The organism is Shewanella sp. KT0246 (assembly GCF_019654955.1).
In the GTDB taxonomy this organism is placed as follows: Bacteria; Pseudomonadota; Gammaproteobacteria; order Enterobacterales; family Shewanellaceae; genus Shewanella; species Shewanella goraebulensis.
The window spans coordinates 1-57671 of the sequence record NZ_BPEV01000028.1 but is presented as its reverse complement, the minus strand read 5'-3'; the positions used below and the strand labels follow the sequence as shown (position 1 = coordinate 57671).

The 57671-nt window shown below is 38.7% G+C and carries 48 protein-coding genes and 4 tRNA genes (1 of these 52 running past the window's edge); 37 read left to right on the top strand and 15 right to left on the bottom strand.

Annotated features, from left to right (window positions below; all coding sequences use genetic code 11):
• The 5 genes from glgB to K5Q58_RS14555 form a co-directional block, all read left to right on the top strand.
• Positions 1 to 541 carry the 3' portion of a 1,4-alpha-glucan branching protein GlgB gene (glgB, locus tag K5Q58_RS14575; RefSeq protein ID WP_220754647.1) on the top strand. 1688 nt of this gene lie to the left of the window's left edge, so 541 of the gene's 2229 nt are visible here — the last part of the coding sequence; its start codon lies beyond the left edge, outside the window; it ends in the stop codon at positions 539 to 541.
• 2 nt (positions 542 to 543) lie between these two features.
• The gene (glgX, locus tag K5Q58_RS14570) at positions 544 to 2781 is read left to right on the top strand and encodes a glycogen debranching protein GlgX (RefSeq protein WP_220754646.1); all 2238 of its coding nucleotides are present in this window, start codon (positions 544 to 546) and stop codon (positions 2779 to 2781) included.
• A 127-nt stretch (positions 2782 to 2908) separates the two neighbouring features.
• The gene (locus tag K5Q58_RS14565; protein WP_220754645.1) at positions 2909 to 5479 is read left to right on the top strand and encodes a glycogen/starch/alpha-glucan phosphorylase; all 2571 of its coding nucleotides are present in this window, start codon (positions 2909 to 2911) and stop codon (positions 5477 to 5479) included.
• 46 nt (positions 5480 to 5525) lie between these two features.
• Entirely contained in the window at positions 5526 to 6788 is a 1263-nt protein-coding gene (gene glgC, locus K5Q58_RS14560; RefSeq protein ID WP_220754644.1) for a glucose-1-phosphate adenylyltransferase, read from the top strand.
• A gap of 67 nt (positions 6789 to 6855) precedes the next feature.
• Positions 6856 to 8604, top strand: coding sequence for a glycogen synthase (locus K5Q58_RS14555; RefSeq protein ID WP_259651351.1), 1749 nt, complete (start codon positions 6856 to 6858; stop codon positions 8602 to 8604).
• A gap of 166 nt (positions 8605 to 8770) precedes the next feature.
• Here K5Q58_RS14555 and K5Q58_RS14550 read toward each other — a convergent pair whose 3' ends face one another.
• The gene (locus K5Q58_RS14550) at positions 8771 to 9241 is read right to left on the bottom strand and encodes a Fur family transcriptional regulator (protein ID WP_220754643.1); all 471 of its coding nucleotides are present in this window, start codon (positions 9239 to 9241) and stop codon (positions 8771 to 8773) included.
• A gap of 229 nt (positions 9242 to 9470) precedes the next feature.
• Positions 9471 to 10976 (bottom strand): aminodeoxychorismate synthase component I, encoded by a 1506-nt coding sequence (gene pabB / locus K5Q58_RS14545; RefSeq protein WP_220754642.1) that lies wholly within the window; start codon positions 10974 to 10976, stop codon positions 9471 to 9473.
• Between the two features lie 182 nt (positions 10977 to 11158).
• Here pabB and K5Q58_RS14540 point away from each other — a divergent pair, with 182 nt between their 5' ends.
• The 4 genes from K5Q58_RS14540 (at position 11159) to K5Q58_RS14525 (ending at position 16725) form a co-directional block, all read left to right on the top strand.
• A complete protein-coding gene (locus tag K5Q58_RS14540) occupies positions 11159 to 12697 on the top strand; it encodes a fumarate hydratase (RefSeq protein ID WP_220754641.1) in 1539 nt (512 codons plus the stop codon).
• A gap of 336 nt (positions 12698 to 13033) precedes the next feature.
• The gene (locus K5Q58_RS14535) at positions 13034 to 15094 is read left to right on the top strand and encodes a S9 family peptidase (RefSeq protein ID WP_220754640.1); all 2061 of its coding nucleotides are present in this window, start codon (positions 13034 to 13036) and stop codon (positions 15092 to 15094) included.
• Between the two features lie 644 nt (positions 15095 to 15738).
• Positions 15739 to 16371, top strand: a complete 633-nt coding sequence (locus K5Q58_RS14530) for a YchE family NAAT transporter (RefSeq protein ID WP_220754639.1) — start codon at positions 15739 to 15741, stop codon at positions 16369 to 16371.
• Positions 16372 to 16637: 266 nt separating this feature from the next.
• A tRNA-Ser gene (locus tag K5Q58_RS14525) sits at positions 16638 to 16725 on the top strand.
• A 932-nt stretch (positions 16726 to 17657) separates the two neighbouring features.
• Here K5Q58_RS14525 and K5Q58_RS14520 read toward each other — a convergent pair.
• Positions 17658 to 19760, bottom strand: a complete 2103-nt coding sequence (locus K5Q58_RS14520; RefSeq protein WP_374758511.1) for a S9 family peptidase — start codon at positions 19758 to 19760, stop codon at positions 17658 to 17660.
• 284 nt (positions 19761 to 20044) lie between these two features.
• On the opposite strand from K5Q58_RS14520, the gene K5Q58_RS14515 reads away from it, so the two are divergent.
• The 16 genes from K5Q58_RS14515 (at position 20045) to K5Q58_RS14440 (ending at position 36859) form a co-directional block, all read left to right on the top strand.
• Positions 20045 to 21316 (top strand): amidohydrolase family protein, encoded by a 1272-nt coding sequence (locus K5Q58_RS14515; protein ID WP_259651350.1) that lies wholly within the window; start codon positions 20045 to 20047, stop codon positions 21314 to 21316.
• A gap of 263 nt (positions 21317 to 21579) precedes the next feature.
• Positions 21580 to 21981 carry a GFA family protein gene (locus K5Q58_RS14510; protein WP_220754637.1) on the top strand — a complete coding sequence of 134 codons (402 nt, stop codon included), beginning with the start codon at positions 21580 to 21582 and terminating at the stop codon, positions 21979 to 21981.
• Positions 21982 to 22065: 84 nt separating this feature from the next.
• Positions 22066 to 22761: an aspartate/glutamate racemase family protein gene (locus K5Q58_RS14505; RefSeq protein WP_220754636.1), complete on the top strand. Its 696-nt coding sequence runs from the start codon at positions 22066 to 22068 to the stop codon at positions 22759 to 22761.
• Positions 22762 to 22883: 122 nt separating this feature from the next.
• Positions 22884 to 23405 (top strand): VanZ family protein, encoded by a 522-nt coding sequence (locus tag K5Q58_RS14500; RefSeq protein WP_220754635.1) that lies wholly within the window; start codon positions 22884 to 22886, stop codon positions 23403 to 23405.
• A gap of 451 nt (positions 23406 to 23856) precedes the next feature.
• Complete coding sequence (locus tag K5Q58_RS14495; RefSeq protein WP_220754634.1) at positions 23857 to 24825, top strand: MoxR family ATPase; 969 nt, start codon at positions 23857 to 23859, stop codon at positions 24823 to 24825.
• A 9-nt stretch (positions 24826 to 24834) separates the two neighbouring features.
• Entirely contained in the window at positions 24835 to 25764 is a 930-nt protein-coding gene (locus K5Q58_RS14490) for a DUF58 domain-containing protein (RefSeq protein WP_220754633.1), read from the top strand.
• Complete coding sequence (locus tag K5Q58_RS14485; RefSeq protein ID WP_220754632.1) at positions 25761 to 26267, top strand: DUF4381 domain-containing protein; 507 nt, start codon at positions 25761 to 25763, stop codon at positions 26265 to 26267. Before K5Q58_RS14490 ends, K5Q58_RS14485 begins: the two co-directional genes overlap by 4 nt.
• Positions 26260 to 27264 (top strand): VWA domain-containing protein, encoded by a 1005-nt coding sequence (locus K5Q58_RS14480; RefSeq protein WP_220754631.1) that lies wholly within the window; start codon positions 26260 to 26262, stop codon positions 27262 to 27264. Before K5Q58_RS14485 ends, K5Q58_RS14480 begins: the two co-directional genes overlap by 8 nt.
• On the top strand, positions 27264 to 28232 hold the full coding sequence (locus K5Q58_RS14475) for a VWA domain-containing protein (RefSeq protein ID WP_220754630.1): 969 nt from the start codon (positions 27264 to 27266) through the stop codon (positions 28230 to 28232). Before K5Q58_RS14480 ends, K5Q58_RS14475 begins: the two co-directional genes overlap by 1 nt.
• Complete coding sequence (locus tag K5Q58_RS14470) at positions 28232 to 29023, top strand: hypothetical protein (RefSeq protein WP_220754629.1); 792 nt, start codon at positions 28232 to 28234, stop codon at positions 29021 to 29023. The genes K5Q58_RS14475 and K5Q58_RS14470 overlap by 1 nt, the downstream gene beginning before the upstream one ends.
• 107 nt (positions 29024 to 29130) lie before the next feature.
• Positions 29131 to 30525 carry a hypothetical protein gene (locus K5Q58_RS14465; protein ID WP_220754628.1) on the top strand — a complete coding sequence of 465 codons (1395 nt, stop codon included), beginning with the start codon at positions 29131 to 29133 and terminating at the stop codon, positions 30523 to 30525.
• 294 nt (positions 30526 to 30819) lie between these two features.
• Positions 30820 to 32811, top strand: coding sequence for an alpha-amylase family protein (locus K5Q58_RS14460; protein WP_220754627.1), 1992 nt, complete (start codon positions 30820 to 30822; stop codon positions 32809 to 32811).
• A gap of 808 nt (positions 32812 to 33619) precedes the next feature.
• Positions 33620 to 33784 (top strand): hypothetical protein, encoded by a 165-nt coding sequence (locus K5Q58_RS14455; RefSeq protein ID WP_220754626.1) that lies wholly within the window; start codon positions 33620 to 33622, stop codon positions 33782 to 33784.
• Complete coding sequence (locus tag K5Q58_RS14450) at positions 33775 to 34176, top strand: hypothetical protein (protein WP_220754625.1); 402 nt, start codon at positions 33775 to 33777, stop codon at positions 34174 to 34176. The genes K5Q58_RS14455 and K5Q58_RS14450 overlap by 10 nt, the downstream gene beginning before the upstream one ends.
• A gap of 122 nt (positions 34177 to 34298) precedes the next feature.
• Positions 34299 to 36212: a S9 family peptidase gene (locus K5Q58_RS14445; protein WP_220754624.1), complete on the top strand. Its 1914-nt coding sequence runs from the start codon at positions 34299 to 34301 to the stop codon at positions 36210 to 36212.
• A gap of 230 nt (positions 36213 to 36442) precedes the next feature.
• Positions 36443 to 36859: a GNAT family N-acetyltransferase gene (locus K5Q58_RS14440; protein ID WP_220754623.1), complete on the top strand. Its 417-nt coding sequence runs from the start codon at positions 36443 to 36445 to the stop codon at positions 36857 to 36859.
• 93 nt (positions 36860 to 36952) lie between these two features.
• Here K5Q58_RS14440 and rsgA read toward each other — a convergent pair whose 3' ends face one another.
• Complete coding sequence (gene rsgA, locus K5Q58_RS14435) at positions 36953 to 38041, bottom strand: ribosome small subunit-dependent GTPase A (RefSeq protein ID WP_220754622.1); 1089 nt, start codon at positions 38039 to 38041, stop codon at positions 36953 to 36955.
• Between the two features lie 46 nt (positions 38042 to 38087).
• On the bottom strand, positions 38088 to 38525 hold the full coding sequence (locus K5Q58_RS14430; RefSeq protein WP_220754621.1) for a GNAT family N-acetyltransferase: 438 nt from the start codon (positions 38523 to 38525) through the stop codon (positions 38088 to 38090).
• Between the two features lie 271 nt (positions 38526 to 38796).
• On the opposite strand from K5Q58_RS14430, the gene K5Q58_RS14425 reads away from it, so the two are divergent.
• Complete coding sequence (locus tag K5Q58_RS14425) at positions 38797 to 39990, top strand: sodium:proton antiporter (RefSeq protein WP_220754620.1); 1194 nt, start codon at positions 38797 to 38799, stop codon at positions 39988 to 39990.
• A gap of 127 nt (positions 39991 to 40117) precedes the next feature.
• On the opposite strand, the gene K5Q58_RS14420 is transcribed toward K5Q58_RS14425, so the two are convergent.
• Together K5Q58_RS14420 and K5Q58_RS14415 are read right to left on the bottom strand one after the other, a co-directional pair.
• Entirely contained in the window at positions 40118 to 41473 is a 1356-nt protein-coding gene (locus tag K5Q58_RS14420) for a sodium-dependent transporter (protein WP_220754619.1), read from the bottom strand.
• Positions 41474 to 41725: 252 nt separating this feature from the next.
• A complete protein-coding gene (locus K5Q58_RS14415) occupies positions 41726 to 42199 on the bottom strand; it encodes an Lrp/AsnC family transcriptional regulator (protein WP_220754618.1) in 474 nt (157 codons plus the stop codon).
• Between the two features lie 282 nt (positions 42200 to 42481).
• On the opposite strand from K5Q58_RS14415, the gene K5Q58_RS14410 reads away from it, so the two are divergent.
• From K5Q58_RS14410 to K5Q58_RS14385, 6 genes are all read left to right on the top strand, one after another.
• Positions 42482 to 43861, top strand: coding sequence for a Na+/H+ antiporter NhaC family protein (locus K5Q58_RS14410; RefSeq protein WP_220754617.1), 1380 nt, complete (start codon positions 42482 to 42484; stop codon positions 43859 to 43861).
• Positions 43862 to 43942: 81 nt separating this feature from the next.
• On the top strand, positions 43943 to 44386 hold the full coding sequence (locus tag K5Q58_RS14405) for an NUDIX hydrolase (protein WP_220754616.1): 444 nt from the start codon (positions 43943 to 43945) through the stop codon (positions 44384 to 44386).
• A 151-nt stretch (positions 44387 to 44537) separates the two neighbouring features.
• Positions 44538 to 45119, top strand: coding sequence for an FMN-binding negative transcriptional regulator (locus K5Q58_RS14400; RefSeq protein WP_220754615.1), 582 nt, complete (start codon positions 44538 to 44540; stop codon positions 45117 to 45119).
• Between the two features lie 36 nt (positions 45120 to 45155).
• A complete protein-coding gene (locus K5Q58_RS14395; protein ID WP_259651349.1) occupies positions 45156 to 45635 on the top strand; it encodes a GNAT family N-acetyltransferase in 480 nt (159 codons plus the stop codon).
• Positions 45636 to 45870: 235 nt separating this feature from the next.
• Positions 45871 to 46344, top strand: coding sequence for an SET domain-containing protein-lysine N-methyltransferase (locus tag K5Q58_RS14390; protein ID WP_220754614.1), 474 nt, complete (start codon positions 45871 to 45873; stop codon positions 46342 to 46344).
• A 36-nt stretch (positions 46345 to 46380) separates the two neighbouring features.
• Positions 46381 to 47736 (top strand): hypothetical protein, encoded by a 1356-nt coding sequence (locus K5Q58_RS14385; RefSeq protein WP_220754613.1) that lies wholly within the window; start codon positions 46381 to 46383, stop codon positions 47734 to 47736.
• 62 nt (positions 47737 to 47798) lie between these two features.
• Here K5Q58_RS14385 and rrtA read toward each other — a convergent pair whose 3' ends face one another.
• Both rrtA and queC read right to left on the bottom strand, forming a co-directional pair.
• Positions 47799 to 48434 (bottom strand): rhombosortase, encoded by a 636-nt coding sequence (gene rrtA, locus K5Q58_RS14380; RefSeq protein ID WP_220754612.1) that lies wholly within the window; start codon positions 48432 to 48434, stop codon positions 47799 to 47801.
• Between the two features lie 53 nt (positions 48435 to 48487).
• Positions 48488 to 49192, bottom strand: a complete 705-nt coding sequence (gene queC, locus K5Q58_RS14375; RefSeq protein ID WP_374758509.1) for a 7-cyano-7-deazaguanine synthase QueC — start codon at positions 49190 to 49192, stop codon at positions 48488 to 48490.
• Positions 49193 to 49440: 248 nt separating this feature from the next.
• On the opposite strand from queC, the gene queE reads away from it, so the two are divergent.
• A complete protein-coding gene (queE, locus tag K5Q58_RS14370; protein WP_220754610.1) occupies positions 49441 to 50109 on the top strand; it encodes a 7-carboxy-7-deazaguanine synthase QueE in 669 nt (222 codons plus the stop codon).
• An 85-nt stretch (positions 50110 to 50194) separates the two neighbouring features.
• Here queE and K5Q58_RS14365 read toward each other — a convergent pair whose 3' ends face one another.
• The 4 genes from K5Q58_RS14365 to K5Q58_RS14350 all read right to left on the bottom strand — a co-directional run bounded on the left by K5Q58_RS14365 (position 50195) and on the right by K5Q58_RS14350 (position 51928).
• On the bottom strand, positions 50195 to 51256 hold the full coding sequence (locus tag K5Q58_RS14365; protein WP_308443243.1) for a PLP-dependent cysteine synthase family protein: 1062 nt from the start codon (positions 51254 to 51256) through the stop codon (positions 50195 to 50197).
• 313 nt (positions 51257 to 51569) lie between these two features.
• Positions 51570 to 51654 (bottom strand) — tRNA-Tyr (locus tag K5Q58_RS14360).
• A gap of 74 nt (positions 51655 to 51728) precedes the next feature.
• Positions 51729 to 51813 (bottom strand) — tRNA-Tyr (locus K5Q58_RS14355).
• A gap of 30 nt (positions 51814 to 51843) precedes the next feature.
• A tRNA-Tyr gene (locus K5Q58_RS14350) sits at positions 51844 to 51928 on the bottom strand.
• A 124-nt stretch (positions 51929 to 52052) separates the two neighbouring features.
• Here K5Q58_RS14350 and K5Q58_RS14345 point away from each other — a divergent pair.
• The 3 genes from K5Q58_RS14345 to K5Q58_RS14335 all read left to right on the top strand — a co-directional run bounded on the left by K5Q58_RS14345 (position 52053) and on the right by K5Q58_RS14335 (position 55388).
• A complete protein-coding gene (locus K5Q58_RS14345) occupies positions 52053 to 52556 on the top strand; it encodes a VC2046/SO_2500 family protein (RefSeq protein ID WP_220754609.1) in 504 nt (167 codons plus the stop codon).
• 133 nt (positions 52557 to 52689) lie between these two features.
• Positions 52690 to 52977, top strand: coding sequence for a DUF406 family protein (locus K5Q58_RS14340; RefSeq protein ID WP_220754608.1), 288 nt, complete (start codon positions 52690 to 52692; stop codon positions 52975 to 52977).
• A gap of 233 nt (positions 52978 to 53210) precedes the next feature.
• Complete coding sequence (locus K5Q58_RS14335) at positions 53211 to 55388, top strand: bifunctional diguanylate cyclase/phosphodiesterase (protein WP_220754607.1); 2178 nt, start codon at positions 53211 to 53213, stop codon at positions 55386 to 55388.
• A gap of 20 nt (positions 55389 to 55408) precedes the next feature.
• On the opposite strand, the gene K5Q58_RS14330 is transcribed toward K5Q58_RS14335, so the two are convergent.
• Positions 55409 to 55897, bottom strand: coding sequence for a YchJ family protein (locus K5Q58_RS14330; RefSeq protein WP_220754606.1), 489 nt, complete (start codon positions 55895 to 55897; stop codon positions 55409 to 55411).
• A 35-nt stretch (positions 55898 to 55932) separates the two neighbouring features.
• Positions 55933 to 56556: a nuclear transport factor 2 family protein gene (locus K5Q58_RS14325; RefSeq protein WP_220754605.1), complete on the bottom strand. Its 624-nt coding sequence runs from the start codon at positions 56554 to 56556 to the stop codon at positions 55933 to 55935.
• A gap of 132 nt (positions 56557 to 56688) precedes the next feature.
• Between K5Q58_RS14325 and smrA the strand changes: the two genes are divergently transcribed.
• A complete protein-coding gene (gene smrA / locus K5Q58_RS14320) occupies positions 56689 to 57279 on the top strand; it encodes a DNA endonuclease SmrA (RefSeq protein ID WP_220754604.1) in 591 nt (196 codons plus the stop codon).
• The last annotated feature ends 392 nt before the right edge of the window (positions 57280 to 57671 follow it).

The following is a 57671-nucleotide window of genomic DNA, read 5'->3' as shown; positions in this document are numbered from 1 at the left end:
CTTCGGCTTAATGTGGGGGCAACCGGGTAAGAAACTCATCTTTATGGGGTCAGAGTTTGCACAGCGTGACGAATGGAATCATAACCAAAGTCTTGATTGGCATTTATTACAGTTTGCTCCACACCAAGGGATGCAAAATTGGGTACGAGATTTAAATAACCTTTATCAGCACCATTCTTGTATGTATGAGCTTGACCATCATACATCCGGCTTTCAGTGGCTCGATTGTGATAACAGCCAAGACAGTGTGTTTAGTTTTATTCGTTATGCCAAATCTTCTGATGACCATTTGATTTTTATCATTAATATGACGCCACAAGTGCATCATCATTTTCGAGTCGGTTTACCAAGCGCTAATAAATACGTCGAAGTACTCAATAGTGATATGAATTTTTATGGAGGTAGCGGTGTCGTAAACTGCATTATTGAACAAGAAAACGTGCCATGGCAAGGAATGCAAACTAGCGGGGTAATGACTGTTCCGCCATTAAGTTGCTTGGTATTAGCGGTTAACAACGATATTGAACATGAAGAGGACTGATTATGCCTACTGAGCATGTTCAATCAAATATATTCACTGGCAATGTCAGTTTGTTTGCAGGTAAGCCTTATCCGCTTGGCTCTACAGTTGATGACAACGGGGTTAACTTTGCTTTGTTTTCAGCTAATGCCACCAAAGTTGTGATATGTATTTTCGATAAGTTTGGCTTAAACGAACAACAGATTTGTTTAACGGCAAAAACCAGACAGGTTTGGCATGGTTACCTTGAGGGAATAAGCGCAGGGCAGTTATACGGTTATCGAGTTTATGGTCCCTATGAGCCATTACTTGGTCATCGTTTTAATCACAATAAACTGTTACTTGACCCTTATGCCAAGCAATTACTGGGTGAACTCGAACCTAATGATGCCAATTATGGCTATGAGTTAACCAATACTGGCTCTGACTTGTCCTTTTGTGAAATTGATAACGCTCAGTATATGCCCAAATGTGTGGTCATTGACGATCGCGCTTTAAAACAAAAACCAGTAAAACGCCTCAATATTCCTCTTGAGCAAAGCATCATTTACGAAACCCACGTCAAAGGTTTCAGTGTACTTAATCATGAGGTTGATGATGACGTTAAAGGTACTTTTGCAGGTTTAGCCTCAAAGAGTTCTATCCAGTACTTAAGCCAACTTGGGGTTAACTGTATTGAGTTACTCCCGATTCAAAGCTTTTTTAACGAACCTTTTTTAGTTGAAAAGCAGCTGAGTAATTACTGGGGCTATAACAGTATTGGCTTTTTTGCTCCGAATCCGAGCTATTTGAGTGGTGACACTATCACTGAGTTCAGGGAGATGGTGGACGCATTTCATGACGCCAATATCGAAGTCATTTTGGATGTGGTTTATAACCATACCGCAGAAGGGAATCGTTTAGGGCCCACATTGAGTTTCCGCGGTATCGATAACGCCAGTTATTATCGTTTAGTACCGAATGAACAACGCTTATATATTAACGATACCGGCTGCGGTAATACCTTTAACTCCAATCATCCGCAAGTGCTGCAATTAATTATGGACTCACTTCGATATTGGGTCGAGGTAATGGGAGTGGATGGCTTTAGATTCGACTTAGCCAGTTGTCTTGGCCGTGAAACTTATGGTTTTGATCCCGGCTGCGGGTTCTTTGACGCGCTTTGTCAAGATCCTGTTTTGTGTCAAGTGAAACTGATTGCTGAGCCTTGGGATATTGGCCCCGGTGGATATCAATTGGGTAATTATCCAATTGCATTTAGCGAGTGGAATGACCGTTATCGTGACACTATGCGCCGATTTTGGCGCGGTGATAACGGCATGCTGCCTGAGTTTGCCCGCCGTTTTCATGGTTCAGGTGACTTTTTTGAGCATCATGGTCGTAGCCCATCAGCCAGTATTAACTTTATTACCAGCCATGATGGTTTTACTTTGCATGATGTGGTGAGTTTCGAGCAGCGTCATAACCTAGCGAATGGCGAAGATAACCGAGACGGTCACCATGAAAACCTCAGCTGTAACTATGGTGCTGAAGGGAAAACAGATAATAGAGAAATCCTAAAAGTCCGTTCTCGTCAGCAACGAAATCTATTAACCACCTTAATGTTGTCCCAAGGTGTGCCAATGTTATTAAGCGGCGATGAAATGGGTCACAGTCAGCAAGGTAACAATAATGCTTACTGCCAAGATAACCGTATTTGTTGGATTGATTGGCAAAATATTGATTGGCCGCTGGTGGAATTTACGACAGAGCTCATCAAGTTACGTAAGCGATTTCCTGTCTTGTGTCACAGAGAGTTTATTCACCAGCCTGAAGATCAATATGACAATGGCTTTATCTGGTATAGCCGTCATGGTGAACCAATGGCTAAACGACAGTGGAGTGAATTTGAAGCGCGAACACTTGCAGTAGTACTGACGTGCGAAACTTTACCGCCTTATCAACACCCTCAAGCTTTGTTGCTATTACTCAATGCCGATGAGCAGTCACAGCAATTTGTTCTGCCTGTCATTGATAGATTTAATCAATGGCAGCCACTGATTAACACTCAACAACTTGATAATGCAGATATTGAAAGTTTACTTGCAAAAAGCAAAGTGAAAGTGCTGATTACTGCAATCGATGACAATCCTATTGATGATAAAGCGATTGATGAAACCAATAACCAAAAGACTGAACCCAGTTACGCATGTAGCCAACAGCTGACCCTACTTGGTCGAAGTCTGATGCTATTTCATGCATGCAATAAACCTAATGATTGAGCACTAAAACTAAAAACAACATCAGCTAATGGTTAGTTTGAATATTAGTCAAGAATTTATGTTTTATTCAGGTTTTAAAATGTAATCAAGAAATTGAATTTAATAGGTTTTATGAAGGAGTTTATCGATGCCAGTCACCAAAGGAAAAGCTGCAACCAGTAATGTTACCAATAATAACGCTGTTACAGATAGGGTTGAAAAAGTGAAAAAGTCAGCATCACCAGCCAAGGCTAAATCTGCTGCAAAAGCAAAAACAGCGCTCACCAAGTCGAAAACCAATGATTGCGATCCTTGTGACACTTTAGCAGCAACCTTTGAACGTCAGTTTCACAGCGCATTATGCCGTGATGAACTTGCCGTAAATGACATGTACAGCGCATTAGCGACAACCGTTAAATCTCAATTATTGCCACAATGGCGTGATACACGAGTTAAAGATAATCAATATCAGCAAAAGCAGGTGGCGTATCTTTCGTTAGAGTTTTTAATGGGGCGAACTCTTGGTAACGCATTACTGAGTTTAGACTTAACCGAAGAAACTCGTCATGCGTTAACGGATTATTCTGCTCAATTAGAAACACTGCAAGAAGCAGAGTTAGATGCGGGTTTAGGCAATGGTGGTTTAGGACGTTTAGCTGCGTGTTTCTTAGACAGTTGCGCAAGCCTTGATTTATCAGTTGTGGGTTACGGTATTCGTTATGAATACGGCATGTTTAAGCAAAAACTGGTTGATGGTTATCAAGTAGAGCAACCCGATCGCTGGTTGCGAGAAGGTAATCCGTGGGAAGTGCGCATGGCAAACCATGCCATCACAGTGCCATTTTTCGGTCACACAGAATCCTATGTCGACCCACAAGGCCATCGTCATTATGTGTGGACAGATACCCAAGATGTAAAAGCTGTGCCTCATGATATGCCAGTACCAGGTTTTAGAAATGGTCGTATTAATACTCTACGTTTATGGAAAGCAGAAGCCACTGATGATTTTGATTTAGCAGAGTTTAATGACGGCGATTACACCGAAGCGGTAGCACGTAAAAATCTAGCTGAACAAATTACCATGGTGCTGTATCCCAATGATGCCAGTGAAAACGGTAAGGAGTTACGATTAAGACAACAGTACTTCTTATCATCTGCCAGTCTACAAGATATTTTACAGCGCTATGTTGGTGTTCATGGCTTGGATTTCAGCTGTTTTAGTGAGCTTAACGTCATGCAATTAAACGATACCCATCCTAGTATCGCCGTACCTGAAATGATGCGCTTATTAATGGATAGTTATGGTTTAGGTTGGGATGAAGCATGGGACATTACTTCAAAAAGCGTAGCCTACACCAACCATACTTTATTGCCTGAAGCATTAGAGCGCTGGCCTGTGCGAATGCTAAGAAATATGTTGCCGCGTATTTTAGAAATCATTTACGAAATTAATGCCCGATATTTAGAAGATGTTGCTCATCATTGGCCGGGTGATAACGACAAATTAGCAGGTATGTCGATTATTGAAGAAGGCCCAGAGCCACATATTCGTATGGCATATTTGGCCATCGTCGCCAGCTTTTCGGTTAATGGAGTCGCAGGTCTGCACACCGAACTATTGAAAAAAGGTTTGTTTAAAGACTTTTACCAACTGTGGCCGCAAAAGTTTAATAACAAAACCAATGGTGTGACCCCAAGACGCTGGCTGGCTCATTGTAACCCGCGTTTAGCAAAGCTATTAAACAGACGTTTAGGTGATAAATGGGTGACTGATTTAACTCAGTTAACCGCACTTAATGCCTTTACCGACGACAAAGCGTTTATGAAGCAATGGCAGCAAGTTAAATACGACAACAAAGTTGATTTAGCCAAACTGGTATTAGAAGAGTGCGACGTGGCGTTCGATCCAGACATGATGTTCGATGTGCAAGTTAAACGGATACATGAATATAAACGTCAGTTACTGAATATTATGCACGTGATACACCTGTATCAACGCATTGTCGCAGGTGACACCGTAGGATTGCATCCACGTTGTGTGCTTATTGGTGGTAAAGCAGCGCCTGGTTATGCGATGGCAAAGCAAATTATTAAATTAGCTAACAATGTCGCTCACATGGTCAATTCAGATCCTGTCGTCACGCCATACCTTCGATTTGCCTTCTTACCCAATTACAACGTCAGTGCGATGGAAAAAATTTGTCCGGGTACTGATTTGTCTGAACAAATTTCAACAGCAGGCAAAGAAGCATCAGGCACTGGCAACATGAAATTCATGATGAACGGCGCAATGACTATCGGCACACTCGATGGCGCTAATATCGAAATGCTAGAAGAGGTGGGAGAAGAAAACTTCTTTTTGTTCGGCATGAATGCTGAACAAGTGAGCCAACTAAAAACCAACTACAACCCTCAACAATTTATTCAACAGTCGACCGCACTTAATCAAGTTTTATTAATGCTTAAGAGTGGTCATTTCAACCTAGTGGAACCGGGTATTTTCGACAGCATTATTCATGCTATTGAAGATCCTTTTGATCAATGGATGATCGCCGCAGATTTTGAAGCTTATAAAGTTGCCCAAGACAAGGTGTCACAAGCCTATGCAGACAAGCAACATTGGACGCGAATGAGTATTCGAAATACTGCAGCAAGCGGACGTTTTTCAAGTGACAACACTATTAGTGCATACCGTGACGAAATTTGGTTAACCAAATAGTTATCGATTGCTATAACTAAAGTCGTAAAGTTAGGAGTTAATATCTATGTCGAATGTTCGTTATATAAGTAATCTTACCCGTGATACATATGCGCTTATTTTAGCTGGTGGACGAGGCTCTCGATTGCATGAGCTAACCGATTGGCGCGCAAAACCTGCGCTGTACTTCGGAGGTAAATTCCGCATTATCGATTTTCCGTTATCGAACTGCATTAACTCAGGCATTCGCCGAGTGGGTGTTGTTACCCAATATAAATCGCACTCATTAATTCGCCATGTCAGTCGTGGTTGGGGACACTTTAAAAAGGAGCTTGGTGAGTCGGTTGAAATATTACCAGCCTCGCAGCAAACATCGGGTAATTGGTACGAAGGCACTGCCGATGCGGTATTCCAAAATATTGATATTATTCGTCATGAAATCCCCAAATACGTGATGATTCTTTCTGGTGATCACGTATATCGTATGGACTACGCAGGCTTATTAGCAGCGCATGCGGAATCTGGCGCTGACATGACAGTATGTTGTTTAGAAACCCCAATACCTGAAGCTGCTGGGGCGTTTGGTGTGATGGAAGTTGATGAAGACAAACGAGTGATCGGTTTTGAAGAAAAACCTGAACTGCCTAAATCTATTCCAGGTAACGAAGAGTATTGCTTAGCGTCAATGGGCAATTATGTATTTAACACTAAGTTTTTGTTTGAGCAATTACGTAAAGACGCAGATAACGCAAACTCTGACAGAGACTTTGGCAAAGATATTATTCCATCGATAATAGAACATGCCAACGTGTTCGCTTTCCCATTTACCAGTGCCGTACCTGACGAGCCTGCTTATTGGCGTGACGTGGGCACCTTGGACTCGTTTTTTCAGGCCAATATGGAGCTGTTATCGCCAACACCAGCTTTAAATCTTTATGACGCTAAGTGGCCGATTTGGACTTATCAAGAACAATTACCTCCAGCTAAATTTGTATTCGATGATGACGACCGTCGCGGCATGGCAGTGGACTCAATAGTGTCTGGTGGCTGTATTATCTCAGGGGCTAAAGTAAAACGTAGTGTGCTGTTTGATGAAGTACGGGTGTGCTCATACTCATTTGTAAAAGACTCAGTATTATTGCCTGATGTTGTGGTGCTGAAGAATTGCAAAATTCAAAATGCGATTATCGATCGTGGCTGTGTTATTCCTGAAGGAATGGAAATTGGATACAGCCGAGAGCAGGATTTAGCCCGTGGATTTAGAGTGTCAGAGAAAGGCATCACATTAGTGACCCGTAAAATGCTTGGTTTACCTGTGGGCTACGAGTAGGACTTAATAAACTAGCGGCTATTAAGCTAAATAGCCGCTTTTTATTTTTGAAATCTCTTTAGGCGTAATGAGTTCTAGAATTAATATTGAAAAGGTAACAACTAACGTGAAAAAAGTGTTGATGATTGCAGCTGAAAATGACGCCATAAAAGGGGCTAAAGTAGGTGGAATGGCGGATGTTATTCGTGACTTGCCGCCCGCACTCGCCAAAGTTGATGTTTATGTAGATGTCGCAATGCCTAATTATGGTTTTATTGCTAAAGACAATAATGCAGACTTCATTGCCAAAGTCGTAGTAAAGTTTGGCGCAAACCTCGAAACAATCGATGTCTATAAAATACCTGCGCCATATTTAACTGCTAGTGACTCGCAAGCTAAAAACTCGCAAGCTCAAAATGGCCAGTTAACCAGTTCTGTGTATCTATTTGACCATCACTTTTTCAACAGTCCAGACAATCAAGTGTATACCGAAGGCTGTGCCGATCGTCCTTTCGCTGAAGATGCCACCAAGTTTGCTTTATTTAACTTAGCGGTCGCACAGGCGTATGTTGATGGCGTGATAAAACCTGTTGATACTTTACATATGCATGATTGGCATGCTGGTATGTTAGTTATGCTGCGCGCTTTTGCACCTGAATATGCAGCGCTTAAAGGTATTCCTTGTGTGTTTTCAATTCATAATTTGGCACTGCAGGGCATTCGGCCAATTCGGGATGATGTATCGTCATTCACTGCATGGTTTCCTGAACTCTCAAGATTGTTAACCCAAGAGCAAAAAGCGCAAATATGCGATCCTCGCTATCCACATTGTATAAATCCTATGAAAATGGGTATTGAACTCAGCGATAAAGTTCACTTAGTTTCGCCGACTTATGCCAATGAAGTATTAATGCCATCCGATCATCAAAACGGATTTTTTGGCGGCGAGGGATTAGAAGGTTCACTTCAAGATAAACATCATCGTGGTGATATCGTCGGTATTCTTAACGGCTGTGTGTATGACGAATCAAATAGTAAGTCGAATACTAAAGTTGAGCGGATAAAAGCAATAAAACCTGTAACGACCAAAGATATTAGCCAAGTATTTGAAGGTGCCCAGCAAGCAGTAATTAAGTGGCTAGGTAAATCTGAATGGATAAAAAGTGTCGATCAAATTGCCTTAAGCCGTCTACAAATATTAACGACAAAGCAGTCAAAACCTAGCACAGAGTGCGATTTTTTAATGACGTCAGTAGGGCGCTTAACTGATCAAAAAGTCTTGTTACTGCGTCAACCTCATGCTAATTCTGGTTCAAGTTCTAGCGCTAATTCTAGTTCTACCTTGCAGGCTTTGTTAGATAATTTAAAGCAACTTAAACCCAAAGCCGTGTTTATTCTTTTGGGTAGCGGCGATAAACAAATTGCAGCTGAGTTTCAAAAAGTGGGAGCCAATAACGACAACTTTGTTTTTCTTAATGGCTACGATGACGCTTTATCGAGCACTCTTTATCAATTTGGCGAGTTATTCATGATGCCAAGTAGTTTTGAGCCTTGCGGCATTAGTCAGTTACTAGCCATGAAACACGGTCAGGTATGTATTGCTCATGGTGTAGGTGGACTTAGAGATACCATCGCAGATAAGCAAAATGGTTGGTTGTTTGAAGGCAACAATTTACAACACCAATCAGAGCAACTTTTGTTAGTGATGAAAAATGCTTTATCGCTACACAATGACAAAGCCGCTGAATATTTATCGATGAGGCAGTCAGCAAGTGAGGTAAGATTTACTTGGCATCATGCTGCGAAACAATATCTGTCAAAGTTATATGGCGAATAGGTTAAATAATTCATTATATCAACAATTTAGATATAGGTAGTGAGAAAATGAAAGCTCAATTGTTGTAAATAAGCGAGCTTTCAAGTGTGAGTAGTGATATAGATTGGGGTTTGCACTGATTTGAGGAAAGCTTAATATTCCATCAGAATGTTGTTATAGCTGATAGCTAATCTTTAGTTGTTTTGGCACAGTCTTTACACAAGCATTGTAATTCAATTTGCGAATTAATCAGTTGAAAATCAGCTTGTTCAATACTGTTTTTCAGCGCTTCTATCACACTTTTTTGAATCCCTTTTTCTGCCACTTTACCGCAACTATTACAAATTAAAAATTGTGGTATTTCGTGCTTGTGATCGCAAGTGATGTGAGAGCAGGCGAGGTATTTATTTTCAGAAGACAGTTTATGCACTAACGACAACTCGATAAGGACATCTAGCATACGATAAACAGACATGGGTGCTAGTGTTTCTTGATAAGTTTCACGGTATTTATCAACAATATCATAAGCAGATAAAGGAACTGTTGAGTCTAAAAGTACAGCAAAAACGTTTTGCCTTTTAGCAGTAAACTTAACGCCATTGGCTTGGCATATTTGCTCTGCTTTAGAAAAGATCGCGACTTTGTTGCTGTTAGACATATTTACTCAATAGAAAACAATAAGACCGTTATTATTTCTGCTCAAGGTGGAATTGTAAATATTAAAATGCCAAAAGTGCGTTATGAGGATAGCTGCTCAAATTATCTATTGATGAATCAGAATTGGAAATTAAGTAGACTTTCCTTACTTGGCATAGCAACTAAAACAAGTTTTATTGGATGTAACTGGAATAGCTTATAAGTACAAAAGTGAGCCATTCACCAAATATTTAGCAATTAACTTGCTCAAGCACTGGTAATATTTTACTGACTTTATCAAACGTCTCTTGATATTCTGCCTCAACATTTGAGTCAGCAACGATACCACCGCCAGCCCAGCAATACAGAGTATTATTCTGAGTCACCAAAGTGCGAATTGTAATACTGGTGTCCATATGTCCATCTTGGCTGATGTAACCAATACTGCCGCAATAAATGCTTCGTCTTGAAGGTTCTAACTCTTCTATGATTTCCATGGCGCGGATTTTGGGGGCTCCTGTAATAGAGCCGCCAGGAAACGCCGCTTTTAATAAGTCGATGGCGTCATATTGCTCAGCCATTATAGCTTCAACAGTACTCACTAGGTGATGCACTGCTGGAAAACTTTCAATATCGAAAAGTTTAGGTACGTTAACAGAACCTGCAGTGGCAACTTTACTAATGTCATTTCGTAGCAGATCTACAATCATCACATTTTCAGCTAAGTCTTTTTCAGAGGTTCTTAAACGCTGTGCATTAAGCTTATCTTGCTCTGGTGACTTATCACGGGGCAGAGTCCCTTTAATAGGTTTAGTTGATATTTGATTGCCATTAAGCTGAATAAATCGCTCTGGTGATATTGATAAAATGCAATGATTTTCTAAACGAATAAATGCAGAAAAGGGTGCTTTATTGGCATCAGAAAGAGCGCAGTAAGCCTGCCATTCACAGCCTTGATAATCAGCATCAAACCTTTGGGTTAAATTTATTTGATAGCAATCGCCTTGCTGAAGGTATTGTTGCACTTTTTCAAATCTAGCGCTGTATTGCTCTTTAGACGTTTGATTTCGCCATGGCGAGGTTAATTTGAAATTAGACTTTTGTGAGTGTTTATTATCTTGGTATTGTTTGTTTTGATTTAATGAATCAATTTTATTCAACTTAAATGATTGGCTAGATTTTGACTTAATGACACCATTTTTAGCCAGTAGATTAGCCACATCGACCAGCTCAGTATCAAGCGCGGTTTGACCTAAATAATGTACTGCGAACCAGCTCTGTTTTGTATGATTAAAAATTAAGGCAAAATCGTAAAAGCCTACATTCACATCCGCAAGTTGAATATCTTTCATTGCTTGCTGAGGTAGATTTTCAATTACTCTACCTAAATCATAATTAAAGCTACCGATTAACCCGCCACTAAAAGGTAACTCACTTGAGTGCTTTACGGGATACAAATGCGACTGAAGCTTTTGTAGTAGCTTAAAGACAGATGAACAACCATCGGGTACAAAATTATGGCTATTGTTGTCTGCATTATCACCATGAAAAGTGTAAGCGCGGTTGTTACTGTCGCTGACAACCGTTGCGATAGGATTGAATACAATAATGTCGACATTGGCATCTTGATGTTCGCTATTAGTTGAATCTAGTAGCATTGCCCAAGGTTGCTGACTAAAGGCACTAAAAACGCTATGAGTATCAACATCCCAGTCGAGTGAAGTAACAGCAAGAGATTGATGACCCAAGTTACGCATTTTATAGCCTATTTAAAAAGTGATGTAGCCCAAAAAGGTTGGAAAGAGTATCATATTGTCCCTGAAAGGATTAATAGCTAATTGAATGCTTTTTAAAGTTTAGCGTTATTTATAAACGATTAGACTGCATTCATATAAAAATAAAACAAGTTATGCCGCAATGGCTGCTGGAGCGCCCCTATATGTCTACAAATTCTTCTGCGAATGTCGTGATGAAACAAGCTGATTTTATCGAAAGTATTGCTGACTCTTTGCAGTATATCTCTTATTACCACCCGAAAGATTTCGTCGATGCGATGGCTAAAGCCTACGATCGCGAAGAAAGTGCAGCTGCAAAAGATGCAATTGCACAAATTTTGATTAATTCACGTATGTCGGCTGAAGGTAAACGTCCTTTATGTCAGGACACTGGGATTGTGACCACTTTCGTTAAAATTGGTATGGCAGTTCAGTGGGATAAAACTGACATGACAGTTCAGGAAATGGTTGATGAAGGTGTTCGTCAAGCGTATACCAATCCTGATAATCCATTACGTGCGTCAATTGTGGCCGATCCTGCTGGTACTCGTAAAAATACTCGTGATAACACGCCATCAGTAGTCCATATCGATATGGTGCCAGGTAACCATATTGAAGTGATGATCGCAGCTAAAGGCGGTGGATCAGAGAACAAATCTAAAATGGTCATGTTAAATCCGTCTGATGATATCGCAGCGTGGGTAGAGAAAACCTTACCAACAATGGGTGCTGGCTGGTGTCCTCCAGGCATGCTAGGCATAGGTATTGGTGGCACGGCTGAAAAAGCGGCAGTATTGGCAAAAGAGTCATTAATGGACCCTGTTGATATCCATGAATTAATGGAACGGGGCGCAGAAACCACTGAAGAAAAATTACGTTTAGATATTTTCGAGCGTGCCAATAATACCGGTATTGGCGCACAAGGTCTTGGTGGTTTAACCACTGTACTTGATATTAAAGTAAAATCAGTTCCGACTCATGCTGCATCTAAACCTGTGGTGATGATCCCGAACTGCGCAGCAACTCGTCACGTTCATTTTCACTTAGATGGCACCGGTCCTGCTGATTTATCTCCTCCATCATTGTCTGATTGGCCTGAAATTACTCGTGAAGCAGGTGAGAATACTCATCGTGTTGATCTTGATAATGTTACACAAGCTGAAATCGAAACATGGAAAAGCGGCGATACCTTATTACTTAACGGTAAAATGCTAACAGGCCGCGATGCAGCCCATAAGCGCATTCAAACCTTAATTGAATCGGGAGAAGGCTTGCCCGAAGGCGTCGACTTTACTGGTAAGTTTATTTACTACGTTGGCCCAGTTGATCCTGTTGGCAACGAAGTTGTTGGCCCTGCAGGCCCAACAACTGCCACTCGTATGGACAAATTTACTGATTTAATGCTCGAAAAAACGGGCTTAATGGGCATGATTGGTAAATCAGAGCGCGGCCCTCAAACGGTTGAGTCAATTAAGAAACACAAAGCGGTTTATCTAATGGCAGTAGGCGGCGCAGCTTATTTAGTCTCTAAAGCGATTAAAAAGTCACGCGTTGTGGCATTTGAAGATTTAGGTATGGAAGCGATTTACGAGTTTGATGTGAAAGATATGCCAGTAACAGTAGCAGTTGATACCCAAGGTGTTAATGCCCACGAAACAGGCCCAGCAATTTGGAAAGTCAATATTGCTAACGCTAAGGGATAAGCTTAAACATTAGCAATCGTTTGTTATTAAGGCTTCATTATCTAAGGGCTTAATTTAACTATTGCGATAGAGGTTTAATCGCTTTCAAAATGGGCAAAATGACGAAAAAATAACGCTCAGAAATAGAATGGTTCATTTTTTTGAACTGCTCTATTGCCTGAGCGTTTTTGTTTGGGTAATGTGCTTATCAGTATTTTTTAAACAGTGTCATTTCAGTTGAATAACTGATATCTAACAGCATCGCACCAAAGTGTGATGAGGTTTGAAGAATAGGGTAGATTTTAAAAGTAGCGTGATTGCTATTAACAACAAAAAATAACAAGAGAACTTCATCCCATGAAAAAATCATCGCTATTACTTGCACTTGGTGCAGCAGGACTTGCACTGTCAGTTCAAGCAGCCGATCCAACTAAAACCCCTTTTAATGTTCAGCAATTGGTTAACTTAAATAAGTTACATTCAGCTGCAGTCTCTAATGATGGCAAGCAATTAGTTTATGCCGTTAAAAATATTGATGCAGATGGCGAGAGTAGCTCAAATTTATACTTGCTGGACTTAAGCAATAAAAATGCAAAGCCAGTTCAAATTACCTCGCACAAAGGCACAGAACACGACGTTAATTTTAGTGTTGATGACAAATCAATTTACTTCTTAGCGGCACGTAATGGCTCAAGTCAGCTGTATAACTTGTCATTATCAGGTGGTGAAGCGCTGCAAGTAACAGACTTACCATTAGATGTGAATGGCTACAAAATTTCTAATGACGGCAAACAAGTTGTTATGAATATGCGCGTTTTTCCAGACTGTAAAGACTTGGCGTGTACAGTGGATCGCATTGAAGCAGAAGAGAACAAAAAGACCACTGGTCGTGAATACAAACAATTGATGGTTCGCCATTGGGATACATGGGAAGATCATGCTCGTAATCATTTATTTGTTGGTCAGTTAAATGGCAAACAAGTCACCGAAGTTGTTGACGTCACTTTGGGTTTAGATACTGAAACACCGCCAAAGCCGTTTTCTGGCATGGAAGAAGTGACCTTTACTGCTGATGGCAAACATATCGTATACAGCGCAAAAGCGCCAAGTAAAGACCAAGCATGGACGACTAACTACGATTTGTGGAAAGTCCCTGTTACTGGTGGTGATGCTGAAAACTTAACTGAAGAAAATTTAGCTTGGGATGCACAGCCGACATATTCTAAAGATGGGCGTCAATTAGCTTACCTTGCAATGAGTAAGCCTGGTTTTGAAGCTGACCGTTACCGCATAATGTTACGTGATACAGTGACAGGCGCAGAAAAAGAAGTCGCACCACTTTGGGATCGCAGCCCGCACTCACTCACTTTTAGTGATGATGGCCGTACTTTATATGTCACAGCTCAAGATGTTGGCCAAGTGAGCATTTTCGAAGTGAATACTCAATTTGGTGATGTACGTCCTATTTATAATGACGGTAGCAATAGTTTAGTTGCCGTGACTGACTCAAGCATTATCTTCAGTAATAAATCACTTGTTGAACCTGGTGACTTATACAAAATCAGTTTAGAAGGTGAGAACCTGACGCGTTTAACCAACGTCAACAAAGAAAAACTAGCTGAAATTCAATTTGGTGAATTTCAACAGTTTAACTTTAAAGGTTGGAATAATGAGACTGTACATGGTTACTGGATTAAACCTGCTAACTACGAGTCTGGTAAAAAATATCCTGTCGCATATTTAGTTCATGGTGGCCCGCAAGGCTCATTTGGTAACTCATTTAGTGGTCGCTGGAATGCACAACTTTGGGCTGGTGCTGGCTACGGTGTCGTGATGGTGGATTTCCATGGTTCTACTGGCTACGGTCAAGCATTTACAGATTCAATCTCTAAAGATTGGGGTGGCAAACCTTTAGAAGATTTACAAAAAGGCTTAGCAGCCGTTGGTCAGCAACAAAAATGGTTAGATACTGAAAACGCTTGCGCATTAGGTGGCTCATACGGTGGCTACATGATGAACTGGTTCCAAGGTAATTGGAGTGATGGTTTCCAATGTTTAGTTAATCACGCTGGTTTGTTTGATATGCGCTCTATGTATCATGTAACAGAAGAGCTTTGGTTCCCTGAATATGAGTTTGGTGGCACATACACTGAAAACAAAGAGCTGTATGAAAAGTTTAACCCAGTAAATTATGTTGAAAACTGGAAAACGCCAATGTTAGTGATCCACGGTGAAAAAGATTACCGTGTTCCATACGGCCAAGGTTTAGCTGCATTCACATACATGCAACGTAATGGTATCCCATCTGAGCTATTAATGTTCCCAGATGAAAATCACTGGATCCTTAACCAAGATAATCTACAACAATGGTACAAAAACGTACTAGGTTGGATGGATCGTTGGACTGAAAAGAAGTAATAGCTACCGCTGATTAACGTTTAATAAAACAAAAAGAGATGCTTGATAGCATCTCTTTTTTTATGTTCGATTTTAATAATTTTGATATACAAGCTGATATTAGCTTTGTCAGCTAGATGCAATTAGTTATTGCCGTCAGCAAGTTTAAGCTCAGTAGGCGGGCATTTATGGCCGGTTTTTGTTATCCACAGAAAATAAGCTAACCTTCTTCTAGAGCCTGTAATTTTACGTTGGCCGTTTTTAAGGCTAATTCTATTTCGTTTACCCATGGGAAACCTCAATTAACTGTTTTTATTTTGATTAAACAGAATGCAAACAGTAATTTATATTCAGAATGAGACAGCATTATAACAAATGTTGCCACATATGGGCTGAGAAATATTCATTTAAGGTAAATTATGAAATTAACTTTCATTAATTATATTTGAATGTTTTTTTAAGACATTTATTAGCCGATAAAATGTGACGTGAAGCATGCTTTTTCATAAGTAAATCTAACCCGAACAAGCAAAATGAATCAAGGATTAGAAATATTATTAACTGGCTCAAAGTTTTAAAAAATCTCATTTGATAAAAAGCAAAAAATCAGTAAAGTTGCGCGATTATTTTTTGCACCACAAAACATTTAATTTGAGGATTTTCTTGTGGATTTAATGCTTTACGTTAAGTTTTTTCTAAGCTTAGTGGCTATTATCAACCCTGTAGGACTATTGCCTGTATTTGTAAGCTTAACCAGTCACCAAACTGAAGTTGAGCGTAACCATACTGGTAAGGTCGCGAATTTTGCTGTGGTAGTCATTTTAGTGGTGACTATATTTATTGGTCAGCACATTCTCAACATGTTCAGCATTTCATTATCGGCATTTAGAATTGCAGGCGGTAGCTTGATTGCAATTATTGCTATGTCGATGTTGCAAGGTAAATTAAGCCCAGTAAAGCGTAACCAAGAAGAAGATCGTGAAGCATCAGGCATGGAGTCAGTTGCAGTTGTACCACTTGCATTGCCTTTAATGGCAGGCCCCGGTGCGATTAGTTCAGTGATTGTTTATGCTTCAACTCATGATTCAATGATCGATATGATTGGCATGTCAGTTACGGTAATTGTATTTGGATTAATGAGTTGGGGATTATTCAGATTAGCGCCGGTGATTTTTAAAGTACTTGGTACCACAGGTATTAACGTCATTACTCGTTTAATGGGTCTACTGATGCTATCAATTGGTATTGAAGTAATAGCGGCAGGACTAAAAGGCTTGTTTCCAACCTTAATGGCTTAGCTTTTTCAGATTATAAGCCTGAGTTTTTAGCCTTAGGGCAATGACCTAACAGCATTATTTGTACATTATATTAGTAACGACAGGCATTGTTTTTAAAGTTTTGCACAGCAAATGCGCAATAGGACTGGAATAGGGGATTTTCCCTTGACCCCAAATGCGCATTTGCGTAAAGTACCGTCCGTTCACGAACATCTTGATATCAATACTTAATTGAACTCAGTATCGTTAACCGTGTTGCTCTCACGTAAAATGCCAAGCATCAAAATGGTGACGTGTCCGAGTGGCTGAAGGAGCACGCCTGGAAAGTGTGTAAGGGGCAACCCTTCGAGAGTTCGAATCTCTCCGTCACCGCCAAATTCTTAAATTAAGACGTCCTAGGACGTCTTTTTTTATGCCTAAAATTTAATATTACCTCTAGTTTCCTGTTAAGAAGCAATTAAATTTATAGTTCTAGAACTAAGAGTCAGGCTATAGAATCTAGTCAATGCTATTAAGTTTTGACTAAATTAAAGCTAGCAAAGTAATAGTAACGTTACCTTGCTGTAGAACTTGATAGATTGCCGAACTTTAGAAGTAAAAGAGTGTTTAAATTTTTGCACAGTGGCTGTGTAATAAACTGAAACCTGTGTTTTCACTATCCTTAATCAACGCGTCAAAAACTATGTTTGTAATTGACGATGACAGACATATCAAATAATAGGACGAACAGAGAAGAAAGCAGAGAGCAGAGAGCAGAGAAGCTTACAATAATAAAAACATCCCGAGCATTTTTTTGATTTACTATAAGCCAAGCGTTTTGCCATCTAAAAACTGGTGAAACACAGCATATATTTTTACTTTCAAGCTTTCAAAGTCGTCAAATAATTTAACGATATTTTTTTACCACAACTACATTGGCTTTTTTACCGGTTGTACAACCACGACTTTTTTAACGGGAGCATGATTTACGACTTTGTGCGCTGGTGAGGTGCGAACAACCGTAGTACAACCTGTGCTAACAATAATAAGGCTTGTTAACATAAATAAGGGCAAGCTCGTTTTTATCTTTTGGATTGTTTGATGATAAAAGGTTTTATAGTTCAACATTTTCAGCTCCATACAAATTTAAATGTACTGACAACACGGCTTAATGAATTGCAATAACTGCATTTTAGCGGTTTGAATATGAGCAGAACATGAACGGATGCCAAGCGTAGTAAAAAAGGTGGTGGTTTGAGAAAAATGATTGTTAGCTAGCTAATAAAAAGCCAGAGTCGATGCTCTGGCTTTATGTATTTTAAAGTGTGTTAATTATTTGGCTGCTGATATTGATCAAACCACCAAAGTATATGAGCAACTTTCGACATCAAATTACTTGGCCGTTTATAAATACCGTGTGGGGCATCAGGTATTCTCACCATGGCGGTATCAATATTACGTAGTTTTAGCGCTTGGTAAAATTGCTCAGTTTCTGCGATTGGGGTGCGTTGATCCGCTTCGCCGGTAAGTAACATAGTTGGGGTAGTGACATTTCCAACATAGCTAATTGGCGATAGCTTCATGTAGTGTTCAGTATCTTCCCAAGGCATTTTCTCAAACCAGTTTTTAACTACAAACGGGTAGATGTCAGTGGTTAACACGAAGCTAAACCAGTTGATAACAGGCTTTGCCACTACTGCGGCTTTGAACCTGTCAGTGTGACCTACAATCCATGCGGTTAACACGCCGCCACCCGATCCGCCAGTAACGAATAGTGCATCTTCGTTAATGGCATCCTGAGCAATAACGCCATCAACCACAGACATTAAGTCATCATAATCTTGGCTTGGGTAATTATTATGTATGGTTTGAGCAAACTCTTTACCGTAACTGTCGCTGCCACGAGGGTTAGCATAGACCACCACATAGCCACTGGCTGCCATTAGCTGCACTTCTGCTGAAAAGTGAGGTCCATAATTGGTAACAGGGCCACCGTGTATTTCTAAAATCAATGGAAAGGTTTTACCTGCTTTTTTGTCTGCTTCATATCCCGGAGGATAAGCTACCCACGCTTGTATATTACGACCGTCATAGGTTGATTTAACATTGATTTCTTTAATATTTGCCAATGTTTTGTAATCAAGAGCATCACTGTTTAAATCTGTTAACTGTTGAGTATTACCTTTTCGGCTGATAGCTATGTCAGCTGGACGCTGCGGGTTTGAGTATGTAAAAGCAATAGTGCCATTTTCAGCCACATCAAATTCACTACCAGTATAAGGACGACCAAAGGCTAAGCCTCCAAGGTTTTGAGCAACGATTTTACGTTTGCCACTGAGTGGTTGATATGCCACATAGGTTTCACCTTTATCGTGGTAACTCATATAAACCGCTTTACTGTTGTCAGCCCATTGAATGCTGTTAATTGAGCGATCTAAGTCTGTTGTTATCGCACGTTTATTACTGCCATCAATATCCATGACGTATATCATGGTGTTTTCGTAGTTCATATGATGTTGATCGTAACCAAGATACGCGATGTACTTACCATTAGGCGATACATTAGGTGCGTTATCAGGCCCGAGGCGATCGGTTAATTGAGAGACTTTTTGAGATTGAACATCGATGCTGAAGATATTGCTATCTGTCCATTCAAGCTCTTTATCTTCTCGGGTGTTAGTCGAGTAAATCAGTTGTTTGCCGTCTTTTGACCAACTGATATTACTGCGATGGTCAAATTGTCCGTGAGTGATTTGTCTCGCAGCACCACCATCTGCTGACATGATAAAGATATGGCTGTTACCTGGTTTAGTGAAACCAGCCCCGTCAAATCGATAATACATATCATCAATAAAGACGGCTGGTTTTGCCCATTCTGCATTTTGAGGTTTGCCTGGTAGTGACACCACAGATTTAGGTTTACTTGGAACAAACTTGGTAAACGCAATACTTTTGCCATCTGGCGACCAAGTAAGGTTACCTGGTGATTGACTAAAGTGACTCATTTGGCCTACTTCTCCAGATTCTAGCCATTTAATATGAATTTGTGGTGAGCCACTGGCTGTCGATATATAGGCTAATTTGCTGTTATCAGGAGATAAAGTAGGTGAAAAATCCACATGTAAACCGTTGGTCACCGGCGTTAAACGTTTTTTCTTATCGACCTTCCAAATATTACCAAGCTTTTTATCACTTTGAATATCCATGAAATTTCGCACAAAATAAACTTCATCACCATCGTTATTTATTTCAAGGTTAGAGGCATATTCGAGAGTGAAAATATCTTCTAGTTGTAATGAGTTGATGGCGCTAGAGGAGGTTGATGCTTTGCTTGACAATTTAGGAGCCGAGTTGTCGGCTAATGCCATTGTAGAGGTTATGGCTGCTGCCATTGGCGTCAACATTAACACCAGGTAAATGCCTTTGTTCATGAGTATTCCTTGACTATAAAGTAGAACGTTTGCGATTTGTTAAGGCTTGATAACCCTTTATTGTTTAATTGGTGGGTTACTTTTATTTGATTGAATAAATTAACATAACATGAATCAATAATAAATGTATGTGAATCTAGATTTACATTTTTGTCATTTGCGGTATATTAAACTGATAAATACATAACGATAAGAACCAAATTATGACCGTAAACCCTTGTGCAAATCTAACCACTTGTCGATCAAAAAATCCATTCTTTAAACGTACAAACTTGGGCGCAATCATGCTCGCCAGTTTATTGAGTAGTTTGCTGACAAACACTGCAATGGCGGAAACTAAAGTCATCCATGCAGGTGAATTACTGACTATTGCGGGTAAAGCACCGCTCACAAAACAAACTGTAGTCATTAAAGATGGTGAAATTATTGCGGTTAAAAAAGGCTTCGTTGCTGCTAAAAGTATTGCCAAAGATGCCCGATTAATTGATTTGTCGGATAGTTTTGTGATGCCGGGTTTAATGGATATGCATGTACATTTACAAATGGAGTTAGGGCCAGATAACACTAGAGATACGGTAAAATTATCAGATGCAGATGTGGCAATGAAAAGTGTTCACTACGCTAAAATTACACTGATGTCTGGTTTTACAACGGTTCGTGATTTATTGAGCGAGCCAGAGCAAATGTATGCTCTACGTGATGGAGTAGAAAAGGGTTGGATTGAAGGGCCGCGTATTATTGCTGCTGCAGGTATTTCTATAACTGGAGGGCATTTAGATGCAGACGGTATGGCTCCAGATTTACTGGCAATGAAGTCCCCGAAAACGCTTTGTGATGGGCCATACGAATGCCGCAAAATGACAAGACAAGCAATTAAGTATGGCGCTGATGCCATTAAAGTCGCCTCTACTGGCGGAGTATTGTCTGATACTGATACAGGTACAGGACAACAAATGACAGATTTAGAGCTTAAAGAAATTGTCGAAACAGCCCATGGGTTAGGGCGAAAAGTGGCTAGCCATGCCCATGCAACTGCTGGGATCAATGCTGCTCTTCGTGCAGGTGTTGATAGTGTTGAACATGGTAGTTACGCAGATGATGAAACAATAAAACTGTTCAAACAAACAGGCGCATACCTAGTGCCAACATTGTTAGCCGGAGCTACAGTGGTTGATATGGCTGAAACTTCAGACTTTATGTCTAAACCTATTAAAGCCAAGGCCATTCGGGTTGGTGCTGATATGCTTGCTAACTTTGAAAAGTCCTATAAAGCAGGTGTTAAGATCGCTTTTGGTACCGATACTGGTGTGTCTAAACATGGAATAAACGCTCAAGAAGCAGTGTTAATGCATCAAGCGGGCATGAGCAATAGTGATATTTTAAAATCGGCAACAGTTAACGCTGCTGATTTAATTGATATGTCTGATAAGTTAGGCACGATTGAAGTAGGCAAATATGCTGACATTATTGCTACAGATGGTAGCCCACTTACAAATATCGAGGAGCTACTAGATGTCGACTTTGTGATGAAGGGCGGTAAAGTCTATAAGCAGTAGGCTAAAACACAGCACTTAGAATAAAATGTCTAGGTTATTAGCCTGCATAAATAGAGTTTAAAAGGAGCTAAGGCTCCTTTTTTAATGGAGTTAATTTGACAATTTAGCCTAAAAACCATGTTAAGTTATTCTTTGTTTTACTAAATTTTGTTTTATTAAAGCTTTTGCTTTTATCTAAGTTTGAGTATTTATGAGCTACTTGTAGACTAAATTTCAACCTAGCTTTTCAAGAGACTTTTCAGATGGCTTATCAAGGATGTGAAATGATTATATTAACGGAAGTCGATGGGGTCGAAATACTTACAAAACATCAAGCCAGTTGTCACTGCGGTGCAGTACAAATGGAGTTGTCATTACCTAATGGTTTAGTCGATGTTCGGCGCTGTGATTGCAGTATGTGTCGCAGACGAGGAGCCATTGTCGCTTCTATTTGTTTAGATGATATTCGCTTTATTCAGGGACAAGAATCATTAGGCTGCTATCAATTTAACACCATGACCGCTAGTCATTATTTCTGCCGAGACTGTGGCATTTATACTCATCATCAACGTCGCTCAAACCCTAATCAGTTTGGTTTTAATATTGGCTGTTTAGTTGGAATTAATTCATTAAAAATATCAGATGTTACCTTGTATGATGGAGTAAGCCATCCAGCAGATAGATGATTGAACCTCAGGTTGATGTGTATTATTGGGTGCTACAGATAAGATGTTATTTGCCATTTAGACGTAAGGAAATTGGAGGGGGAAATGAAAACAATCGGCATGTTAGGTGGCATGAGTTGGGAATCGACAGCCAGTTATTATAAGGCGCTTAATGAAGGTATTAATCAACAACTTGGTGGGCTGCACTCTGCTAAAATAGTTATGTTTAGTGTTGATTTTGATGAAATAGAGAAGCTACAACATCGAGATGACTGGAAGGGGGCTGCGAATATTCTTGCCGATGCTGCGGTGAATGTTGAAAAAGCAGGAGCAGATTTTTTATTAATCTGCACTAATACTATGCATAACGTCTATGACGATATTGTAGATAAAACCGCTTTACCCATTCTTCATATTGCTGATGCCACAGCTGAACAATTAACAATTGATGGAGTTAAAACCATTGGTCTTTTGGGTACAGGGTTTACCATGCAGCAGGATTTCTATAAGGGGCGTTTACGGGATAAATACAACATAAACGTTATCGTTCCAAGTGCTTCAGAACAGAAAATGGTACATAAGGTTATTTATGATGAACTGTGTAAAGGTAAAATAATAGCTGATTCAAAACTTGCGTACTTGGCGGTTATTGATAAGTTATTCGAACAAGGTGCGGAAGCTATTATTTTAGGCTGTACTGAAATAGCACTACTGATTAATCAATCCGACACCAATATCACCTTATATGACACTACGACTATTCATGCTAAAGCGGCTGTTGAATTAGCACTTAATAACTAACTACATTCAATTATCTGTATTTTTCATTGACTAGATAATTTGTTTTAAATATTTGTTAACTTGCTGGTTTTGTTCAGCCTGTTGTAATCTTTTTAACCAAAGGATTACCAAAAGGCTAGGGAATGAATAAATTCGTCCGCTACATTTCACTTTGTATTGCCGTGAGTTTTTTCTTATTTATTAGTTGGGCGATATATCTTGCTAATATGGGTGGCAACAATGTTTTATTCGATATCGTTAAGATTATTCCTTATGGCGATAAATTCGCTCACTTTCTTTTGTTTGGTTTACTTACCGCCGTTACATTATTTGCGAGTAAATTTAGTTATTTAGACATTGGCTATTACCGTCAACGCTTTTCCGTAAACTCAAGCCTACGCTTTAACTCAAACCCAAACATGGCTAACGATTTAAATAGAAAAGCGAACTGTAAAAGTGAACGTTTTTTGGTCAATAAATCTATTAAGATCCGTGTTTATTATGCGATTTTCGTAGTGAGTAGTGTTGTGTTGTTTGAGGAAATCAGCCAAATATTTATTACGACGCGAACTTTTGATATGACTGACTTAGCCGCTGATGCGCTGGGCATTGCACTTTTCAGTACCATCGCGATAAGAATTAATAAAAAACCTTGCGTCAAATAGCTAAGTTTATCCTTTTTGATAAATGAGATATGAGCTACTCGACCTGAAAGAGGCTTTTCAACGGGTTACATAAATATTGATAAGACAGATGTTTTAAAACTATTGCTGCATTGACAGTACTCGTATAACTATCATACTTTTAATATGAGCAATTGATGAATTTATATGAGTAAGTGATGAATCATAAGTAAATTCAGTAAAATACTGGCTCAAATGGATTCTTCGATAATCTCGAACCATCATAAGGATAATGAATGGGCTTAATGTTATGCATGTCGATTATCAATTTGCCGACACTTAATATGTCGACAACCAATATATCGACAACCTTTGCTTACAGTCTGCTGTTACTGACTCTGCGTGTATATCAAAACACACTACGTAGCCACCTTTCGTTATTACAACTCTTTCTTTTTAATCCCATTATTAGTTCAAGCCAACAGGATAATCTATGAGCGATTGCTTCGATCACATTCAGCAGCTTAAACAAACCATACAATCTTCAGTAATTGGCCAAACTCATGTGGTTGATGCGCTGATATTGTCGTTGTTGACCAGCGGTAATGTATTGCTAGAAGGTTTGCCAGGAACGGCAAAAACACGCTCTATTAAAACACTGGCACAGGCGCTCGAGGTTAGCCTTGGCAGGGTGCAGTTTACCCCAGACTTATTACCATCTGATGTGACAGGCACTGAAATTTATCAAGAGGTGGAGGGCAAACAGACCCTTACTTTTCAGCCTGGTCCAATATTTAATAATTTATTGTTAGCAGATGAAATCAATCGTTCGCCAGCTAAAGTACAAGCTGCATTACTTGAAGCAATGGAAGAAAGGCAAATAACCGTTGCCGGAAAAACCCATAAATTACCAAAGTTATTTATGGTACTTGCTACTCAAAATCCCATTGAGCAAGAAGGCACATACCCTTTACCTGAAGCGCAGATGGACCGCTTTATGATGAAGATATTATTAGATTATCCCGATGCTGAAGCAGAATTTAACATTATTGAATTAGTACGCGCCGAAGAGGTAGTAACTAAGTCTAATTCGCTCACTATCGATCCTAGCCATATATTCACGGCTCGTGAACAAATTCATCAAATTCATATGAGTCAGGCGATTACGACTTATATCGTTGCAATTGTGATGGCTACGCGTAAACCATCGGCATATCCAGACTCACCTTTAGCTCAATGGCTAACCGTTGGTTCAAGCCCTCGGGCAAGCATAGCACTGGATAAATGTTCGCGTGCAGCGGCGTGGTTAGCAGGAAAAACCTTTGTTGATCCAGATGATGTTCGCAGTATTGTTCATAGTGTATTACGTCACCGTTTAGTTTTAAGTTATGACGCTATTGCCGACGGAATAACGCCCGATCAGGTGATTAATGAAATTCTACGTCAAGTCATAGCGGCTTAACTGAGTTTTATGATGAATAAAACTGATAATAATATTTACGTTGATATTGATCAGCTACGAAAGCTGCAGTTTAAGGGCGAGGGTATTAACTTTTCGCCCCGTCAAGCGGTTAATAGCGTATTAAATGGGCGTTATGCCTCTAAGTTACGAGGACGGGGTTTAAACTTTGAAGAACTTCGTCACTACCGTGCAGGTGATGATATACGTTACATGGATTGGAAAGTCACTAAACGCACAGGAAAGCCGCATATAAAGGTTTTTACCGAAGAGCGTGAACGTAATGTATTTCTGATTGTTGATCAGCGCGCATCGATGTTTTTTGGTAGTAAAGGCAAAATGAAATCCGTCATTGGTGCTGAGTTGGCAGCCTTGATTGGTTGGCGAGTTGTTGCTGCAGGCGATAGAATTGGCGCACTAATTTTTAACGATGACAATGAGACTGTGCTGCCAGCTAAACGAGGTCATAAGCACTTAGCACAAATTTTACACTCTGTAGTGAAATTTAATCATCAATTAGGTTTAGGAAATAACAGTCACAATGCTAGCGACAGTATAAATAAAGGTTGGCGAAAAATCGCGCAGGTATGTGGTCACGATTCATTAATCATCTATGTGGGAGACGGTAACGGTTGGAATGAAAAAACCACCCATTTAATGAAAAATATCCGTCGTCATAACGAAGTAATTGCCTGTAATATTATTGATGCGTTAGAACAAAAGTTACCCAGCATGGCGCAAATGGTGGTCAGTGACGGAGAGCTACAAATTCAATTTGATGCTCTGGGTAAAACTCAGCAGCAATACCAGCAGCGTATCGAGTCGCAGCAGACCCTATATGCGAAAACTGCAACAAAGTATCGTGTGCCTTTATTAACCATTAATACTATTAAACCTGTGAATATTCAGCTTCGTAATGCATTTAGACGAGGTGGTGAATGAGTCAGTTCAATGACACTTGGGGCAGTAATATAGTTAAAGAGTTAATTGAAACGACGCCACCAGAAGCTATTAACTGGTGGCCTCAAACCCTGGGCTGGCAAGTCGTTGCTGTTTTTCTATTAATTATTTTTTTACGTAAACTGTATTTAAGGTGGCGTTTATATCAGCATAATGTGTATCGACGTGATGCAATTGCTTGGTTAAATCAATTACCGCCATTTGAGAAATTGTCAACTCAACCTATTTTTCGACAACTGCCTAATCTATTGCGTAAAACTGCACTCGGGGGATACCAGCGCACTGAGATAGCAACCTTGTCAGGTAATTCATGGGCCCAATGGCTCGATGAGCAGTGCACTCAATCTAGCTTTGGTGAAGATGGCGCATTCATACTGCATCGTTTAGCTTATGATTCAGACTGGAACATGACGTCTGATCAGATGGATTCATTGACTCAGAAAGTGCGTTTGTGGATTGAACATCATCGAGGTGTGTATGATTGAGTTTACGTACCCACAGTGCTTTATTTTGTTGTTTGCACCTATAATAATTTATTTGATAGCGCCTACTTACAAAGAAAAGCGCAGTTCTGTTCAAGTGCCTTACTTTGAGCAATTAGTCGATATTACTGGCGAAAAACCTCAATTAGGGGCAGTGGTCTTAACGCGTAAAAACATCCAAAAACTGCTTTTAGTGCTCGCTTGGTTTTGCTTAGTTGTTGCAATGGCCAAACCTGAAATGATCGGCGCAGCCGTTACGCAACAAAAGTCTGCCAGAGACTTAATGATAGCGGTGGATTTATCTGGCTCCATGGATGTTGAAGATTTTTACTTGCCAAATCAAGGCGGAAATCAGACTAATAGTGTTGATAGGCTAACGGCGGTAAAACAAGTCTTGCGTGAATTTGTTAGCCAACGAGAAAATGATCGATTAGGACTCATCCTATTTGGTGATGCGCCTTATTTACAAGCACCGTTTACTAATGATTTGGACACTTGGCTAACCTTACTAAATGACACCCAAGTCGGTATGGCGGGGCAAAGTACTGCTTTTGGAGATGCCATAGGCTTATCAATCAGCGTATTTGGTCATCATGATACCCAAAATCGTGTGTTAATCGTATTAACTGATGGAAACGATACCGCATCTAAAGTTCCACCTGTTGAAGCGGCTAAAGTCGCAGCTGCGTCAGATATCAAAATTTACACGATTGCGATCGGCGACCCAGCCGCTGCTGACGAAGAGAAGGTGGATTTGGCCGTTTTACAAAGTATTGCAGATATAACTGGCGGAAAAAGCTTTCAAGCAATTGATACTAAGGCACTTGAAAATGTTTATACCGAGATTAATCAACTTGAGCCAGAATTATTTGAGTCGCAAACATTCAGGCCAAGAACCAGCATTCACTACATACCTATCGCATTGTTTTTATCTCTTTATTTAATATCATTGCTCATTGTCACATTTCGTTTTCCTAGAAAAATTAAGGAAACGCGATAATGGATGTGTGGATTATTCAGATGCAGCATTTTCATCTACTGAGGCCTTGGTGGTTATTAGTCATTTTCCCTTTGGGATATATTGTTTATCGTTTAAAGCAGCGACAGGATAACTTGGTGGATTGGCGTAAACATATGTCACCAACAATACTGCAGACATTGACAGTAAATGGCGACAAACAAAAATTTATTTCACCGTTAAACCTAACATTAGTATTGGGTATTTTAAGTCTTTTAGTGCTTATAGGACCAACTTGGCAGCAACAACAAAGTCCTTTTACTGAAGATAAATCAGCCTTGATTATTGCCCTTGATTTATCTGAAACCATGGAACAGACGGATGTACTTCCTACTCGACTAACTCGCGCGAAACAAAAGATTATTGAATTACTAACGATACGTGGTGATGCGAATACGGCCCTCATTGCTTATACAGGAACGGCTCACACCGTTATGCCGATAACCAATGACAGTAAAATGATTAAGCAGTTCTTAGACTCGCTAAGTTATAAGATTATGCCACATTCCGGAAAGCAGCCACAAAGCGTGTTACCGCTGGCCAACGTTTTGCTTCAAGCGACCAATACACCAGGTACAATTTTATTAATTACTGATGGCACCAGTGATGATGCGTTAAATGAGTTTGAGCAATACTTTTCTCAGGCTCAGCATCAGTTAATCGTTTGGGCAATTGGGCGAAACAACAGTGAATCTGATGAGGTGGGTTCAATTATTATTCCGATGCAGTTCGAACGATTACAAACTCTTGCCGAATTAGCTGATGGTCGCATGATACTACTATCAGACGATAAGCAGGATGTCGCAGAGGTCAATCGTTATATCGATAATAATCTTGTGGTCAGTGAAGATGAAAGCCGGCCTTGGTTAGATGCTGGATATTGGCTGGTGTATTTAGTGGCCGCGCTGTATTTACTCTGGTTTAGGCGAGGGTGGACATTGCAATGGTAATGACTCAAGCAAAATTACTCGTTAATAACATCATATTGGTTATCTCAAAACCTTGGGCAAAACTGACTTTTTGGTGTAAAAAATGGCGAGTAAGATTACTGATTGGCCTCGCTGTCACTTGCACTGTTTTTGCCATTATTAAGCCTCAATCTTTTGCTGATCTCTGGCTGACGCGAGATCAGCAAGGTATGTTGCTGTTTAAATTGGGTCATTATCAACAAGCTGCAAACCAGTTTAACCTTGTACGTTGGCAAGCATACAGTTTGTATGGCGCTGAAGCATTTGATCAATCGGCAATTTTATATAACCAGTTCGAAGGTGAAGCAGATCAAATTGCGAGAGCAAATGCATTAGCGCACGCTAGGCGCTATGTCGCAGCAAGAAACGTTTATCAACAAGTGCTCGATACATATCCTAACAATGAGCAAGCACAACACAATTTAGCCATTGTTCAAAATATCATTGATGAAGTGAATCGTATTGCTGAAAGCCAGCAAAGTGAAGCAGGTGATTCTCCGCAAGAGCTAGGGGATGATCCACAGACTGGAGAAGGCGCAAAGAAAAATGAAATAGTGTTAGAGGTGGCTGAGCATTATGACGCGAGTCAATTATTACTTGATCCAAAATTAAATGAAATGTGGTTAAGACAAGTTCAAAAAGATCCAGCTCGATTTTTAGCCAATAAGTTTCAAATGCAAAGCCTTGCAACTCATCAAATCAATGTAGATGACAACCTTAATTCTCGTGATATCGCAGATGAGAATAACAATATTGTAGAGGAGGGCAAATAATGTCATTGCTCAGCAATATAACGAATGTCACTTCTCTAATTCGCTTTGTTTTATTTGAAAACTTTCGAACATTACTGTTCATATGCTGCGTTCTATTCGGTTTGTTTTTGAGCCCTCATAGTTACAGTGCAACTGTCGAATCATTAATTGATACTAATCAATTAACCCTTGATATCCGGATGAAAACAACAGGACCTTTTATCGTCAAACAGCCTATTGTCATTCAAGTTGAAGTGGCAACACCTCGTTGGTTTGCAAAAGGCATTCAAGTCACGCCACCCGCATTTAACGATATTGTATTTTTACCTATTACAGGCTCTGCTATTACTGGGACAAAAAAGGTCAATGGTGCGTCTTGGAGCTACTTGATCCGAGAGATTACTTTGTACCCAATGCATTTAGGTGCATTTGAACTGCCAGCGTTTCAAGTTTTTGTTTCGGTGAATACTGAAAACGATGGTGTAGTTGAAGGCGTAATAAATACTGCTGGTTTTGAGTTTACAGCGCTAATGCCAAAAGGAATTACAGAGCTTGGTTATTCAAATGACTTATCACTAATTGAAGAAAAATTAATTGTTTCGTCAAAGGTTGATATTTCTGTGAGCCAAACTGTTGGCAATGAACCTCTCGATAAAATAGATCTGAAAAGATCATTTAAGGTGGGTGACGCTGTTACCCAAACCATTAATATTTCTGCGAAAGATGTACCCGCTATGATGCTGCCTGTGCTCGAACATTACCAAGTAGAAGGCTTAAGTATTTATCAGCAACCAACTCAATTAAATGATAGAACAAATCGTGGAGCACTAACCGGAACAGCAAAGCAAACCAGTAGTTATATATTTGAGACCTCGGGCGTATTCAATATTCCTAAGCAGATAATATATTGGTACAACACTGATAAAGATAACGTTATAGAATTGGTTGTGCCAGCTATGTCTTGGTCTGTTGGCGGGGCAGCAAAAAATAATAACAAAGATAGAAGTGCCCCCTTGTTGCCAAACGAGATTACAATCGGGTTGATAGCTATAGGTTTGCTGTCCATTTTTTTGTTGTTAAAACTAGGTGTATTCCAAACTGCGAGTATTAAAAAATACTATTTATCTTTGACGCAAAACGAAGTCAGGCAACTTAAATTGCAGCTTCGTAAACAGTATCATAGCGGTGATTATACAAGTGTGTGTTTGCTTCTATATCGTTACTTTCAATTAAAAACTGATTATAAGATTGAATTAAATCTGAATTACAAAATAGCACCAAACAGCGCGATAGAATCACATGAACAAACGACTGTCGTTAACTCGCTTAGGAAAGTATTTAATGCTGATAGTCATCAAACGGCATTGATTGAACGCTTACTAAGCCAAGCGTATTCTGAAGGTGATACAACGCCTATGACTACAGCGGAGTTTGAGCAATTACTTGCTTATATTCCTGTAAATAACACTTATCAATATTTTAAACCAAGTACAAAATCATCGTATAATATTGATTTAAATTAGAGGGTTAAGCCATTTAAATAAATTTAATTGTTACAACTCATATTATTCGCGGCCCATTATTATCCTCCAGCGGTTTTCATTTACACACCTTGAAAGTTTATCAATTAAGCTACATCAAAAATCTTTTAAAGTAACAATCTGAATTAGTTAAGCATTTCCTTAAGTTGGTTTAAATCTCCATTTTTTTGCATACGTATTCAATGATTTTAACCATGCTACAGCCTAAAAAGTGAGCAATGATAAGTATGTTTTAACAAAAAAATAACAACAATTTTTTACCTTGGGGAATACAAAATGAAATTTTCAACCAGTCTACTCAGTGCAGGCTTATTGATGGGGACAATAACTTGCGCTCAAGCAGCGTCGCAACCAACCACTTTCGTGCATTTATTTGAATGGAGTTGGCAAGATGTCGCAACCGAATGTGAAACGTATCTAGGGCCTAAAGGATATGCGGCCGTGCAAGTGTCTCCACCTAACGAACATATACAGGGCAGCCAATGGTGGACTCGTTATCAACCTGTTAGCTATCAGATTGAAAGTCGCGGGGGCAATCGGGGTGAATTTGTTGATATGGTAAACCGGTGTAAAGCGGTAGGGGTCGAAATCTATGTCGATGCCGTCATCAACCACATGGCAGCTGGCTCTGGAACTGGTGTTGCAGGAAGTACATTTGGCAACAAAAGCTATCCGATGTACAGCCCACAAGACTTCCATTCAACTTGTGAGTTAAATGATTACGATAATCGTTGGGAAGTGCAAAACTGTGAATTGTTAGGCTTAACCGATCTTAATACCAGTAATGAATATGTGCAGCAAACACTCGCTGGTTATTTAAATGAACTGTCATCACTGGGCGTAGCGGGTTTTAGACTTGATGCCTCTAAGCATATGGCCGTTGAAGATATACAAGGCGTGTTGGCCCGAGTAAATTCTTCACCTTTAATTTTCCAAGAAGTGATTGATCAGGGGCAAGACGTCATCAGTTCAAGTGAATACCTTAGTGCAGGCTTGGTAACAGAATTCAAATACACAACTAAGCTTGGAGATACTTTTCGCGATGGAAAACTGGCATGGTTAAGTAATTTTGGTGAAGGTTGGGGCTTTATGCCAAGTAGCTCTGCGGTAGTGTTTGTTGATAATCATGATAATCAACGCGGCCATGGCGGTGGCGGCAACGTGATTACTTTCGAAGATGGACGCCTATATGATTTAGCCAATATATTTATGTTGGCTTACCCGTATGGCTACCCTAAGGTGATGTCGAGCTATGATTTCCATGGTGATACAGATGCTGGTGCTCCTAATGTGTCAGTTCATAATAATGGGGAGTTAGCTTGTTTTGCTGAACAGTGGAAATGCGAACATCGCTGGAGCTATATATCTGGTGCGGTTGATTTTAGAAACCACACCGCAGATAACTGGACTACTACTCATTGGTGGGATAACGGCAATAACCAAATTGCTTTTGGTCGTGGCAGTTCTGGCCACGTTGCGATAAACAAAGAAGACGGCAATTTAACAGTATTACTTAATACCGATATGGCAGCGGGTACCTATTGTAATGTGCTAAAAGGTGAACTGGCAGCTAATGGGCAGTCTTGTAGCGGTGAAACCATAGTTGTTGATTCTAGTGGGAAGATAGCTGCGAATGTAGCACCATGGGATGCATTTGCGATTCATCAAGATTCAAAAGTGACAACAGTGATTGATGAAGGTGATTTACAACGAACTGTTATCTTTATTCAAGCGAAAACAGAATCGGGTCAGGATATGTTTATCCGTGGTGGTATTGATCATGATTATGCCAATAATAACTTAGGTAAAAATTGTCAGGTTAGTAATACTGAATGTGCGATCGCGATTTCACATAATAATCTTAATAATGCCACAACAGCGCCTTGGAAAACGAATGAGTCATATCTGGATTGGTACGGAAGTGAGGCGAATCAAAGCTCGGAAGCAGAAGGTACACCTTTAGATTGGACAACTAATTCTTGGCCATCGAGTTGGGGCGATGAAAAAACGGTTGCTGCAGACGGTTTTGGTGTTGAGCCTTTAAATACTTGGGGCGCACATTATTGGATGTTAGATATAGTGATGGATTGCAGCCAAACGGTGTCAGGTTATTTTGAAGTAAAAGCGTTTGTTAAAAATGGCCAAGGTTGGGAAGCTGATATTAATCAGAGTAATACACCATATCAATCAAGTAATCATGTTGCTCAATGCGGTAAAATCAATCGATTTGAGTTTAATCAGAGTACTGTCGAGATTATGAATTTTTAGGCTATTTAAGTGAAGCTATCAAATCTAAGCTAAATAACTAAGCTAAAAAATTAAGACAAAAAAGATAAGCCAGCGATATATTATCAGCAGTCTGGCTTTGTATTAAATACCTTAGTGCGTGCTACTTTTAAGGTTAACGTAACACGCTCTTTATTTTCTTTATTCTCTAGTTAAATTTCACCATTGCATTTTAAAATGACATTTCAAATGACACTTATAAAATCATAACAGCACTGGATGGCGAATAAGCCATGTTGTTAGCAATCAAAAATCAGCCAGATATTTTCTTACCCGACGCTATGATGTGGGGAAAGAAGGTTTAAAGTGTTTAAAGGTTTAAACAAAGTTTTAGCTTTAATATTGGTGTATTCTTTGTCACAGCCATGTCATATGAGTAAGATATATGCAAAGTTGTAAGTATGATTAATTTTATGCCCCCCAAGTAACTCTATGATTGTGTGAGAAAATTAATACTCTTCTTGTGTTATAAAATTAGCATAATAAATTGTAAAAAACACAGGTGGTTGAGCACTTTGGAAGGGGGTATTAATCCCAATTAGATGCGCTGTTTCGTATAGAACGCATAGCAGAATTTAATGATAATTAAACTGGAATGCATGTTAAGCGTGAGAGTGAATATTCTTATATAATTGCTCTAACTGTGAGTTTATCAAAACTTGGCGCAAGCCTCTTTTTTAGGGCATTCCCCATTCATGATTTTGGTGAGCTTAGTATCCTTTCGCTAGGCTGTTAAAGCCTAGCAAGCTTGATAAAAATGAATCGACACTTGATATAAATTAGGGTGACTATGTCCACTTTTTTTCGCTTTATTGCCATTGTTACTGCTGCACTTACTGTGACTTTTTTAGTGATGTTTGTCATTGCTGTATTAATTGATTATCACGTACCTGAAAATAAATTTGATAGCACAGTCAATTCACATTTTTATTTAAAGGCTAATCAATGCGTTTAATCTTAATTTCAATGCTATTACTTATTTCATTCGGTGTTAATGCTAACGAGATTAAGCCATTTACGTCAGATGGTTGTAGTGTTTTTCCTGATGGTACGTTTGCTCAAAACGAATTGTGGTTAGCGTGTTGTACCGCCCATGATTATGATTATTGGCAAGGCGGGACGTTTAAGCAGCGACTTGAATCTGATAAACGTTTGAAACAATGTGTAGATGCAGTTGGTGAGCGATATATTGCTAACATTATGCTTGTAGGTGTTAGGCTTGGTGGAAGCCCTTATTTCCCTACGACCTATCGATGGGGTTATGGTTGGCCATACCCAAGAGGGTATCAAGCATTAACCAGTGATGAAATACAGCAAATTAAAGCGTTACAATTTAACGGAATTTAAACAGTAAACACATTAGCCATTAAACCATGTAAATGTTAGTTTAATTTGTGTTCAATTTCTTAGTAAGCTGTTGAGTTGTCAATTTATTGAGAAAATCAATTTAAAGCAAATAAGGATATATTATGCTTAAGACGCTGATGAGTAGCGCAGTTATTGCGCTAGTGCTGACAGGTTGCTCCACTGCAGATAAACAAGTACAAACAGCCCCTCAAATTTCACCTCCCGCACAAAGCAATTTTAAAAGTTATAGCGCAGAAGAGTTCTATAAAACCACCAGTGTATTTGGTTCGTCGATAAATCACTCTGGTAGTGCTGTGCTGGTCAGTAATGATGATAGCGGTATTTTTAATGCCTACAAGGTGCCTGTAGACGGTTCAAAAACAACTCAATTAACTTTTTCCACAGAAGAGTCAATCTTTGTTGAGTCTTGGTTTCCTAAAGATGATCGTTTTCTTTATAGCGCTGATAAAGGTGGAGATGAACTAAACCATTTATTTGTTCAAGACTATGATGGGTCAGAAATAGATTTGACGCCTGGTGAAGGGCTTAAAGCAATGATGCTGTCATGGCATGAAGGTGATGAGTCATTTTTTGTAATGACTAATGAGCGTGACCCAAAATATTTTGATGTTTATCAATATAATACAGCTGATTATAGTCGTTCTTTAATATACAAAAATGATTCTGGCTTCACTGTAGAGAGCATAAGTCCTAATGGACGTTTTATCGCTTTAAGTAAAAGTCATTCTAATAGCAACACCGATTTATATTTAGTCGATTTACGTTTAAAGATGTCTAAGCCTCGATTAATCACAGAGCATACTGGTGATGTTTCTTATTATGCCTATACCTTTACCAAAGATAATAAGCAGCTGTTATATGCGACCAATGAGTTTGGCGAGTTTAACCAGGCTTGGACTTATGATATTGCTACAGGTGAAAGTGAGTTAAACTATAAAGCGGATTGGGACGTTAGCTTTAGCTATTTTTCTAAAGATGGCCGATATCAAATTACCGGGATCAATGCTGATGCTCAAACTCAGTTAACCATTACTGATGTTAGCAATAATAAAGCGCTGTCTTTACCTGCGTTGCCTAGTGGCGATCTACGTGGAGTTAATTTCTCTCAAGACTCCTCATCAATGGTGTTCTATATCAATTCTGACACCTCACCATCCAATTTATATAGTCATAAACTAGGTACAGATAAAGTATTGCGCCTGACTAACTCAGGCAATCCAGCGATTAAAGAAGAAAATTTAGTGGCGGGCGAAGTGATTCGATTCAAAAGCTTCGATGGTGTTGAGATCCCTGCTATTTTATATAAGCCTAAACAAGCTGAGTTTACCAAAGTGCCTGCGTTAATCTATATACATGGCGGGCCAGGAGGGCAATCACGTAAGGGCTACTCTGCCACAGTTCAGCATTTGGTCAATAATGGCTACGCGATCGTTAAAATCAATAATCGTGGTTCAAGCGGTTACGGTAAAACATTCTTTCACTTAGATGATAAACGCCATGGCGAAGATGATTTACAAGATGTGGTATATAACAAAAAGTACCTACAAAGCTTAGATTGGGTTGATGCTGATAAAATCGGCGTTATGGGTGGCAGTTATGGTGGCTATTTAACAATGGCTGCAATGGCATTCACCGATGAGTTTAAAGTTGGGATCAATATTTTTGGTGTAACCAACTGGGTTCGAACCCTAGAAAGCATTCCACCATATTGGGAAGCATTCAGAAAAAGCTTATATGATGAATTAGGCGACCCTGCAATCGATGGAGAAAGATTACACAACATCTCTCCAGTATTTTTTGGTCATCAAGTTAAAAGTCCTGTTCTAGTAGTGCAAGGGGCCAATGATCCAAGAGTATTAAAAATCGAAAGTGATGAAATGGTTGAATCTATTCGTGCTGGTGGAACTCATGTTGATTATCTGATTTTTGATGATGAAGGTCATGGATTCAGTAAAAAGGATAATCGAATTAGTGCTTCAAATAAGTATTTGGTTTTTCTTAAGCAATACCTTTAATCGATTTCTAAAGGTAAGTTGATTTTAATTCATATAAGAAATTTAAAGGCCGCTCATTAATTAGCGGCCTTTTGTTGGTTAATTTATTCGTGAACTTAAGCAATATGTTTTTATAGTGAAAAATATTCAACTTTAAATGTGCTTATTTTTAGTATGTGTTTTAGTCTAATAGCGACTCTATTAACAAATTGCAGACGACAATGACAAACTGAGTGTTGAAGGAAATAAGCGTGAAGATTGAACTGATAAATACAGAAGCTGAGCAAATTGTTGAACAGTTAGTTGCAGGTGTGCGCTCATTTAATCATGAGCATATGGGGGATGAGACATCAAAGCCGCTGACTGTTGTTATAAAAGATGACAAAGATAATGTGATTGCAGGATTAGCTGGAAGAACCATTTATAATAAGTTTTTGATTAATGTATTGTGGGTCGATGAAAAACTAAGAGGTGAAGGGCTAGGTTATAAACTTATGGATCTCGCTGAAAGTGAAGCCAGAAAGCGAGGCTGCCGTGCTGCACAAGTTGATACTTTGGCATTCCAAGCTTCTGACTTTTATCAAAAGAATGGCTTTACTATCATCGGCACCGTGCCTGGTTATCAAGGTTGTCCTGAACAATATTTCTTATTTAAAGATTATGATTAACGACTCGATAAACACATCACTAAGTCAAGCTAACGACTCATTGCAGCGAGTGAGAGGCTGGCTTACTCGCCAGCCCATAGGGTAAAACGCTGGTTAATAACTGCCTTTTTTACGGCTACGTGATTCTGTCTGGACAGTATTGATCATTTTCCCAAAGGCCTTATCTTTAGCACGCTTTTGCGCCAAAGTTGCACTATTAAAAGCTTGTTCTCTCATTAGTTTTTGGTAACTAATAAAACGCCTTTCGGTTATTTTTCCTTGTTGAATCGCTTTTTGAACAGCACAACCCGGTTCATCACCGTGCTGACAATCAGCAAAACGACATTGTGTTGCCAGTTCAGTGATTTCACTAAAGGTTTCACTTACGCCTTGCTCACAAGCACTTAGTTGCAGCTCTCGCATACCAGGGGTGTCTAGAATTAAACCACCTTGTGGTAATAATCTTAATGCTCTGGAAGTTGTTGTATGGCGTCCTTTACTATCATCTTCACGGATTGCACTTGTTAGCTGCGTATCTACACCCATTAACCCATTCACTAAGGTAGACTTGCCCACGCCTGACGAGCCTAGCAGTGCGATAGTTTTACCTTGTTTGCAATAACCACTGAGTTCAGTTAAATCGCTTGTATCTAAAGCATTTAGTGCATGAACCATCATGAAAGGATCAAGAGCCTGAACTTGTTGGCGTTTATCATCTGAGTCGATACATTGATCAGCTTTGGTCAGCACAATGATAGGCTCAACTTCGGCTTCTTTTGCTAACGCAAGGTATCGTTCAATTCGATTTAATTTAAAGTCTTGGTTTAGAGAACAAACAATAAATAAGCTATCGACGTTAGATGAGATAAGCTGAGTATCAACTTTGCTGCCAGGTGCTTTTCGCTCAAATAAAGACTGCCTATCTAATAAACGCATAAATCTATTTTCATGATTAAATATTACCCAATCACCGACACAAAGTTTATCCGTTTCAGAAGCTTGAATTGGCGTTTGTGACAATTTGAAAACACCAGTTTCTGTTATTGCGACAACACCACTTCGATGTTGCTCAATAACTCTTCCAAGGTATAGGCGTTCGTTCGCTGAATTCGAAACCAATAATTCAACCTCTTCTAACGAAAGTTGTTGTTGAAAATAAGGTCGCCAACCTAGTTGTGCTAACGAAAGAGGTGAAGAATGCATAAATTGACCTTTAATGATTAATGCCTGTTTTTGAGTAAAAATTAGTTTATTGGGTTAGATAATTCAATTTGTAAATAATATCGCCAGTTGCAGGCCATGTTAACTCACTGTCAAATGCAAAACCGTATGATTGGTAGAACTTACGTCCAATTATGTTCTGTTTAAAGACCTTTACTTGTAAGTCTCCATGAATTTGTTCGGCTTTGTTCATTAATGCTCTGCCAAACCCTTTTCGGTGACAATTAACATCTACAAATAGCCCGCCAATTTCATTCCCAATGAGTGCGATAAACCCCACCACTTTATTTTCATCAATAACTACCCAAGTATCAGCGTTAGGTAAGTAGAGGCTAGGGATGTTATGGCGCTCTTGCTCAAAAAAATCCTTGTTCATGAATGGGTGAGCAACTTTTGAAGCACTTTCCCAAGCAGCCATGACTTCTTCTAAATCTGTATCTCGGTACTGTCTGATTTTTATGTTCATATTACTAATTTTGATGTTTTTAATCCCATACATAGGATTAAGTTGCTTTAATGGAGCTCATTTTAAGGATTAGCTAGAAAGTAATATTGAATAAAAACGACAAGTCAGCGAACGGGAGGGTAAATAATTCAGTCTGGGTTTATGACGTATTAAGTTTTAATGTTGTTAATACATATACTTTATTAAATCCGTAGTAAATAATGATATACCACCTAATAAATTCGATATCACAGTAGCAAGTGAGTCATTTACTCAATATGGAGATTGAGCAATGTATTTAGAGTTGGCCATTTTGGCAGTTTTTGCTTTTAGTTACAGTTTAATTGCAGGCCGCGTAGAAACCTCAATGATTTCAGGACCAATGGTATTTGTGGTTGTTGGATTCATTTTGGGCCCATCTGTGCTTGGCTGGCTAGGTGGTGAGTTTGGCAATAACGGCATGCGAGTATTTGCCGATCTAACTTTGGCAGTCGTGTTATTTTGTGATGCGTCAAACAGTAATTTATCGGTTTTAAAAAAATATATCAGCATTCCTACTCGTATGCTCTTGTATGGTTTACCAGGCGCTATCGCTTTGGGGTTCTTGGTGGGTTATCTCCTGTTTCCTAATTTAACCGTTTATGAGATAGCAGCCTTAGCAACCATGCTCGCAGCTACCGATGCTGCTCTGGGTAAGGCTGTGGTTTCAAGCCCAATTGTGCCATCGAAATTGCGTGAAGGCTTAAACATTGAAAGTGGATTAAATGACGGTATTTGTGTGCCGATTTTGTTTGTCTTTTTGGCACTAGCAGCAGGTAGTGTTGCAGAAGGGCAAGTGTCACATATTGCATTTACCTATTTACTTGAAGAATTAGGCATTGGCTTAATGGTTGGTCTGTCAGCCAGTTTTATTGCGGCTAAATTAATAAAATATAGCTATCAAAAAAACTGGATTACCGATATTTGGAGTCAAAATATAGTACTCAGTTTAGCTTTGTGCTGTTTTGCTATTTCACAAGAACTCCATGGAAGCGGATACATTGCAGCATTTTCAGGTGGCTTGCTTTTTGGACACTTGATGAAAGACGTTAAGCACAAAATGATTTTGCCTACTGAAGGTATAGGTGAAATCTTAGCGCTACTTACTTGGATGTTATTTGGCGCTATTGTTATTGGTTCTGCTTTTGAATCCTTTACATGGACGATGTTGATATACGCATTACTGAGTTTGACCTTAGTACGAATGTTGCCGATATTTTTAGCATTAGGCAGAAAGGGGGAGAATATTCCAACTCGGATATTTCTTGGTTGGTTTGGCCCACGTGGATTAGCATCAATTGTTTTTGTCATCATTATGCTTGAACGAGATTTACCTGGTGGCGACTTTATGGCGATGACGGTGATTTGTACTGTATTTATTAGTTTAATTGTCCATGGCGTTTCAGCAAAGCCCATGTCTAAATGGATCAGCACAAGAGTTAAATAAGTCTATTAAGTAAAAGCTTTAAATAACCAAAACAAGTCAATGAACCTGTAATATTCACTAATGTGACTATTACAAGTTCAATTCAAGTTATTTAGCTAATACTTATAACTAAACGTACTGTTTTAGCTTAGCTAAAAAGCTGCATGATAATTACAACAATCAAGAACGGACAGACAAACTTCACGTACACAGGCCAAATACGCCAGAATAAGCTATTTTGATTAACCCCATCTTGTTGTGCAATTTCTGCAAGTAATTCATTTCTATGCCATACCCAGCCCATAAAGATAGCAATGCCTAAGGCGATTAAAGGTTGTGCACGCTCTGTCGTTAGAGTAATAATTAAGCCAAATAAACTGCTGAAGTTAAATACTATTACTGAGGCAATTACCGCAATCACAGCGCCAACCATAAGGGTTGCTTTACTGCGAGTCACTGATGTTTTTTCAACGATATAGCTGGTCGGAACTTCGACAATCGACATCGCAGATGTCAGTCCTGCAATCGTCATTAATACAAAAAACACAATAGCTAAAATATATTGACTAACACCGCCAATCGAATCGAATAATGCCGGTAATACACTGAAAACTAAAGTGTCTGAATTAAGTAAACTGCCATCTTCTGCAAATATCTGCACTCCATTATGTTGTGCTACGTACATTGCTGGAATGATCATTAACGCAGCTAGAAAAGCCACCATAGTATCTGTAAGTGTTACGAATGCCGTTAATTTGCTTAAGTTTTCTTGCTTATGTAAGTAAGCGCCATACACCATCATGGCACCGGTACCAACGGATAAAGAAAAGAAGGTTTGGCCCAATGCGCCGACTAAAACATCGGTATGAAATACCATAGAAAAATCTGGCACCAATAACACTTTTAAACCTTCAATCGCACCTGGCTGATTTAATATGTAGACCGCGCCGCCAACTAGCATAAGTAATAACATGGGCATTAAACGTTTTGACCACCGCTCGATGCCTTGTTGTACTCCTTGTCTGATGACTAGGATCACTAAGGCAATAAACACTAGGGTAAAGACAAAATTACGAGAAACAGAGAAGTCAGTTAACCAATTGGCGATTTCAGGCTTGTTTGCTATTTGTGCAACAGGTGCTATAGCAAAACTAATAAACCAACCCGATAAAATGCTGTAGAAGGTACAGATTAACGTCGCGGTAATAATTGAAATAAATCCTATAACTTTACCGATATTTTTTGTTTTAGCTGAATGTCCAAGTTTTGCCATAGCATCAGCAGGGTTGGTTTGTCCATGGCGACCGACCATAAGCTCAGACATCAACATTGGGTAGCCTAATAATACAATCAGCAGCACATACACTAATAAAAATGCGCCGCCACCGTGAGTAGCTGCTTGCGTAGGGAATCCCCAAATGTTGCCGACACCGACAGCAGAACCCGCTGCCGCCATGATGAATCCGATACGTGAACTGAAATGTCCGTCTGCTTGTGCGCTCATTATGACTCTCTGATGAGTTAGAAATGTAAAAGAGCGCGAATAATAGTGATTTGAGAACTTTCGTCAATAATGATTAATTGCGGGTTAGGATTTTTTAGTGGGATAACTCATGGTTATATTGGTTTATAGTGAAATTAAATCTCAAAAAAAAGGTTTTAATTGAGATTTAAACTGCTAAGAGTAACCATGTGAACGGTTTGCGCAATCTTATATTTTAAAACCTTGAATAGTAAAGTTTGATCAAGTGCACATTTAACCTAGTGGTATCGCAGTGCTACTTTTGACTTTCTTAAGTACAAAACTTGAGTGAACCCCAGCGATATGCGAGTTAGTTGTCAGTTTGTCGAGTAAGAATAGCTTGTAATCCTGCATATCTTTAACCAGCACTTTAAGATGGTAATCAGCCTCACTGCCTGTGATTAAACTGCATTCTTGCACTTCCTCATAGCGCGTAATATCGGCCTCAAATGCTTCTAAAATTACACTGGTATGCTTTTCTAAGCGAACCTGGATATAAACAGTTAATGCTAAATTAAAGTGCTCAGGGTTGAGTAAAGTTGAATAACCTGCAATATACCCGGCATCTTCTAAAGCTTTAACCCGACGAGAACAAGGTGAAGGGGATAATCCAACTTTTAAAGCCAGTTCTTGATTTGATAATCGGCCGTGTTCTTGTAAGTGTGTAAGAATCGCAAAATCGATTTTATCTAGTGTCAGTTCGTTCATGCGAGACCTTTTAGTGTTGCTTGCAATGAGCTATTGCTTCCAATGAATGAATTATAATCTTGTTATTTTGAAAAGTAACCAAACTAACAGGTTTCTAATGTTTGCGCTTAATGAGACTGATTATTCTTTAAATGATTCATCTTGAAATATTCAAAGTTGATTTATCTGTCAAAAATTTTTATTTTATTTCTTGTTCATGTTTAATTTATGTTGACTCAATGACATAACGACATTATTTTGCACATCCATTTTCATACTCTATTTTAAACAAGGAAAGACGTCATGACAGAACCATCTGCGATCAGCTTGATCCCGCCTGTGGTTGTTTTGATATTAGCAATATTATTAAGAAGACCTATCCTCGCTTTGGTGATAGGTGCTGTTGTGGGTTTATTAATGCTCGATCCTACTGAAGCATTGAATAACTTTTCAGAAATCTCATTAAAAGTGATGGCTGACGAAACCATTGGTTGGCTTATTTTAGTGTGTGGTACTTTTGGCGCTTTGATTGCTCTACTGGTGAGAACTGGTGGCGCTTTTGCTTTTGGTAAAAATGCTTTAAAAATCGCTAAAGGACCTAAGTCATCTTTGATGATGACCTATGTATTGGGTGTCGCGATATTTATCGACGATTACCTGAATGCATTAACCGTTGGTGAAACGATGAAACGTGTCACTGATAAGTTTCGTATTTCCCGTGAAATGCTGGCATACGTTGTTGATTCAACTGCAGCACCTATTTGTGTACTTGTCCCTTTATCTACTTGGGCTGTGTTCTTTGGAGGCTTGCTAGTGGATAACGGTATCGCAGGTACGGGCGAAGCTATTTCGGTTTATATGTCAGCAATACCGTACATGCTATACGCTTGGGTTGCTGTAATTATGGTGCCTTTAGTGGTGATGGGAGTTATTCCTCTATTTGGACCTATGAAAAAAGCTGAGTTAAAAGCGAAGCAGGGGATTGGAATACCCGTTGACGAATCTACTGACATTCAAACCAGTAATGATTACGCTGTGAAAGCGATCGAAGATGAATTTAAGACTGCTGACCATCAAGGTAAGCTGCACAACTTTTTAGTGCCTATCGTCATGTTAGTGGGGTTTACCGTTTACTTTGATATTGATGTATGGCTCGGCTTATTGGCTACAATGGTGGTTACGATTCCTTATTATGCCGTACAAAAGTTAATGCCGTTCGCAGAAATGATGGAGCAAATGATCGATGGTTTTAAAAGTATGCTACCTGCAATCGGCACTGTTATTGCTGCATTTATTTTTAAAGATGTTTGCGATCAACTGCTGCTACCGCAATTTGTGATCGAAAGCTTAAGCCCTTATATGACTGCTTCTCTTTTACCAGCTGTAGTCTTTGTCGCCATGGCGCTACTTGCTTTTGCAACCGGTTCAAGTTGGGGCATATTCGCTGTGTCGATTCCAATTGTGATGCCATTGGCTCAAGCTGTTAATGCTGACATTCCTTTAGTTATCGGTGCGCTGCTCTCTGCGTCATCATTTGGTAGCCAGGCTTGTTTTTACAGTGATTCTACTGTGCTTGCTGCTCAAGGTGCTGGATGTAACTTAGTAAGTCATGCCGTAACACAGTTACCTTATACACTAATCGCAGCAGTAATAACCTTCATAGGATTCATTGTTATTGCGTGATAATGTTGAGTTAACATATTTCATTGATATATAAACAAAACCAGTGCTTGTCACTGGTTTTTTGTTTAGAGGATAACAAGGATGACAGTTCTGCAGAATCCGAGTTCACCATTATTTACTGGCTGTAAATTGGCATTGCTGTTTCATGACCAATTAGTGGTGTATCGCAGAGACAATATCTCATCAATCCCATTTCCAAACCTGTGGGACTTCCCTGGTGGCGGGCGAGAAGGAAATGAAAGTCCTGAGCAATGTGTACTAAGAGAGCTAGATGAAGAATTCTCAATTGCGCTAACTCAAGATAGATTGATATATAAACAAGGTGGAGCTAATCAGACAGCAGATGGTATGTCATATTTCTACGTAGCTGAAGCTAATAAACAAGAAATTGAGTCAATTCAATTTGGCGACGAAGGACAATATTGGCGACTGATGCCAATTGCTGAGTATCTGCAATGTGAAGAAGCGATATTGCCTTTACAGCAACGGTTGAGGGTTTATCTTGGAACTATTAGCGACATTTAAGCTTGATAAGCACAGATTTTGACAAAAGCAATTTGAAGCACAGCCCAAAGAGAATGGAATCCAATATAAATCGTCTTTGTCGAACCAATAAACATAAGCAGGAAGCACAATGTATATACCCAAAAAGTTGGCGATTGAATCAGTTGAATAGATGCACGACTTTATCGATGAATTTAGTTTTGCCGTGTTAACAACCACAGATTTAACAGCATCTCATTTGCCATTACTGTTAAAACGTGAAGAAGGCGAGTTTGGCACCTTATATGGTCACCTTGCCAAAGCCAATAACCATTGGAAGTCAATGGATATGCAAACGTTACTGGTGGTGTTTTCAGGCCCACATGGTTATATATCACCTACATGGTATGACTCTTATCCTGCGGTGCCGACTTGGAACTATTCAGCTGTTCATATTAAAGGTGAAGTGACCTTGACTGATGAAGAGACTACTTTGCAAATATTGACTGATACTGTCAAAACTTACGAATCAAACTTATTAACACCGTTAGATGCTTCAGATGCAGAGCAACAAGGTTTTATCCCGGAAGATTACAAAGATAAGTTATCGAAAGCGATTATTGGCTTTAAAATCACCATCACTGAAATAGAGGGAAAGCTCAAACTTGGGCAACACAGATCTGATGCCGATCAACAAGGTGTTATTACAGGATTATCACTTTCTCAACGATTTGATGATAAAGCCTTGTTAGCTTATACCAAACGACATAGATAAAATAACTGACACATTTTGGAATACAATGGTAATGAAATGATGAAAAGTGCTAATAACCTTCAAACTGACAATGTTAATGCCATAGATGGCTACAATATTACCACTGACAAAACGTGTATTGATATCAAGGTTGTTCATCATTTTATTGCATCTTCCTATTGGGCAAAAAACATTCCGCTTAACGTGTTGCAAAAAGCAATCAAAAACTCGTTATGTTTTAGTGTGCTAGCACAAGATAATCAACAGGTAGGATTTGCCAGACTCATTTCAGATAAGGCGACATTTGCTTACTTGGCGGACGTATTTGTTGTGGATGAGCATAGAGGTAAAGGATTAAGTAAATGGTTAATTGAGACTATTGTCTGTCATCCTGAAACTACCGGCTTGAGAAGAATGATGCTAGCAACCAGTGATGCACATGGTTTGTATGCTCAATTTGGTTTTTTACCTATTGATAATCCAGAAATTCTAATGCAGATTTGGCAGCCTAATATTTATTCCATGACCAAAGGCTAATTCTTATAACTGCTAGAGCTACCAACACATCTCTATCTCCCATCTGCTAATAGTTAACTCTCAATAATCAACAGCCAATAATCAACAGCCATAATCAAATTAGTTTAATGTCAGTTATCAATAAAGCTGGTTATTTTTTCTGCATCTAAACTAATGATATTTAAAAGCATCAATTGATCCGTTAAAGTAAGCTAACTAGTTATTAAACATGTTAAATAATTTATCAGGTTACGATATGTCAGCTTCTCAAGTGGTAGATAAAACTCAGGATTTAGATTTCGTAAAAGCAGCAACACTAAACACGATAGCGAAAACGGATATTCAACAAAGTGATCTTCATGGTTTTGGTTTGTTTGCCACTGGCACAATGAACAGCGAGCAAATTCTTTATCTATTTGATGGTCAAGTTGTATCGATTGAGGATTATGAAAAAATCGAAAACTTGATGGCTCAACAAATTGAACCTTATAAAAATTATATTTTTATGGAATGTAATTACCTTAACAATAAAACGCTTTTGGTAAGAAATTTTAGAACCAAATACAGTTATATTAACCATTCTAGAACGCCGAATACTGAGATTAGATATCACCCTATGAGGTTAGTGACACTTAGTGATATTGCTATCGGTGATGAGTTAACGATTGATTATCGAAAAGAACAATTATCGGATGATTACCTAACGAATCCTGAGAAACAATTTTTATAATCTTACAGTCAATCACTACAATAATAAGAACAAGATATGCCTAAATTACGTGTTATGTGCGTTCAGCCTATTGAGGTTGATGCAGAGCAGTATGAACAGCTCATCAGTAAAAAGAGTCGTATAGGCCGATTAATTGGTACTTTTGATAAAAACGACTTCAAAATTGAGTGGTTACAACAATTCAATAAATTACACCGAGATTTATCAAACTATAAAAGTATCTACGGTGCTCAAGACACTAAAATTTCCAATGAATTACTTAAAAATGATTTAACACAACAAAGATTTTTAGTGAATGGTCAACATGACATAAGTGAATATGTTGATTTAGAAAATACCACATATGAATTGGTTTTCGACCAGCGTTTTTTTAATTTTGTACTAGTTGTAGAACTGCATTTAGCTATACCAGATGAAAAAATTGAGGAAATTTTAGCGACTGATTTAGTTGAAGGCGGTGTAGATTTTTACAACACATTAAGAAACCTTTTAGTCAAAGAGCATGATGACTCGCAGTTAAGCGAGTGGGGCAATGCCGTGCGTTTAGCAGTGTGTAAAAAAATTCAAAGCATCAGCCATATTTCTTTACGTGGAAACGCACGTCCGCTTGCTTATATTGGTAATAACTCTGGAAATCTCACTTTTTTTGTGGATGAAAGCCCACAGAAAAAAGCGGTTAAACAGCAGTTCTTAAAATGCAATGCAATAGCTGAAAGAGTAAAGGGTAATAACACCACCATTATTGATAATGACTGTGTTCATTATGCTTTCTTTAGTCGATTTCACACAATCATCACTAAAGATATTGGTCGATATTATCGTTTTGCGCCTATTCAACATCATATTCAATCGACTTGGTACTATGTCAGTTTTTATAGCCGTGTTTTAGATAAGTTAAATAGTCATATTCTGGCTAATGATTCTAAGAAAACACTCAATTCAAAACGCAATGTTATTGATGAATATATTAATAAAATTGAATTGTTACGGATGAATAATGAAAACTTTAAGCTGGCTATCGAGTCTGACAATGAAGATGTTTATCAAAAAATAGAAAGTAAGTGGAATGTTGAAAGCAGCCTTGAGCATGCTAAAACTTACGTTAGTTTTTTTAAAGATTACCTTGAGCGAGCTTATGCAAGAAAAGCTGAGCAAGCTAATCGTCGTCAAAATCAGATTTTATTTATTATCTCTTGTATTCAGATACTTGGTTTAATCAGTATTTGGAGTGACTATTTAGGCCTGAATAAAATAGAACGATTTATCAATTCAACGGGCATCCATACAGGCTCAAGCGTGGATACCGTACTGCAAATTAACACTTGGTTACCGATTGGTCTGATTGGTGTGCTGGCGTTGTTGATGATGCTAGCTTACGTTAAAAAGGACTAATATTTAAAGGGAGCCAATGCTCCCTTTTTTAATTGACGATATGTAGGACAACTATTGTCATGCTATTGAGCTGATCTGTTCTGCTGTTTGATAAACCTAATCAAAGGTATCCAGACAAGACCACAAAGCAATCCACTGATAACCCCAATAAAGTGGGATTCTGTGGCTACTCTGGCATTGATGATGGCACTAACACTTTCACTAGCGCCAAAATACATCTCGTAACCAACTTTAACAAACACTCCGAGCAAAAGAAGGTAACCAGAAAAGTAGCCTTTTCGTATATCCAAAAGCGAGCCAAAGGTGAAAAGGCCATGCAATAATCCGCTAAGGCCGACATAACCTTTTAGTTCTGGGAAAAACCAATAAAGCCCGAGTCCTTCCAAAATACATAAACTGATGAATAAGGCAATGAATTGGCTGGCTTGGGATTTGTAATGCGTTTCATGAAGAAATAAAATTACCCAAAAGCCAGCTAAATTCATTAATAAATGCCACAAATTAGTATGAAGCAGGTTACCTGTAATAATCCGCCAGTACTCACCAGCCTGAATATTGTCATAGCGATAACTTAAAATATTGTCGATATTATTAGCACCTAGTGGTGTCAACGACATGAAAAACATTACACAGGAAGCAATGCTAATCAAAATTGCAAAGTAATATGTACTTGCACTGCTTCGGCTACTTCGTGCCATAAATAAAATCCGTTTAATTTGTTATCAAGAATCTTGCAAGTTAATGGGCGTATTTACATTTTTGATTCTAGTGCATTCATTATTGTTTGCTGATTATCAAGATAATCATCTAAACCTCGTTGCCTGAGATGGCAGGCTGGGCAGTCACCACAACCACTTCCTTTAATTCCGTTATAACAAGTTAATGTCTCTTCAGTGACTAATTTAAGAGATTGGTATTTATCAGCCAAAGCCCATGTTTCAGCTTTGTTTAGCCACATTAATGGCGTCACAATTTTAAGTGGTTTATCCATACCTAAAACTAGTGATTGCTCTATAGATTTAATGAACTCATTTCGACAGTCTGGGTAACCAGAAAAGTCTGTTTCACAAACGCCGGTGATAATAGCATCGCAACCTAATTGGTAAGCGTAGATGCCCGCGAGAGTTAAAAACAAAATGTTTCGGCCTGGTACGAAAGTACTTGGTAACCCATTGTCCATCAGTTCATGGGATACTGGTATTGCGTCTCTGGTAAGGGATGAAATAGCCAGTTCATTAAGTAAGCTGACATCCATGACTTTATGACTCGCAATATTTAATTGTTTTGCTAATGATTGTGCAATTTCAATTTCTTGACGATGGCGCTGGCCGTAATCGAAGGTAATAGCATGGACTTCATCATACTGAGTAAGTGCTTGAATTAAACAAGTTGTGGAGTCTTGGCCACCACTAAATACAACAATTGCTTTGGACATTAATTTCACCGTAAAAATCATAACTGTTGGCTGCTGAGGGATGTATTCACTCAGAGTTGTTAAATTAAACAGTTATGAGTCAAATAATTATCAATATTAGTATATTTTATCTTATTGCAGGTCTTGATAGCAAAAACTTGCAGCAGAATTGAAAATCATCTATAAATGCGCCCTTGAAGCGAGCTAGGTTAGAGGCGCTTTCAATTTAAATCTATTAATTTAACAAGTATGCTTTTGATAAAGTGCTATTTTGACAATAAGGCTAGGCAATGAATTATCCTGTAAACGAAGTATTCGAAACAATTCAAGGTGAAGGAACGTTTACTGGTGTCCCGGCTATTTTTGTTCGTCTTCAAGGCTGCCCAGTGGGGTGTTCTTGGTGTGATACTAAGCAAACTTGGGAAGTACTAGCAGAAAACCATGTTGTTCAAGAACAAGTTATTCAAGTGGATGGCACTATTGGTCGTTGGGCTGAACATGACGGCTTAAGCTTAATTGCTGCTTTTAAAGCAAAAGGATTCACTGCAAAACATATTGTGTTAACTGGTGGCGAGCCTTGTTTATATGATCTTACAGCAATGACTAACGACTTTATCGCTGCCGGATATGACATTCAGATTGAAACAAGTGGAACGTTTGAAGTGATTTGCCACGAAGATGTTTGGGTGACAGTTTCACCTAAAGTTAATATGAAGGGGGGCTATGCCGTTCTTGAACAAGCCTTGGTGCGTGCAAATGAAATTAAGCACCCGATTGCAACTCAAAAACATATTGATGAGCTTGATATGCTTCTTGAACCAATTGATATCAATGATAAGACTATTTGCTTGCAACCTATCAGCCAAAAAGCAAGGGCGACTGAACTTGCGATGAAGACCTGCATCGCAAGAAATTGGCGTTTATCAATTCAAACACATAAATATCTCGATATAGACTAAAGCATTTGTTTTAATAGCTTATAAATTACTGACAATAAAAAACCGCTGTAATAGCGGTTTTTTTACTTATTAGAAAGTTACCAAGCTATTTCAAACAACCTGAATCATTGAATTTTTTCAGTAAATCATCATATTGTTTTGTAGAACCAATATTCTCTTCAATCCAGCTATCATTATAATAAGTATCTAAATAGCGTTCACCTGAATCACATAACAAAGTCACTAAAGAACCTTGCTGACCTTGTTGTTTCATTTTGCAAGCAAGTTGCAATACACCGAATAAGTTTGTGCCAGTAGATGGCCCCACTTTACGGCCAATTAAAGAAGCAAGCCAATTCATTGTTGCTAATGACGCAGCATCTGGAATTTTTATCATGTCATCAACCACACCTGCTATAAATGAAGGCTCGACTCTTGGTCTGCCAATGCCTTCAATTTTACTGCCATTCTCACAAGTAATTGATAAGTCTCCTTGATGGAAATAATCAAAAAACACTGAATTATCAGGGTCAACAACGCATAATTGAGTGGGGAGTTGCTGGTAATTAAGATAACGACCTATAGTCGCAGAGGTGCCACCGGTACCAGGGCTCATCACAATCCAAGCTGGAATCGGATGTGGCTCCTTTTTCATTTGATTAAAAATGGAATCAGCAATGTTGTTGTTACCACGCCAATCGGTTGCGCGTTCAGCAAAGGTAAACTGATCCATATAGTGACCGTTCAATTGGTCCGCTAAACGTTGGGATTCAGCATATATTTTAGAGCTGTGGTCTACAAAATGGCATTGTCCGCCATAAAACTCAATTTGTTCAATTTTGGTTTTAGCAGTAGAAGAGGGCATAACTGCAATAAATGGCAGTCCTAATAAACGAGAAAAATACGCTTCTGAAACGGCAGTGCTTCCTGATGAAGCTTCTATAATGGTTGTTTCTTCGTTTACCCAGCCATTAGATAAGGCATATAGAAACAATGAGCGTGCTAAACGATGTTTAAGGCTACCTGTAGGGTGCGTACTTTCATCTTTTAGATAAATATCTATGCCTGCAAGCTGAGGAAGGTCTAATTTAATTAAATGTGTGTCAGCGCTTCGCTGGAAGTCAGCTTCGATTTTGGCGATTGCTTGATTAACCCATTGCTTGGACATAATGAAACCTTAACTAGAAAAGAGGTCATCATCATAGTCTTATTTATAAGCTGCTTAAAGAGGCATAAATCTCTATTAATGTAAAAAATCATTAATTTACAAGTAGGTAACAATTAATTGTTTGCTTAAAACCGAACAGTGAAAATTGTATGTAAAGATAATTTATTGTTTGATAAACAGATTTAGAAAATTTGGATAGATAAAATAAGCAATACTTAATAGGGGGAAGATTAAATCTAAAGATTGAAGGATATAGCGGAGTTAATCATTAATGACTTCTTGTATTGAAGAATTCATTAATAAAAATAAGAAGTGGTGGAGGGAGAAGGATTCGAACCTTCGAAGGCTGAGCCGTCAGATTTACAGTCTGATCCCTTTGGCCACTCGGGAACCCCTCCACATTTTCTTACTTTTTACTGCTTATATTGTTGGCCACAACAATATATTTTTTAATGATAAACATTCCGATAAATGGTGGAGGGAGAAGGATTCGAACCTTCGAAGGCTGAGCCGTCAGATTTACAGTCTGATCCCTTTGGCCACTCGGGAACCCCTCCACGAAACGGTATATTTATCAATGGTGCAAATGGTGGAGGGAGAAGGATTCGAACCTTCGAAGGCTGAGCCGTCAGATTTACAGTCTGATCCCTTTGGCCACTCGGGAACCCCTCCTCAATTGCGGCGAGAATAATAGTCACGAATTAAATATAAGTAAAGCCAAAATCGAAAATAACTCTCAAGTATTTGCTCAAGTGGTCGATAAAATAACAATCGCAGTATTTAATGATGTTTTTATATGCAAATTGAGTTTCCTTTAGTCAATGAACTACAACTTGGCAATCGCTTAAATGATGCGATTGAGCATGATCGTCGTGGTGAATTTGGCCTTCTTTTATCTATGCTTTCTATTGATGCACGTGATATGTCTCAATTTCAATTAGATAAAGAACTCAATATAGATGAAAAACTGCACAAAACATTTGAGTTACCTAAAGAGCAGCAATTGGTTTGTGACTTATCACAACAAGAAGCAATTAATAATGCAGAAGAGTTTCAGCGAGGTGGCGCATCGCAATTTCATTTAACTCAAGCACTACGACCTGAAGCGTTAGTCACCCGTGGTCAGTATCAAGATGACATGCAAAGAGTATTGGCCAACTGTGATGAGTTAACCAAACTTAAACATAAGCAGTCTGTACCTGAAATCACTGAGATAAATCAAATCCACTTTTTAGATCAATTAACCACTCAGCGTAAGATAAGTGAAACCTTAGCAAGTCAACTTCATGCAGTTGCTTGATATTTTAAAATATAAAAAACATGGCTGTCACAATTGTTGAATATCATGCTCTACTAATTGTGTGAACTAGCTAATTAATTATTTTCAGTTTTTACGTTATGCTGACGCTTTATAGCAGTGAAAGGCGATTAAGATGATTAAAACAATTACTAAGCAAGAAGTTCAAGTTAGTGATAGTTGCAACGACTGCGGTTCATTCGTGGATATTGGCACTGTGATTGATGAGCAAGATACGCATTTAATCCTTCAAGTAGAAGGTGAAAACGCAGATGTTGATACACAAAATATTATTCAAAAAGCACAACAACGCTTCGAGTCAGTGAAAACAAGCTTTGATAAATCTGACAAGCATTATACGATTTTTCTTGAATTCGAATTTACAGCTGAGAAAATGATATTCCAGTTAGAAAATAGTCTTTAGACAGTAAAGCCGTTGATTATTATGTGTATTTGATGGTTACATCTTGCATTTTTTCGTTGTAAGTGTAACCTGCGTTACAGAAGTTTTTTTGAAATGAGCTATTTTGCTTGTTTCTATTGCAGTATTTTACTGTCATTTTAAATGGGTAAAATTTATTTACCCTGATTTTGAGCGATAGAACCTCCAAAGAACGAGGTCAACCCGATTGCTGAGCAGTCTTGTTGGGAATAATAATGAAACAAAGTAAGCAACAACATTTATTAGAGTTGATAGTTAACTCCGTGGCTAAAGAGAAAGGGGATTTTACCCAAACCTCTGAATTAGCATGTAAATTGTTACTAAAATATTTTAATGCTACTAGTGTATCTGTTATTTCATTACGCAATGAAGCGTTAGAGCAAAAGGTTGTTGCTTGTCTGTCTCCCAATACTGAGGTTAGTGATGCTATTAAGCAACTAAGACATAATCACTTAACATCAGAAAGTTATTTAGAAGAAATTCGTTGTTACCGACATATCGCTAGTAGTATCTCTGCTACTGACAAACGACTCAGCTGTTTCTCAGATTATTATCAACAATCAGGTATTCAATCTAATCTCGATGTTGCCATTCGAATTAATGGTCATATCGAGGGTTTGTTATGTATTGAATTTGACAGTCATGTTGAATTATCTATTCCAACAATTGAATTTGCTTGCCAATTTGCTGATCAGCTTGCACTGACATTGGCTACTCGTTATGCCTATGATAATGATGAACGTTTAACTTTATTTCATAGTGCTACTGAACAAGCACAGCATGTATTGATGTTAGTGAACCTTAAAACACAGATCATTGAGTACATTAATCCTGCACACGAAAAAATGACTGGTTTAAGTCGTCACGTTGTGCAAGATAATGAACTGATTACTTTAGATTTTTTTAGAGGTAAACGAGAGTTAGCTAATGAGTTAACTGAAAAACTTATAGCTGGTGATATGGTTCAAGGCGAAGCTGAATTAGAAAGAATTGATGGCACTAAATATTGGGCTCAATATCAAGCAAGCCGGTTTGTTACGCAACAAGGGAATTATTATGCCTTGGTGTCTTGTATTGATGTAACAGAACAACGATACCATAAAAATGAGTTAGAAAATTTAGCATGGAACTGCTCATTAACTGGATTACATAATCGACTTCATTTTACCCAGCAACTCGAACGTGCGACCTCAGGTGTTTTGTTTCTTATCGATTTAATGGGCTTTAAGCGCTTTAATGATACCAGCGGTCACGAACAAGGCGATGCACTACTCACTGAAGTCGCTAGACGCTTAAAACATTTTGCGAAAAGCAATGCTGCTATTGATGTGGCACGTGTTGGTAGTGATGAATTTGCAGTATTACTGCCAGAAATAGTTTCGAGTGATATTCTTGAAGAGCAAGTATTTAAATTATATCAAAAACTGGCAGTACCATCAGTCATTGGCCGTGAGAAAGTGGATCCTAAAGCTGCTATTGCTGTTGTAGATGTTGGCGCTGTTGCCCAACAGTTTTCGCCTTTATCTTGTGCCGATATTGCTCTGCAGTATGCTAAAAAGAAGGCTATGTTGAATTATCAAATCTTTAATGATGATTTGTTAGCTACATTCAAAAATAATGCAGATATTGAACGTGATTTAATGTCTGCAATTCGTGGCAGACAGTTTGAACTTTACTATCAGCCATTAATGGATTTAAAAAACCATAAGTTTATTGGTGCAGAAGCGCTTATTCGTTGGCACCACCCTAAAAAAGGCGTGCTATACCCAGGTGCTTTTATAGAAATAGCAGAACAATCTGGGATGATAAACGCTATTGGCGATTGGGTGCTTGAGGCTGCTTGTAAACAACTTAATTTATGGCAACACAAAAACGTTGATATCGTTATGCATGTTAATGTTGCTGCAAGACAGTTTTTCAGTGGTAATTTGTTTGAACAAGTTTGGAATTTAGTCACTCGCTATCGTTTAAAGCCGCAAAGTTTAATACTGGAGATTACTGAAACTGAATTAATGGGCGATATCCGCCATGCGACACGTTTATGCCAAGAGTTGGCCGATTTAGGTGTCGGACTGGCTATTGACGATTTCGGTACAGGCTACAGTTCTATGCGTTATTTAAAGCAATTTCCAATCAGTAAATTAAAAATCGATCGCTCGTTTATTTCTGATTTAACGACAAGTCATGAAAGTCGTGAAATTGTCAGTGCTATCATCGCCATGGCAAAAGCACTGAACATTTCATTAACTGCAGAAGGAGTTGAAACTAAAGAGCAGGAAGTGTTCTTAGAAGATAGTTGCTGTCACCATGCTCAAGGTTATTTGTATAGTCCAGCTATTCGAGAAAATGAGTTTTCAAAGTTCATTTTTGACCAAAATGAAGTGGTCCATTAATTCATTAATCTACCAAGTCACTAGGCCATCTTTTTCATGCAACAGGCTTTAAATTTTTTGCCACTGTGACAAATACATTTATCGTTTCGTTTAGGTAATTGTGCAACCTTTTGTGTTCCATTTGTGTAGTACCATTTACCATCTAAATATTGAAATTGCGAACATTCATATATTGCATCAATCTCGCCGCCATTTAGATACCAAGCTTTAAACGTGACAGTTCCCGTTTGAGCGTTATAGTTCTCTGTAGTTTGTTCAACGTCTAAACCTAACCATTGAGTATCATCAGCGCCTTGTGCAAGCAAGTTGATGGTTAGCCCATTTAAAAATTGAGGATGATGGGTTTCAATTAAATACTCAAACTGATGCAGTGCAAAGGCACAATAACGCGAGCGCATCAGTGACTCTACGTTGTCTGCTGATTGAATTTTTAGGTGATAAGGTTGGCAGCAATATTGATATTGCTTCGCTAAGCCACAAGGGCATGGACTTTGAACTTCTATTTTCATTTTTCGATTTATGTTTTATAGATTTAATTTTGTGATTAATGATTATGGCTATCTGTTTCATTATGAACATCAATTTCCACTTCAACACTATTTACTGATTCGTTTAATTGATTAAGCTTTGGATTAAATTGACGACCGTAATATAGATTGGATACTGGTTTTGCTGTGAAATAAAAGTCTGGATTAGCCTTGGTATTTGAGTCAACAATAAACTGCCATTGTTGTTTGCCCACTTTGCGTGATACTAAAACGAACTTTCCTGAAAATACGCTAGTAGGTTCACCTGTTTCTTTACGAGGGTGAAAGCGAACTAGGTAATAACCAACATCAGTAGCGGTTTTCTCAGTGAGTTTACGATTGATGATTCTAAAATCAACATCAATATGAGCCGACTTTTTAGCGATTTTCTTAAAAAAAACGCTATATAGCGCTAGAATATCGTCTTTACCTGTCACTATCTCTTTATCTAGTGTTTCTGATATATAAACAGCATCATCAGCGTAAATGGTGTCAATACTATCAAGATCTAAATTTTCGAAACCACTAGAGAAGACTTTATAGTTAGCATTGATTACATCATTATCCGATAATTGATCGGCAGATACGAAAAAGCTCATAAAAGAGAAGAAGCTGATAAAAAATAGTTTGATATGGCTCATGCAAATAGAATGCTCTTAAATATAATGCGTGTTAAATGAATGCAGGTGCACTTCATAATATGGATAACACTATAAATTATTCCATCAAGTATCAAAAGCAACGAATCTTTACAAAGTGTGTAGGAGTGGTTTATGCAGGAACAAGATGATGATTTATTTTTAGCAGAAATGGCCGATGTAAAGCCATTAAAGGCAAGCGACAATCATTTTAATATTCAAAACCAGTCTGTTACAGAGGGACAATTAGCAAGAAGAGCGGCTGCAGCGCAGAACGAGTACTTACAAAAGTTAACAATTGATCCAACCATGATGACTGTAGTAGAACCAGAAGAAATCATTAGTTATAAAATAAATGGCGTTCAAGAGGAAGTGTTTCGTCATTTACGTCTTGGGAAATATAAATCAAAAACAACCTTAGATTTACGCGCCTATAGATTATCAAAGGCGCGTGAAGAACTGATAAATGCCATTCTATTGGCTTATGAAAGAGGTGAGCGCAATTTACTCATTATTCATGGTAAAGGGTTTAAAAGTCGGCCATTTCCAGCCCTAATGAAATCTGCAGTGAATACTTGGTTAGTTCAATTAGAGCAAGTGCAGGCATTTCATAGTGCGACCCGTGAACAAGGTGGAACAGGCGCTTTGTTTGTTATGTTAGTTAAAAATGATCAACAAAGAGTTATTTCAAGCGAAACCAACCGTAAAGGTAGTGGCTTTCGATAATCTTATAAATGAAAAATCTAGTGTGTTTCACAAATAACAATGCCTCAAATCAAGGAGAGCTGATATAAATTGAGATAGTGAAAAAGGCCAGATTTGCGGGTATTTTACTAAATCAATAGATATGCAAGAACAAGAATTAATACGACAAATATTGCGACAGTAGGTAAGTTATTATCCCTTGGACTTATTTCGTTATTAAGCCGTTTTGAACGTTCATTTCGATGTTTTATATAACTACTTTTTTTCATATGATGCCTTGATTTTCATCCAAGAAAACCGAACTAATAGATGATGTTACAAAAATCTAATATCAATTATCACAGTTCATCATTTTTACAAATGTTGTAATTCCAGCGAGTGATTGGAATTTATTTTTTGTTGATGTGTGCAGT

Coding starts and splice junctions, on each gene's coding strand:
- glgX (WP_220754646.1), top strand. CDS start 544: ATGCCTACTGAGCATGTTCAATCAAATATATTCACTGGCAATGTCAGT.
- K5Q58_RS14565 (WP_220754645.1), top strand. CDS start 2,909: ATGCCAGTCACCAAAGGAAAAGCTGCAACCAGTAATGTTACCAATAAT.
- glgC (WP_220754644.1), top strand. CDS start 5,526: ATGTCGAATGTTCGTTATATAAGTAATCTTACCCGTGATACATATGCG.
- K5Q58_RS14555 (WP_259651351.1), top strand. CDS start 6,856: ATGAGTTCTAGAATTAATATTGAAAAGGTAACAACTAACGTGAAAAAA.
- K5Q58_RS14550 (WP_220754643.1), bottom strand. CDS start 9,241: ATGTCTAACAGCAACAAAGTCGCGATCTTTTCTAAAGCAGAGCAAATA.
- pabB (WP_220754642.1), bottom strand. CDS start 10,976: ATGCGTAACTTGGGTCATCAATCTCTTGCTGTTACTTCACTCGACTGG.
- K5Q58_RS14540 (WP_220754641.1), top strand. CDS start 11,159: ATGTCTACAAATTCTTCTGCGAATGTCGTGATGAAACAAGCTGATTTT.
- K5Q58_RS14535 (WP_220754640.1), top strand. CDS start 13,034: ATGAAAAAATCATCGCTATTACTTGCACTTGGTGCAGCAGGACTTGCA.
- K5Q58_RS14520 (WP_374758511.1), bottom strand. CDS start 19,760: ATGAACAAAGGCATTTACCTGGTGTTAATGTTGACGCCAATGGCAGCA.
- K5Q58_RS14515 (WP_259651350.1), top strand. CDS start 20,045: ATGCTCGCCAGTTTATTGAGTAGTTTGCTGACAAACACTGCAATGGCG.
- K5Q58_RS14510 (WP_220754637.1), top strand. CDS start 21,580: ATGATTATATTAACGGAAGTCGATGGGGTCGAAATACTTACAAAACAT.
- K5Q58_RS14505 (WP_220754636.1), top strand. CDS start 22,066: ATGAAAACAATCGGCATGTTAGGTGGCATGAGTTGGGAATCGACAGCC.
- K5Q58_RS14500 (WP_220754635.1), top strand. CDS start 22,884: ATGAATAAATTCGTCCGCTACATTTCACTTTGTATTGCCGTGAGTTTT.
- K5Q58_RS14495 (WP_220754634.1), top strand. CDS start 23,857: ATGAGCGATTGCTTCGATCACATTCAGCAGCTTAAACAAACCATACAA.
- K5Q58_RS14490 (WP_220754633.1), top strand. CDS start 24,835: ATGATGAATAAAACTGATAATAATATTTACGTTGATATTGATCAGCTA.
- K5Q58_RS14485 (WP_220754632.1), top strand. CDS start 25,761: ATGAGTCAGTTCAATGACACTTGGGGCAGTAATATAGTTAAAGAGTTA.
- K5Q58_RS14480 (WP_220754631.1), top strand. CDS start 26,260: ATGATTGAGTTTACGTACCCACAGTGCTTTATTTTGTTGTTTGCACCT.
- K5Q58_RS14475 (WP_220754630.1), top strand. CDS start 27,264: ATGGATGTGTGGATTATTCAGATGCAGCATTTTCATCTACTGAGGCCT.
- K5Q58_RS14470 (WP_220754629.1), top strand. CDS start 28,232: ATGACTCAAGCAAAATTACTCGTTAATAACATCATATTGGTTATCTCA.
- K5Q58_RS14460 (WP_220754627.1), top strand. CDS start 30,820: ATGAAATTTTCAACCAGTCTACTCAGTGCAGGCTTATTGATGGGGACA.
- K5Q58_RS14455 (WP_220754626.1), top strand. CDS start 33,620: ATGTCCACTTTTTTTCGCTTTATTGCCATTGTTACTGCTGCACTTACT.
- K5Q58_RS14450 (WP_220754625.1), top strand. CDS start 33,775: ATGCGTTTAATCTTAATTTCAATGCTATTACTTATTTCATTCGGTGTT.
- K5Q58_RS14445 (WP_220754624.1), top strand. CDS start 34,299: ATGCTTAAGACGCTGATGAGTAGCGCAGTTATTGCGCTAGTGCTGACA.
- rsgA (WP_220754622.1), bottom strand. CDS start 38,041: ATGCATTCTTCACCTCTTTCGTTAGCACAACTAGGTTGGCGACCTTAT.
- K5Q58_RS14430 (WP_220754621.1), bottom strand. CDS start 38,525: ATGAACATAAAAATCAGACAGTACCGAGATACAGATTTAGAAGAAGTC.
- K5Q58_RS14425 (WP_220754620.1), top strand. CDS start 38,797: ATGTATTTAGAGTTGGCCATTTTGGCAGTTTTTGCTTTTAGTTACAGT.
- K5Q58_RS14420 (WP_220754619.1), bottom strand. CDS start 41,473: ATGAGCGCACAAGCAGACGGACATTTCAGTTCACGTATCGGATTCATC.
- K5Q58_RS14415 (WP_220754618.1), bottom strand. CDS start 42,199: ATGAACGAACTGACACTAGATAAAATCGATTTTGCGATTCTTACACAC.
- K5Q58_RS14410 (WP_220754617.1), top strand. CDS start 42,482: ATGACAGAACCATCTGCGATCAGCTTGATCCCGCCTGTGGTTGTTTTG.
- K5Q58_RS14405 (WP_220754616.1), top strand. CDS start 43,943: ATGACAGTTCTGCAGAATCCGAGTTCACCATTATTTACTGGCTGTAAA.
- K5Q58_RS14400 (WP_220754615.1), top strand. CDS start 44,538: ATGCACGACTTTATCGATGAATTTAGTTTTGCCGTGTTAACAACCACA.
- K5Q58_RS14395 (WP_259651349.1), top strand. CDS start 45,156: ATGATGAAAAGTGCTAATAACCTTCAAACTGACAATGTTAATGCCATA.
- K5Q58_RS14390 (WP_220754614.1), top strand. CDS start 45,871: ATGTCAGCTTCTCAAGTGGTAGATAAAACTCAGGATTTAGATTTCGTA.
- K5Q58_RS14385 (WP_220754613.1), top strand. CDS start 46,381: ATGCCTAAATTACGTGTTATGTGCGTTCAGCCTATTGAGGTTGATGCA.
- rrtA (WP_220754612.1), bottom strand. CDS start 48,434: ATGGCACGAAGTAGCCGAAGCAGTGCAAGTACATATTACTTTGCAATT.
- queC (WP_374758509.1), bottom strand. CDS start 49,192: ATGATTTTTACGGTGAAATTAATGTCCAAAGCAATTGTTGTATTTAGT.
- queE (WP_220754610.1), top strand. CDS start 49,441: ATGAATTATCCTGTAAACGAAGTATTCGAAACAATTCAAGGTGAAGGA.
- K5Q58_RS14365 (WP_308443243.1), bottom strand. CDS start 51,256: ATGTCCAAGCAATGGGTTAATCAAGCAATCGCCAAAATCGAAGCTGAC.
- K5Q58_RS14345 (WP_220754609.1), top strand. CDS start 52,053: ATGCAAATTGAGTTTCCTTTAGTCAATGAACTACAACTTGGCAATCGC.
- K5Q58_RS14340 (WP_220754608.1), top strand. CDS start 52,690: ATGATTAAAACAATTACTAAGCAAGAAGTTCAAGTTAGTGATAGTTGC.
- K5Q58_RS14335 (WP_220754607.1), top strand. CDS start 53,211: ATGAAACAAAGTAAGCAACAACATTTATTAGAGTTGATAGTTAACTCC.
- K5Q58_RS14330 (WP_220754606.1), bottom strand. CDS start 55,897: ATGAAAATAGAAGTTCAAAGTCCATGCCCTTGTGGCTTAGCGAAGCAA.
- K5Q58_RS14325 (WP_220754605.1), bottom strand. CDS start 56,556: ATGAGCCATATCAAACTATTTTTTATCAGCTTCTTCTCTTTTATGAGC.
- smrA (WP_220754604.1), top strand. CDS start 56,689: ATGCAGGAACAAGATGATGATTTATTTTTAGCAGAAATGGCCGATGTA.